Genomic DNA, 55,532 nt, shown 5'->3' with positions numbered 1-55,532 from the left:
CAGCCGGGATGGGCGCATAGCTCTCGTGGCGCGGGTTCGGGTCGGGCCGCGACCCTGATGCGCAGGGCCTGGCAGCGTCTGACCAGGCAGGACCGTCAGGCGGCGCGCGACCGGCACAGGCAGCTGGCGCGGATCGGCACATCGGCGCGGGCCGTGGCCTGATCGAGCAGCGCCTTGATATGCGGGCGCTCCACCGTTTCGGCCCGCCGCTCCAGGCATTCGTGCAGGCCATGCAGGGCCCAGACGTTGCGCGGGTGCTGGCTGGGGCGGGGCAGCGCCCCGTCGAGCCCAAGATCGGCGCGGTAGACGGCCTCGGCCTCGTCAAACTGGCCAGCCTCCATCAGCAGGGCGCCAAGCGCATGCCGGGCAGGCTGCGGCCAGGCCCAGGGCTCTTCGTACATCAGCCCGTCATCCAGCGTCACGGCCCGGCGCAGATGGGCGAGCCCCTCTTCCCGGCGGCCGGCCTTGAAGGCGGTTTCGCCGTGCATCATCGCGGAGGCGACGGCAAGCACGTCGCGGGCCGAATTGTTAAAGAGCATCCGCTGTTCGGGGACGGCGTCAAAAGCCGCGTCAAAGCGGGCCTGCTCCGCCGCGGCCTCCTCCGCCCGGCCGAGATTGGCGAGCGCAATGGCGCGGGCATAGAGGATCAGCGCATTGGTCGTGACATAGAGCGCGGTATCCTCGGGCGGGTCGATGTCCAGGATCTCCTGCCACATGCCAAAGCGGATGTAGACATGCGGGAAGGCCGCCACAAAGGTTTCGAACAGGTCGGGATAGACGCGGACCACCTCGTCGGGCACTTCGATGCGCAGACGCCGGGCCGCATCGACCGCCGCGGCGCGCTGGCCCAGAAACATCGCGCCGTAGAGGGCGAAATGCAGATTGTGGATGCGGTAGAGCGCGTAGAAATTCGCGCCGCCCGCATAGGCTTTGAACCTGTCGTCCACCGCAGCCGCCGCCAGATTGCGTGCCAGCACATTCTGATAGTCGCCGCACAGGACGTCGATATGGGTGGCCATGTGCACCAGATGGCCGGCATCGGGCACCAGCCCGGTCAGCCGGTCGCCGTGGCGCAGGGCCTTTTCCGGGTGCGGCGACATTTCCATCAGGTGGATATACATATGCAGCAGGCCGGGATGGTCCCAGGCGCCGGGGGTTGTGTCAAAGGCCCGCTCAAGGACCTGCATCGCCTCTGTGGTGGAGGAGCCTTCGGTCGGTATGCGCAGGCGCAGATCCCAGAGCTGCCAGGGCGTACGGTTCATCAGGGCCTCTGCATAGACAAAGGCGAGGTCCAGATCATCTGGTGCCATCTCGTAGACCGGCGCCATCGCGGCGGCGAACCCGTCGTTGAACGGCTGGTAATCCTCGATCTCGGGATCGTCGGGGTAGCGGGAGGACAGCGCGGTCAGAAGCGCGCGTTCCGCCGGCGTCGCATGCGGCAGGGCCATACCCCGGGCCAGCGCGTCGCGGGCCCGGGCGAGGGCAGGCGCCTTTTCCTCGGGGGTGAAAACCTCCCAGGGTTTGTTGTAGTTCGGGCCCATGGCATAGGCGATGCCCCAGTAGGCCAGGGCACAGCCCGGGTCGGATGCGATGGCCTTTTCGAAACAGGCCACGGCCTCTTCGTGGTTATAGGCGAAAAGCCAGTTCAGCCCGCGATCGGACCAGAGCTGCGCCTCTGGCGTCGCGCTGGCGGGCCGGCTGTATTGGCCGAGGTCGAAATAGTGCATGTCCTGTCCCCCCATGGCTTAGTGCCGGCTGCGACGGTAGGGCAGACTGCCACGGTCCGACGCCGCTCTGGCAGTATACCATGTTAATCGCGACCACGTAATACGGCGGCGGTCTGGCCGGGTCGGGGCCTTGGGCGGTGCGATCGTCTGTCTCAGTTCTGGTGTCTGCCGGATTTTCGGGCGTTTCCCGTCGAGACACTGCCGTAAAGGCACCTTTGTCTTGATCGACGGGGGCAGGCGGGCTCTGCTGGAGGGGCAGGGCGTTTAGGGTTCCACCGCCATCCCAGGCGGGTTCGGTCCGAGAAATGCCACCCGGCGGGCAAATTCCCCCGGGCACACGGCGGGCCAAAATCCCGGGAGGATCACTGCGCAGGTTCGACCCGCGCTTTAGTCCTTGTTCCGCCAGCGGGCCGCGAACCTCCTCATCATAAGGCGGAACGCAACGGGGAAGATCATGACAAGAGCCAAGTTCCTGTCCGCCACCGCCCTCAGCCTCGGGCTGCTCGGCGCGACGCTCTCGCCTGCCATTGCGCAGGAAAAAACCGAATTTAAGGTCGCCTGGTCGATTTATGTGGGCTGGATGCCCTGGGGCTATCTCGAAACCTCCGGCATCATGGACAAATGGGCTGAGAAATACGGCATCGATGTCGAGATCGTGCAGATCAACGACTATGTCGAGTCGATCAACCAGTATACGGCCGGTGCCTTTGACGGTGTGTCGGCCACCAATATGGACACGCTGTCGATCCCGGCAGGCAGCGGTGTGGACACCACGGCGCTGATCGTGGGCGACTATTCCGACGGCAATGACGCGGTGATCGCCAAGGGCGACACGACGCTGGAGGACCTTAAGGGCACCAAGGTGAACCTCGTGGAACTGTCGGTGTCGCATTACCTGCTGGCGCGGGCGCTGGACAGTGTCGGGCTGGCGGAGCGGGACCTCGACGGGGTCGTCAACACCTCCGACGCCGACATGATCGCGGCCTATGCGACGGATGATGTCACCTCCGTCGTCACCTGGAACCCGCTGGTCTCGGAAATTACGGCGTCGAACCCTGATGCCAAGGTGCTGTTCGACAGCTCGCAAATTCCGGGAGAGATCCTCGACCTGATGGTCGTCAACACCCAGACGCTGGCCGACAACCCGGCCTTCGGCAAGGCGCTGGTCGGCGCCTGGTACGAGGTCATGGGGCTGATGGCCGCGGGCGATGAAGAGGCGCTGACAGCCATGGCCGAAGCCTCGGGCACCGATCTGGACGGCTACAAGGCGCAGCTCGCCGCGACGGAGATGTTCTATGATCCGGCCGCCGCCGTGGCGCAGGCCTCCTCGCCCGATCTGCCCGCCACGATGACGGAGATCGCGGAATTCCTCTTCGACAAGGGCATCCTTGGCGAAGGCGCGCCCTCCGCCGATTTCGTGGGCGTGGAATATCCCGGCGGCACCATCTCCGGCTCTGACCAGAACGTGATGTTCCGGTTCGACGCCAGCTATATGCAGATGGCCGCCGACGGCGCGCTCTGAGCTAACGCGCCCCGGCGGTGACGTCGGGGCGCAGGACCGGACCCATGCGACTGATCAACCGGATCCCCGCCCGCCCGCTCGCCGTGATCCTCGCGGCGCTGCCCTTCGTGCTTGTGCTCGTGGCCTATGCCGTGGGATCGGAGATCCGGCTGGCCGCGAACCCGGCGGACAAGCTCCTGCCGGCGCTGAGCACCATTCAGGACACCGCCGCGCGGCTTTTCACCGAAGGCGACCGGCGGTCGGGCGAGATCCTGCTCTGGCAGGACACATGGGCCTCGCTGCGCCGTCTGCTGAGCGGCGTGGCGATTGCCGCCGCCACCTCCCTGCTGATCGGCATGGTGGTGGGGCTGCTGCCGCTTTTCCGCTCGACCCTCTCGGGCTTTGTCGCGGTGCTGTCGATGGTGCCGCCGCTGGCGCTGCTGCCGATCCTCTTTATCGTCTTCGGGCTGGGAGAGACCTCAAAGATCGTGCTGATCGTCATCGGCATCACGCCCTTCATGACCCGCGACCTGGCGCAAAGGGTGCTGGAGATCCCGCATGAACAGCTGGTCAAGGCACAGACCCTCGGCGCGTCGTCACTGGTGATCGCGCTGCGCGTGGCCCTGCCGCAGGTCCTGCCGCGCCTGATCTCCAACATCCGGCTCTCGCTCGGCTCCGCCTGGCTGTTCCTGATCGCGGCAGAGGCGGTGGCGGCCGATGTGGGGCTCGGCTACCGGATCTTCCTCGTCCGCCGCTACCTCGCCATGGATGTGATCCTGACCTATGTCATCTGGATCACTTTGCTGGCCTTCCTGCTCGACTGGGCGCTGAAACAGCTCTCCCGTCGCGCCTTCCCGTGGATGGAGGCGGGCCTATGAGTTTCGTTCAGGTCCGCAACGTCTGGCAGGCCTATGGCGGCCGGTCGATCATCGAACGCGTCAACCTCGACGTGGCCGAGGGGGAATTCGTGTCGATCGTCGGCGCCTCCGGCTGCGGCAAGTCGACCTTCCTGCGGCTGCTTCTGGCCGATGAACGCCCGGTGAAAGGCGAGATCACGGTCGACGGCGGCGCAGTCGCGGTGGAGCCGGGGCGCGAACGCGGTGTCGTCTTCCAGCGCTATTCGGTTTTCCCGCATCTGACCGTGCGCGACAATATCATTGCGGGCGAGGGGTTTGCGACCCGCCTTGGCTGGCTGACCGGTGCCGCGCGCCGTGCGGCCGGCGAACGGGCGGATGCCATGCTCCAGCGGATCGGGCTGAACCATGTGGCGGGCCAATATCCCGCGTCGCTCTCGGGCGGGATGCAGCAGCGGCTGGCCATCGGGCAGGCGCTGACCGCGCGGCCCCGCGTCCTGCTGCTGGATGAACCCTTCGGCGCGCTTGACCCGGGCACGCGGGTGCAGATGCACGAATTCCTGACAGAGCTGCGGAACGAGACGCTGATGACCGTCTTCATGGTCTCCCACGATCTGGAAGAGGCCTTCAAGCTGGGCGACCGCGTCCTCGTCTTCGACAAGCCGAAATGGGACCCGCAGGATCCGGGCCTTTACGGCGCAACGATTACCTACGATTTTGACGCGCGGGACGGCGGCATGCCGTTCCAGCGTATCCTCGACAGGCACCCCTCGCTCTCTGCCCGGGTGGCGGAACCTGAACCGCCGGTTCCCGAGCCCGCGATCTGACCCATACCCACGCGCGCCGCCGGGCCCCGCGCGTGGGACAGCCAAGGCCCGGACCCTATCCGCCCCGTTGGGCGACCGATTAGGAGACAGCGATGTTTTCTGAGCTTCACCGCAGCCGTTCCCCGCAGAGCCCGCAGGCGCGGGCCGCCCGCCACGCCGCGCGCGATCAGCGGCCCCACCACCCGGACCTCACCAAGCTTGCCGGCTGGAAGGCCATGCGCAAGGAGGCCGAGCTGCCCGAGGGCCGTTGGGCCGAGGAACGCGCCTGGGCGCTGCGCATGGGCCTCACTGGCGCCGACAGCATCGACGATAAGTCCATCCCGACCTTCGCGCGGGGCGAGCTGCCGCATTACGCCGGCATCAACACTTTCCTCAAGGCGCCCTATACGGAGGATGTGACGGAGGTCGGCTATTACGATGCGACCGTGCTGGGCATCCCCTTTGACGGCGGCACCACCTACCGTCCCGGCACGCGGTTCGGGCCGCAGGGGGTGCGCAAGATTTCCGCCCTCTATACGCCCTATAACTACGAGGTTGGGGTCGATCTGCGGGAACAGATGACGCTCTGCGATGCGGGTGATGTCTTCACGATTCCCGCCAATATCGAGAAGAGCTTCGACCAGATCAGCCGGGCGGTGAGCCATGTGTTCAGCTCCGGCTCCCTGCCGATCATGATCGGGGGCGACCATTCCATCGGCTTTCCCTGTGTGCGTGGCATCGCCGAATGTACGTCGAAGAAGATCGGGATCATCCATTTCGACCGCCATGCCGATATCCAGGAAAAGGACCTGGACGAGCGGATGCATACGACGCCCTGGTTCCATTCGACGAACCTGCCCAATGTGCCCGCGAAGAACCTCGTGCAGATTGGCATCGGCGGCTGGCAGGTTCCGCGCGAGGCGGTGAAGATCGCCCGCGAGCGCGAGACCAATATCATCACCATGGGCGATATGGAGAAGATGGGCATCGACAAGACCGTCGAAATGGCGCTGGAGATGGCCTGGGACGGGGTCGACATGGTCTATATGTCGTTCGATATCGACAGCATCGACTGCGGATTTGTCCCCGGCACCGGCTGGCCGGAACCCGGCGGCTTCCTGCCGCGGGAGGCGCTGGCGCTGGCGTCGAAAGTCGCGGCGGAAGGCATCTGCGGGATGGAGCTTGTTGAGGTCTCCCCGCCCTATGACACCTCGGACATCACCGCGCTGATGGGCACGCGGGTCATCGTCGACGTGCTGGGCGCGATGGTGTCGAACGGCACGCTGGGCAAGCACCGGCAGCATATCGACAAGCCCGTCTCGATCCCGCATGGCGAATTTGAAGGCAAGCGCTGGTCGAATGAGACCAAGCATTTCTGAGCCCGGGAGCGAGCGGAGGGGGCGAGGGGCGCTGCCCCTCGCGCTCCCCGGAGTATTTCTGCCAAGATGAAGGACAGGCGTCATGCCGCATGATCACGGCCCGCAGGGGCACCATCACCACCACGACCACCCGCATCCCCATCCGCACGACCATAACCATAGCCAGGACGCCGAGCATCTGCATTCGCATATGCATGAGCATGACGAGGCGGCCGATCTGCAGGTTCTTGCCGCGCAGTTCATCGATGGCTTCGTGCAGGCCAAGGACAAGACGAGTTACCTCAAGCTGGCCGGGGTGCCGTTTGAACGGCCCGGGCAGGGCGGTTCGAAGGCGCTGAAGCTGGTGGATGTGGAGCTGACCACCGACTGGCAGGTGGGCACGGCCTCCCCCAGCTTTGGCTCGCGGGAGCTGAGCTATCTGCCGTTCCCCGGCGAGATGGTGCGCGAGCGGACCAATATGAGCCTGATCTATGTTTCGATGGATGAGAAATCCGTCTTGGATCTGCGCGATTTTCTGGCCGGGCGGAAGCGAGATATCGAAGGCTGAGGCGGTTGGTGCGCTGGGCGCGGCGCATGTCAGGGGCAGCGCCTCAGGGAATGACCGAAGTGGACCTAGCGCTGTTGGGCCGGGGCGGGGGCGCGTCGGGCCGGGCGAGGGGTATCCCGTGTCTTGCCCGTAGGGCCGGCAGATCGCGACATGTGCTCCACAGGCCCTGCAAAGCCCGGCTTAGGGCGCCGCTGGCCGGGCTGACGAAAGCCAGGGGCGGGGGCAGGATCGTGGCGGGCTATGCCAGAAACGGTCCGAAGTCGGCCCTGGCATAGGCGGGGCGCCGGGTCAGGGCCTGCCACCAGCTGGCGCAGTTGGGGCGGGTTTCGAAGGCATCGGGGGCGATTTCCTCTTCGATGCGGCGGACGAAGGGGGCGGTGGCGATATCGGCCAGCCCGTAGCGCCCCCCGATCAGCGCGTCGTTTTCGATCATGCCCTCCATCTGGTCCAGCATGGCCAGCAGGGCGCGGCGCGAGTCATCCAGTTCGGCCTCCGTATAGGGATTGCGGGCGGCGCGGCGCCAGGCCTCCTTGCGCTCTTCCGATGGGACGGATTTCAGCATCTCCTCGAACTCTGCCTCGGTCATCCGTGCCGCGCCGGCGGCCATGCCGTGGCGCCAGTTGAACCGGATGAGGTTGGAGATCAGCCCGTCGACATAGCGCACCCAGTTGCGCATCTGCGCAAGGTCATAAGGGTCCGCGGGCCGTAGTGGCGGCTCGGGCCGGATGGCATCGAGATATTCGCAGATCGTGCTGCTTTCGTGCAGCGCCCTGCCATCATGCACAAGCGTCGGCACCACGCCCATGGGATTGATCCTGAGATAGGCGGGGCTGTGCTGCTCCTGGACCGCAAGGTTGATGACATGGCCCTCATAGCTCAGCCCCTTTTCTTCCAGAAAGAGGCGCAGGCGGCGCGAGGCGCTGGATTTGGGCGCGTGATAGAGGACCAGAGACATCAGCGCCCCTCGAACCGGGGGGCGCGCTTTTCGCGGAAGGCATCGCGGCCTTCGCGGAAGTCGCGGCTGTCCTTGCAGGCGATGCCCAGAGCGGCGATGCGGTCGGGATCGCGCCGGTCAGGGTCGGCGAGGATATCCGCCACGGTCTGTTTGGTGGCGCTGATGGACATCGGGGCATTGGCGGCGATTCTCTTGGCCATCTCCATCGCGGCGGTCCAGAGCTCCTCCGGCGGGTAGAGATGTTCCACGAGGCCCCAGGCCAGTGCGGTGTCCGCGTCGATGCGATCGCCCAGGTACAGCAGCCGCCGCGTGCGGGCGGGACCGATGGTCTCGACCAGCCCGCGCAGCCCGTCCGTGCCGTAGGAGAGGCCCAGCCTGGCCGCCGGGACACCAAAGCTGGAGCCGGTGGCGGCGAGGCGGAAATCACAGTTGAGCGCCGTCATCAGCCCGCCTCCGATGCAATAGCCGTGGATCACGGCAATGGTCGGGATCGGGCAGACAGAGAGGATACGCTGGCGGTCGATGAAATCCGTGCCGGTCGGGCGGGGGCCGTCAAAGCCGGAGACGTCGGCGCCGGATATGAAGGCCTTGCCACCGATGCCGGTAAGGAGGAGGGCCCGGGCGCCGGCATCCTCTGCCGCGGCAAGCGCATCCACCAGACCGGCGGTTGCCGGTTCGTCCAGCGCATTGTGCTTTTGCGGGATCTGGACGGCGACCACGGCGACCCTGTCTGCAATGCGAAAGCCGATGCGGCCCTCGGCAAAGGTGCGGTCGGGGTGCCAGTTCGGGGGGAAGGGGGTCTGCGACATTGGGGGGCCTCCGTTCACGGTTTCAGAATTATCGGGGCAGTGGTCACGCGCCCTTCCAGCTGGCGGTGCGCCTCTGCCGCCTGAGACAGGGGCAGGATCGCGCCAATCGGGGTGCGAATGTCGGGATCGGCAAGAAATGTGAAGGTCGCACCGGCGGCGGCGCGGGCCTCTTCGGGGTCGGCAATCCAGCTGCGCAGGGTGGGGCGGGTGACGATGATCGACTTGGAATGCAGCAGCTGAAGGTCGAAGGCCCCGACATTGCCGGAGGCCGTGCCATAGCTGATGACCATGCCGCGCGGGCGGATACAGTCGAGCGATGCGCGGAAAGCCGATTTTCCGATGCCGTCATAGATGACGTCGGCGCCGGTTCCGTCCGTCAGCTCCATGACCCGGGCCGCGAAATCTTCGGTGTTGTAGTTGATCGCCGCATCATAGCCAAAGCTTCTGGCGATCTGCATCTTTTCGTCCGATCCGACCGTTCCGATCATCCGGGCGCCAAGTTTCCGGCCCCATTGCCCCAGGAGGATCCCCATGCCGCCGGCGGCCGCATGCACCAGCGCGGTCTTGCCGGGACCCAGAGGGTAGAGCCGCCGCACCAGATATTCGGCTGTCAGGCCGCGCAGCAGATACCCCCCCGCAACCTCGTCCGACAGGGCATCGGGCAGCGGGAACAGCCGGGCGGCGGGCATGACCGTATGTTCGGCATAGCTGGCGGGACCGATATAGCCGACACGGGCACCGACAGGGGGGGAGGACACATCCGGCCCGACCTCCTCCACGATGCCAACGGCCATATGGCCCATGACGATGGGCATCGGTTTGGCGGAATGCGGCCCGCCGTGATCGCCTTCGCGTTCGTAGATATCGGCATAGTTCACGCCGCAGGCGGTGTTCCGGATCAGCGCCTCGCCTGATTTCAGCGGCGGCAGCTCTGTCTCTTCGAGTGTCAGAACATCGGGCCCGCCGTGCTGTCTAATCATTATAGCTTTTGTTTTCAATGTATTGCCCTCTCTCCCCTGCCGGGGTGTCCTGCGTTCCCCGACTCTAGGTGAGCATAAAACCACTTAATGAATATATACAATCTCTTTACGTATACGTAGAATCAAGCAATGAATACGTGAAAGCGGAGGGAATGCCTTGGGGCGTGTGAGCGAAACAGTGCGGCGGAAACTGGAGCGGGATATCGCGTCAGGCGTGCTGCGACCGGGCGATTCGATTGATGAGAAATCGCTTGCCGCGCGGTTCGAGATCTCCCGGACCCCGGCGCGGGAGGCGATCATGCAGCTGGCCGCGTCAGGGATTGTCGAGATCCGGCCGCGCCATGGCGCCGTTGTGGTGTCCATCGGTGCGGAAGAGGCGGTCGCGATGATGGAAACCCTCGCCATGCTGGAGGCAGAGGCGGCCGGTCTGGCCGCGCATCGCATGCCGCAGGACGAAAAGGCGAATATGGCGCGGATCCATCAGGACAGCGCGGAAAGCGCGGCCAGTCTCGACAGTCTGGCCTATATCAAGCTGAACCGGCAGTTCCATGACACGATCTACGTCGGAGCCAGGAATGACTATCTGCGCAGTCTGATCATCCAGACCCGCAAACGTATGACGTTTTACCATTCATCCAGCCTTTACCAGAAATCCCGGATCGAACGGTCCTGGGACGAACATGGCAAAGTGGTCGCCGCGATCACGGCGGGCGAGGTCGAGGCGGCCCGCGACGCGATGCGCGATCACATCCTGTCGGGCGGCCGGGTCTATGCGGATCTGGTGGCCGCGCTGAAACAGCCGGAGAGGGCGGCGGCGACGACATAACAGTTTGGCCGAGCCGGGTCCGCAGGGAGAGGGCCCGCTCGCTATGGCTGCAGGGGGATGCGGTCCGGTGACAGAGTTCTTAGGGAGGAGACTACACATGAAACGCAGAACATTTCTGATGGCATCTGCCGCAACGGCGGCGCTGCTGCCTGTCGGGGTACAGGCTGCCAGCCATATGAGCGACGACATCGCCGCCTTGTATGAAAAGGCGCAGCCGGAGGGGGAGGTCACCTGGTATGTGGTGCCGATGGATAGCGAAACCGCCGAACGCTGCGGTCAGCTGTTCACCAGCCTCTATCCGGGGATCAAGGTCAATGTGGTGCGCTCGACGGCAACGGTCGCCTTCCAGCGTCTGAACCAGGATCTGGATACCGGCGTGGCGAATTGCGACGTTCTGACCACCTCGAACATCGCCCATGCCGAAGACCTGAAAGGCCGCGATCTGCTGACCGGCTACAGCCCGATCCGAAAGGAAGAGGTTCTGCCGGCGTTTCAGGGCATCGATCCCGACGACACCTATCATGTCACAACCGCGGGCCCGATGGGGATCGTCTATAATACCGCCGAAGTGTCGGAGGCGGATGCGCCAACGAACTGGCCGGATCTGCTGGACCCGAAATGGAAGGGCAAGCTGGCGATCGGCCATCCGGGCTTTTCCGGCTATGTCGGTATCTGGGCGGTCAAGATGCGGGAGCTTTACGGCTGGGAATTCTTTGAGAAACTGGTCGATCAGGAGCCCTATATCGGCCGGTCCTCCATCGACGTGGTGACAACCACCGCTGCGGGCGAAACCGTGGTGGGGGCAGGGCCCACGACATCGGCGCTGATCTCGGCCGAGAAGGGCAACCCGATGGCCATGAAGGCCCCGACCGATGGTCTGGTCGTGATCACCTCGCCGTCGTGCATTCTGAAGAATGCGCCGCATCCCGAGGCCGCGAAACTCTTTCTGGAGTTCCTGATGGGCACGGAAATCGCGGAGCTGACGGCGGAGAATTTCTCCACTCCGATCCGGGGGGACGTCAAGGTGCGCGAGGGGGTCGTGCCGCTGAGCGAGGTCAAGGTCATCACCGCGAGCAAGGATCAGATCATCTCCGAGGTCAGTGAGACCGCAGAGATGTTCCGCGATACGTTCGGCATCTGATGGTGCAGGTCGCCGACACCGAAAAGGAGGCGCGCGTCGGTTGGCGCGTGCCCCGTTTCGACTGGACGATCGCGGTGTTCGCGCTGATCGCGATCCTGCTGGTGGTGCTGATCGTCAGCCCGCTGTCGCGGCTGGTGATCGAAAGCTTCACCGACCCCGACACCGGCGGGTTCACCCTGCAGAATTTCGTCGATGTGTTTACCCGCAAACGCTACATGACGGCCTATTGGCAGACGTTGCAGCTGGCGGGCGTGACGGTTCTGATGTCGGTTTTCATGGCGCTGCCGATGGCCTTTGCCGTGTCGCGTACCGATACGCCGGGCAGGGGGCTTATGTATTTTGCCGTGCTTGGGGCGTTCATCGTGCCGCCGTTTCTGGGGGCCATCGGATGGATCCTGCTGGCCGGTCCCAATGCCGGCTGGATCAATCAGATATGGGAGAGCCTGACCGGATCGGAAGAGCCGCTGTTCAACATCTTCTCGATGTGGGGGCTGGCCTTTGTGATCGCGCTGAATGTCTTTCCGCTGATCTTCATCTTTGCGACCTCGGCGCTGGACCTCATTTCGTCGGAGATGGAGGAGGCCGCGGCGATCCATGGCGCGGGTCCCATGCGGGCGACCTGGCTGATCACCCTGCCGCTGGCGCTGCCGGCGATCCTTGGCGCGTCGATGCTGGTGTTTCTTGAGACGATCGCGCTTTACGGGACGCCCGCGCTGATCGCCATTCCGGCCCGGTTCAACGTGGCCACGACCCAGCTGACGACCTTTTTCGAGTATCCGGCCAAGATCGAACTGGCGATGGCGTTTTCTGTGCCCATGGTGCTGATTACAATTGTGCTGCTGATTGCGCAGCGTCTGATGTTGCGCGGTGGCACGGTTGCCGTCAGCGGCAAAGGCGGCGCGCGGGAGCCGATGAAGATCGGGCGCTGGAAATGGCTGTTCCTTGGCCATGGCATTGCCGTTGCCCTGCTGGCCGTGGTGCTGCCGGCCTTCATTCTGATCACCACGTCGTTTTCCATCGCCTGGGCCAAGCCCTTCGGTTTCGACAATATGACCCTGGCCAATTACCGCGAGATCCTGTTCGAGCAGCAGACGGTGCGGGATGCGCTGTGGAACACCTATACGATCTCGCTGTCGGGCGCGACGCTCTGCACGGCGCTTGGGTTTGTGATTGCTTACATGGTGATCCGCAAGCTGGTGCCGATGGCTGCCGTGATCGCCTTTCTGACGGTGTCGCCGGTGGCGGTGCCGGGGATCGTTCTGGCGATCTGCTTTTACGCCGCCTATGCCGGGCCGCCGCTGTCGCTTTACGGATCCTCGACGCTGATTGTCATCGCCTTCGTGACGCGGTTCCTGCCGATTGCCTTTGTCTCCTGCGCCTCGGGCGTGCGGTCGATGAATCCTGAGCTGGAGGAGGCGGTGCGCATCCACGGCGGGGGGCGGTTCCGCGCGCTGGCCGAGGTGGTCGCGCCGGTGCTGAAGAAATCGCTTCTGGGTGTCTGGATCCTGGTCTTCGTCATCTGCTCGCGAGAGCTGTCGACGGCGATGTTCCTGTCCTCCTACCAGAACCGCGTGATCTCGATCCTGACGCTCGATCTGAGCGAACAGGGGGAATACGAAATGCTGGCGGCCATGGGGGTTGTCCTGCTGGTCATCACCACGGCGGTGGTTGCCGTGGGCATCCGGTTCCTGGGCCGTGACTTCATGCTGCGAAGGAATTGACGATGACGACCCTGCAACTCAAGGGGCTGAGCAAAGCCTATGGTCCGTTCAAGGCGGTGGATGACCTGTCGCTGACCCTGCGGGACGGCGAATTCCTGTCGCTGCTGGGCCCGTCGGGCTGCGGCAAGACCACGACGCTGCGCATGATCGCCGGGTTCATCACGCCGACCGAGGGGACGATCCTGCTGGACGGGCAGGAGATTTCGTCGCCTTCCGGCGTGGTGCCGCCGGAAAAGCGGCAGATGTCGATGATCTTCCAGTCCTACGCGATCTGGCCCAACATGACCGTGGCGCAGAATGTGGGCTTTGGTCTGCGGATGAAAAAGCTGCCCAAGGAGGAGATTGCCCGGCAGGTGGCCGAGGTGCTGCGCGTCGTGCAGCTGGATCACCTTGCGGGCCGATATCCGGCAGAGCTCTCGGGCGGGCAGCAGCAGCGGGTGGCGCTGGCGCGGGCCGTTGCCCTGCAGCCCAAGGTGATGCTGCTGGACGAGCCGCTGTCGAACCTCGACGCCAATCTGCGCGAGGATATGCGGAGCGAGATCAAGCGCATGCATCTGGAATACGGGATCACCACGGTCTACGTGACGCATGACCAGTCCGAGGCGATGGCGATCTCTGACCGGATTGCGGTGATCAACGCGGGCCGGATCGAACAGATCGAGGCGCCGCATGCGCTCTATTCCCGGCCCCGGACCCGGTTTGCGGCGGAATTCATCGGGCGGACCAATCTGATCGAGGGGCGCAGGCAGGCCGGCAAGATGGTCTTTGACGGATTCGAGGCGCCGTCGCCGGGCGGGGCGGACGGGCCTTTGCTGGCCTCCGTCCGGCCGCAGAACCTGCGCCTTCTGGTGCGGGCGGGGGCACCTGCTCCGGAAGAGCCGGGTGTGTTGTATCTGCCCGGCCGGGTGGCCGAGCGGATTTTCCTTGGCGAGCGCTGGGATTATGGCCTGTCGCTGGAGAGCGGGCAAAGCCTGCGCGCGGCCGGGCCTCCGGAGGAGGATTTCCCCGAAGGCTCTGAGGTCTGGATTGCCTTGCCCACGGCCGCCGTCATCCCGGTCGAAGAGGAACCGCTGCGTGAGGCTGCGGAATGACCGGGCTGCCGTTTGATCGTTTCACCGTCCTTGATCTGACGCGCATCCGGTCGGGCCCGACGTGTGTCAAGCAGTTCGCGGACTGGGGCGCCAATGTCATCAAGATCGAGCCGCCCGAGGATGCGGCGGGCTATGGCAATCGCGACAGTTCCGATTTCCAGAACCTGCACCGCAACAAGCGCAGCCTGACGCTGGACCTCAAGACCCCCGAGGGGCAGGAGGTGCTGGGCAGGCTGGTCGACCGCGCGGATGTGCTGGTCGAGAATTTCCGCCCCGGCGTGCAGAAACGCATCGGGGTAGACTGGGAGACGCTGCATGCGCGCAATCCGCGTCTGGTGGTCGGGTCGATTTCCGGTTTCGGGCAGACCGGGCCCTATGCGGAACGGCCGGGGTTTGACCAGGTGGCGCAGGGGATGGGCGGGTTGATGTCGATCACCGGCCTGCCGGGGCAGGGGCCGGTGCGGGCGGGCATTCCGGTGGCCGACCTGACGGCGGGGCTGTTCTGTGCGCTGGGGATCACCATGGCTCTGCTTGACCGGGATCGTACCGGCAAGGGCCAGTGGATCCAGTCGAGCCTGCTTCAGGCCCAGATCGCGATGCTGGATTTTCAGGCGACGCGCTGGCTGATCGACGGAATGGTGCCGCAGCAGGCGGGCAATGATCACCCCACAGCCGTGCCCATGGGGGTTTATCCGACCGCTGACGGGGCGATGAACATCGCGGTGAATGGCGCGCGGATGTGGCAGGATTTCTGCCGGGTCATCGGGCGCCCCGATCTGGTCGATGACCCGGCCTATTGCGGCCCGCGTGAGAGGCTGGCCAATCGCGACCGGCTGAATGCCATCCTGCACGAGATCACGCGCACATGGTCGTCGCAGGCGCTGACCGAGGCGCTGCTGGATACCGGCATCCCCTGTGGTCCGATCAATTCCATCGACCGGGTCTTCGAAGACCCGCAGGTCCGCCATCTGCCCATCGTGGTCGAGGTGGATCATCCGACCCGCGGGCGCCAGCATCTGCTGGGCCAGCCGTTCCAGGTCGACGGGCTTGAATGTGAAATACGGACCGCCACGCCCGAAGCGGGCGAACATACCGAAGAGATCCTCGCCGAATTGGGCTATACGACGGGAGAGATCAAAACATTTCGTGAGAAGAACATCGCATGAGCAAGCTTGAAAAAATCGTCCCCGAAGCCGAGGCCGACGGCTATGCGCCCACCATCCGGATCGAGGTGAGGGACGGCGTCGGCTGGATGATCTTCGCCAATCCGAAACGCCGCAATGCGGTGACCTATACGATGTGGCGGCAAATCCCGGCGGCGCTGGATGATCTTGCTGCGGACGACGACGTGCGGGTTGTTGCGCTGCGGGGGGAGGGCGAGGCGTCGTTCATCTCGGGTGCCGATATCTCGGAATTCGCGACCAGGCGTTCCACACCAGATCAGGTCGCGGAATACGACCGCGTCGGGACAGAGGCCCATGCCGCCATTGTCGCCTGTCCGAAGCCGACGGTTGCCGTGATCCGCACGTGGTGTGTCGGCGGCGGCGTGGCGACGGCCCTTGGCTGCGACCTGCGCATCGCCTCAGAGGATACGCGCTTTGCCGTTCCGGCCGCGCGGCTCGGGCTGGGGTATCGTTATTCGGGCATCAAGGCGCTTGTCGATGTGGTGGGGCCCGCCAATGCCCGCGAGATCTTCTTTACCGCGCGCAAATACCCGGCAGACGAGGCGCTGCGCATGGGGCTGATCAACAGAACCTTTGCGGCCGAGGGGTTCGATGCGGCGGCGCAGGCCTATCTGGAAGAGATCGCGGGCAACGCACCTCTGACCATTGCGGCGGCCAAAATGGCGATCCGTGCCGTCGGGCAGGATCCGGATCAGCGCGATATTGCGGCCATCACCGAGGCCGTGCAGACCTGTTTCGACAGCGAGGACTACCGCGAAGGCCGGGCGGCCTTTGCCGAGAAACGCCCGCCCCGGTTCCGCGGGCGCTGAGCCGGAGCCGAGGGCGGCGCCGGGCGTCGTCCCGGCCTGTGCTGGCGTTCCGGTGTCGCATATTGGCGCTGCGATTGGAGCCTGCGAAGCAGATGGTCGTGATGTCGCTGGCTGGCGTGCGCTTGCCAATTCCCTGTCGCTGTTTATCGACCTGCGCGATGCCGCGTAATGCGCCACCGTACATCTGCTCCTCTGAAAAGGCGGTGTTCTGACATCAGCCTGTTCCCAGAACGACAATCAGATGAGGCGGCAGCGCCTGGTCACATGCTGCGTCTTGCGCCGATATCCTGAACGGGCGGCACGCCGCCGTTCACGGCGCTTGCGCATGTCCTCAGGATAGCGGTGACATCGGTCAGAACCCGAGGGCCATCCCGTCCTTGCGGGTATCGCTGGCGCCGGTGAGCAGGCCGGTTTCGGGGCTTAGGTGGATCGCCTGGCTGCCGCCGATCGGGCTGGTCTGCAACGCCAGTTTGTGGCCGCGCGCGGCGAGGTCGCTGCGGGCCTCTTCCGAAACGCCCGGCTCGATCTGAAGCTCACCGTCATGGGCAAAGCTCCGGGGCGCATCCATCGCCTGTTGCAGGTCCATGCCGCAATCCAGCACGCCAGAGAGGAAGGCTGCGTGGCCCGCGGCCTGATATTGCCCCCCCATCACACCGAAGGGCATGACCGGGACACCGTCCTTGCACAGCATTCCGGGAATGATCGTGTGCATCGGGCGTTTCTTGGGGCCGATCGCGTTCGGGTGGCCCTCGATCAGGCGGAAGGATGCCCCGCGCGAATGGAAGAGCACGCCTGTCGCGGGGTCGAGCCGGGTCGATCCGAAGCCGTGAAAGATCGAGTTGATGAAGCTGAGCGCATTGCCGTCGCGGTCCACCACGCAGAGGTAGATCGTGTCCTTGTGCTCCGGCTCGTCCCAGAGCGTGGGCGGCAGGGCACGGGACATGTCGATGCGCGCGGCCAGCGTATCGACGACCTCGTCCGACAGCAGCGTCTCGGTCACGCCCGGGCAGGCGGCGGGGTCACCAATGAGTGCGTCGCGGTGGTGATAGCCCAGCTTGGTCGCCTCGGCATGAAGGTGGATGCGGTCGGCTTCGGACAGGCCGCGTCCCATGTCGAACTTGGACAGGATGCGCAGGATCAGCAGCGCGGCAAGGCCCTGACCGTTGGGCGGGCATTCATGGACCTCGTGGCCCCCGTAAGGCGTCGAAATCGGGGTGGTCCAATGTGCCTGATCCCGGGCCTCGTTGAAATCCTCCTCGGTATGCAGACCGCCGAGCGTGCGAAGGTGCGCGGCCATGCGCGCGGCCGTCTCGCCTTCGTAAAAGCCCGCCGCCCCCTTGGCCGCAATCTCGCGCAGGCGCAGGGCCAGCAGCGGCTGCGCAACCATCTGGCCGGTGACCGGCGCCTTGCCGTCCCGCAGGAACAGCTTGGCGGCATGTTCGTCGCCGCCGATGATCGCGGCATTGGCGGCCCAGTCCATCGCGACGCGCGGCGTCACAGGGAACCCCTGTTCGGCGTAATGGATCGCACGGGCGAACAGCCGGTCCATGGGAAGCGTGCCGTGATCTGCATGCAGACGGCACCAGGCCGAGATCGCGCCGGGAATGGTCACCGCATGCGGGCTGGTCTGGGGGATCTCGTCGGTGAGGCCGGCCGCCTTCAGCGCCTCGACAGTAGCTGCGGCGGGCGCACGTCCCGACCCGTTCAGCGCCTTCACCGGCCCGTTCTTGGGCGCATAGAGGGCAAAGCAGTCGCCGCCGATGCCGGTCATCAGCGGGTCAACCACGCATTGCACGGCAACCGCCGCCAGCGCCGCATCGACAGCCGTGCCGCCGGCGGCAAGGATATCAAGGCCCGCCGCAGTGGACAGCGGATGCGAGGTGGCGATCATTGCCTGAGAGGCAAGCGTGCTGGGGCGTCGGGCGGAAAAGAAGTCGAACATATCGGTGGTCCTGTCAGTCTGGCCTGTGTTTCCGGGCAGTGTGATCCTGGCCGGGGGGCGCAATCGGAGGCGCGCCCGCGGTTGTGAGCGGATGCAGGCAGGCGACTGCCCGCCCGGCACCCTGTCGTCCAAGTTGCGGATCGCGCTGCCGGCAATCCGGTTGAGCTGCCGGGCAACGCGTGGAGAAGCGGCAGCCCCGCGGCAGATCAAGGGGGCTGGGGATTTCGCCGGGCAGCGGTTCCGGCAGCGGTTCGAAGAACTGCGGTGCTGCGGCGCGCAGTGCGGCGGAATAGGGATGCGCGGGGGCATTGAGAACGGCGTCGGTCGGTCCGGTTTCGACGATACGGCCAAGGTACATGATCGCGATCTCTTCGCACAGATAGCTTGCGACGCCAAGGTCATGGGTAATGAAAACCAGCGTCAGCCCCATGTCGCGCTGCAGCCCCCGCAACAGCGTCAGCAGTTGTGCTTGGGTCGAGACGTCGAGGCCCGACACCGCCTCGTCAGCCACCAGCACAGTGGGTTCCGACGCCAGGGCACGGGCGATGGCAACGCGGCGGACCTGTCCACCTGACAGACCGGTGGGATAGCGCTCGGCCGCGTCCTGCGGCAGGCCCACGCGCGCCAGCAGCTGGGCGACACGCTCGGCTTCCTGCGACCGGGGCACGATCCCGAAATGCCGCAGCGGTTCGGCGATCAGCGCGCCGACCGTCATGCGCGGGTCGAGCGAGCCGCGCGCGTCCTGATAGACCATCGCCACGTCACGGGCAAAATGGGTGCCGCGGGCGCGGGTTTCCCGGATCGGCCGCGCACGGTAGAGCGCGCGGCCGCCGCTGGGGGCATCTAGCCCCAGCAGCACGCGCAGCAATGTCGACTTGCCCGAACCGCTTTCCCCCACCAGCGCCAGCGAGGCGCCCTGATTGATGGTCAGCCGCACGCCGTCGAGGGCCCGCAGCCCCACGGTTTCACGACTAAGCAGGCTGCGCCCGGGTTTCGGCACCGGAAACACCTGTTCGACCTCGATCAGTTCGAAGACCGGCGGCACCGGGGCGGGCTCTGTCGTCCGGGGGGCGGGGGGCGGCATGATCATTCCGGGTTCCAGCAGGCAAAATGATGGTCGAGCGGGCCTGACGCCCCGGGTCGCGCGGGCTCAACCGGAGGCGCCTCCGTCCAGCAGCGGGGCAGGGCCCGCGGGCAGCGCGTGGCAAAGCGGCAGCCTGCGGGCATCTGGCTGTGCGGGGGCACTGTACCTTCCGGCGCGGCCACCTCGCCTGTGCCGATTTCCAGAACGCAGGATTTGAGCTGCCGCGTATACGGGTGGCGGTGGTTATCGAGGACATCCCGTGCCGGCCCGGATTCGACCACCTGCCCGGCATAAAGCACGACAATGCGGTCGCAGGCCTGACTGGCAAGCGCGAGATCATGGAGCACGAAGATGCAGCTCGCCCCCCGCGCGCGCGTTTGCGACAGGATCAGCCGGACGATCTGTGCCTGAATGGTGACATCGAGCGCGGAGGTCGGCTCGTCCGCCAGCAGCAGGTCGGGATTGCCGGCAAGTGCGATCGCCACCATGACACGCTGCTGCATCCCGCCGGACAGCTGATGCGGATAGGCGGACAGGCGGCCTTCGGGGTCATTGATCCCGACCGATCTGAACAGCTCCACTGCCCTTGTCCGGGCCTCGGCCTTTGTCAGGCTGAGCGTGCGGCGCAGCGTGGTCGTCAGTTGCTTGCCCACGGTGTAGGCGGGGTTCAGCGCGGCGCCCGCATCTTGAAAGATCATGCCAAGGCGGCGGCCCCGCAGCTTGACCATGCGCCGTTCGGGCAGCGTCAGCAGGTCGCCCTCGCCGTCGAGTTCCGCCGTGCCCTCGACCGTCGCGCTGTCGAGCAGCCGCATGAGTGCGGTCGCGACCGTCGACTTGCCTGCGCCGCTTTCGCCGACCAGCGCCAGCGTCTCTCCCTGTCCGACCGACAGGCTCACCCGGTCGAGGATTTTCGCCGTGCCGCGATGAACGGTCAGCCCTTCGAGCGTCAGAAGCGGTTGCGACGTTATGTCCTTCATGCGCCTTTCCGCAGCTTGGGGTCGAACTCTTCGCGGATGCCGTCGCCCACGATGGACAACGCGATCAGCAGCAATGCCAGGGCAAAGCCGGGCATGGCCGACATCCAGGGCGCAAAGCTGACGAAATCGCGCCCCTCCGCAATCATCAGGCCCCAGTCAGGGGTGGGCGGGGTCACGCCGATGCCCAGGAAGGACAGGGAGGAGGATACGAGGATCGCCTCGGAAATGCGGATCGTGACCTGGACTGCCAGCGGAAAGATGACATTGGGCAGGATGTGGCGCCAGATCACCCTGAGGTACGGGATCGACATCAGCTGTGCCGCCTCGACAAAAAGCTGCACGCGGACCTGCATGACATCGGCGCGCACGGTGCGGGCAAAGGGCCCGATCATCGACAGGCCCACGGCGATCACGACCTTGTCGACCCCCTGACCGAGAATGGCGATGAAGGCCACGGCAAGGATCAGCGAGGGCAGCGCAAGGATGGCATCGATCAGCCGCATGAGCGCCCATTCCGGCCAGCCGCCCGACAGCCCGGCAGCCAGCCCGATTACCAGACCGCCGGCAGCACCGATGAGCACCGACACGAAGCCGATGATCAGCGCATATCGCGCCCCGTAGATCACCCGCGACAGGATGTCCTGACCATAGCTGTCGGTGCCCAGCGGATGTACGGCGGAGGGCGCTTGCATCATCACATTGAAGTCCTGCAGCACCGGGTCAAAGGGCGCAACCTGCGGTGCAAAGCTCGCGGCGAGCACATAGGATGCGGCGACCATCAGTGCGACGGTGAAGAACGGCCGGCGGAGAAAGATCGATCTGCGGCCGCGCCCGGCGGGACGGCTCACGGCGCCGGTGGTCTGAATGGTCATTTGCGCGCCCTCAGACGGGGGTCGAGAAACGGATAGGAGAGGTCGACCAGCAGGTTCACCACGATGAACAGCGTGGCGGTCACCATGACGCCCGCCTGCACGACCAGATATTCGCGCCCCAGCACGGCAGAGGTCAGCATCTGGCCGATCCCGGGCAGGTTAAAAACGGTTTCGGTCAGGACGGTCCCCTGCAGCAGCGTGCCAAGCTGAAGGCCAAGGATGGTGACAAGCGGCATGGCGATGTTGCGCACCCCATGTACCCAGACCACGCGCCAGCTTGGCTCGCCCCGCGCCCGGGCGGCGGCGATATAGGGCTGCTCCATCACCTCGATGAGCGTGGCGCGGGTCAGCCGGGTGATCATGGCGATGAAATAGGTCGACAGCGTGAGGCCGGGCAGGATCATGTGATAGATGCCGGTCCAGAAGTCCTCCCAAGGAGAGACGTAGCCCATCACCGGGAAAAGCTGGAGCTTTACCGCAAAGAACCAGATCAGCAGGATCCCCAGCAGGAAGGATGGAAAGGCGGTACCGGTCAGCGCCAGCACCGCCGATCCCGCGTCATAGGCCGTGTCTTTTTTGACCGCAGAGAGCACGCCAAGCGGCACGCCGATCAGGATCGCGAAGGCCAGCGAAAAGGAGGCGAGCGTCAGCGTGACGGGCAGTGCCTCTGTGACGGCAAAGGTAAAAATCTCGGTTCGCGCGACATAGGACGTGCCCCAGTCGCCCTGCACGAACCGCATTGCCCAGTCCGCGTATTGCACGAGGAAAGGTTGATCGAGCCCGAGTTCCGCCGTCAGCGACTCGTAGCTTTCTTTGGAATATTCAGCGCCCAGCATGATCTGGACCGGATCGCCCGGCGCCAGCTTCAGAAGTCCGAAGCTGGCCACCGAGACGATGATCAGAACGACGATCGTCTGCGCGATCTTTCCCATCGCCTGAAGAAGCATTAACCGATGCTCACCGTGTGCAGGTTCACCAGGTCGGCGGGGATGTAGTTGAACCCCTTCACCTTGGTCGAGAACACTTTGTAAATGGGCATATGCGCCATGACGGCGATGCCCGCCTCGTCCATCAGCAGATCCTCGGCCTTGTAGTACAGCTCTCGCCGTTCAGCAGGATCGAGCACGACCTGCGCCTGAGCACAGAGCGAGTCGAATTCGGTGTTGATCCAGCCGCCGAAATTCCAGGCGCCATCCGACCGAAACTCGGGATAGAGCGTCTCGTCGGGGTCGAGGTCCGCCACCCATTCGAAATCGTAGAGGTCGAAGTCGGATTCGTTCCGGCGTTTCAGCCAGGTTGCAGGTTCGACCAGTTCGAGGTTCGCCTTGATGCCGATCTGGGCCAGCATCGGTGCGACGGTCTGCGCGATACGGGTGCCCACGGGGCCACGTTCGGCCATCACATAGGTCACTTCGACCTCGCCCTGGTTGGCGGCCTTGGCCCGGAACTCCTTGGCCTTTTCCAGATCAAACCACTGGCCGCGCCCGCTCGTCGCGATATCCGGGTCGAAGAAGTCGGTCATCGGCGGGGAAATCGGGGTGAAGGCCTTTTGTGCCCGGCCGAAATAGGCCTGTTTCACGATGGCATCCCGGTCAAGCGCCCAGGCCACCGCGCGGCGCAGGTTGATGTCGTCGAACGGCGCGCGTTTGCAGTTCATTCCGACGAAGGTGTAGTTGCCCTCGATCTCGCCATAGAGGTTGGCCCCCGGGAAGGCATCAACCTGATCGACCAGCTGCATGGGGCAGTCGGTCATGCCGTCGATCTGTCCGGCCAGAAGCGCGGCCAGCGCGGTCGAGGCCTCGTTCATCAGGATGAAGGTCGCGCGTTCCAGCTTGGGCAGGCCCGGTTCGAAATAATCGGGGTTGGCCTCCAGTTCGATGGAGTCGTTTTCCTTCCAGGACACGAATTTGAAGGGGCCGGTGCCGACCGGATTGCGGCCGTAGTCGATCCCGTATTTCTGCACGGCGGCCGGGCTGACGATGGTGCCGGCACGTCCGGTGGAGCCGTTCAGCGCCACGGGAAGGAACGCATAGGGTTTCGAGAAGGTCAGCTTGATGGTCAGCGGGTCGATGATGTCGATCGTATCCAGCAACGCAAGCTTCCAGGCATGCGGCGATTTGGGCTCGCCTTCCTTGACGCGCAGAAGCGAGAATTTGACCGCCTCGGCGTCGCAGGGCGTGCCGTCGTGGAATTTCACGCCGTCGCGCAGTTTGAACACATGCGTCTTGTCGTCTTCGAGGTCCCAGCTTTCCGCCAGATCCGGCTCGAATGTCACGTTGGTCCCGTCATAGGAGATCTTGAGCAGGCCGTTATGGATATTGTTGATGATCTGGATCGCGGACAGGAACCCGGTGAAATGCGGATCCAGCGTATCGACCACCTTGATCGAGGCGATCTTGATGTGACCGCTCTGCTGTGCCCGGGCGAGCGTCGGCATACCGCCTGATGCTGCCGCGGTCAGAAGACCGGCCCCCATTCCCTTGAGGATGGTTCTGCGTCCAAATCGCGCCGAGAGCTTTTCGGCGAGGACCTTCTTGTGGTCGATCTCTTTCATGTGTCGTCTCTCCTGTTGGCATGGTCTCCTCCCCTATTTTCAATGAGGCCAGCGCGCTTCAGCGGTTCCGATCCATCCCGGATTGGCCGGAAGGGACTGATTTCGAGGCGTTTTTGGATGATTCCTCCCGTTTCCATCCTGGACTGGTGAATTCAGGTTGAAACGACATGTATACATAAGCAAGATAAAAGTGCACCAAACGGCGAAGGCCAGCGACTGATGACTATTCGGACAGCAGAAAACATCCTCGAGACGCTGATCGACGAGATCGTGGCGGGACGAATGGGCCCGGGAGAACCGCTGATAGAGCAGGCCCTGGCCGAGCAATTCGGCGTGTCGCGCACCCCCGTGCGCGAGGCGCTGCACAGGCTGGAACAGGCAAGCCTGGCCGAACGCGGTGCCCGGCGGGCCTTTGTCGTGCGCCGACTTGCACCAGAGGACCTTTCCGAGCTGTTCGAGGCGGCAGGTGAGGTGGAAAGCGGGTTGGCAGCCCTTGCAGCCAACCGGATGAGCGAGATCGAACGGCGCAAGTTGCTGGCCATCGTCGAAGAGGGGGATGCCTGCGAAGACCCTGAACTTTACAGTGAAATAAACGCGCGCTTTCACGACACCATCAAATCCGGCGCCCGCAATGCGATCCTGTCCGCAACTCTGGACGAGCTGAACCTGCGTACGCTCGGCTGGCGGACTGCGAACTTTCACGAAGACACAACCCGTCTTGTGTCTTCCCGTGCCGAGCACCGCACCATAGCCGATGCAATTGCCGAACAGGATGCCGAGACCACGCGACGGCTGATGCGCTCTCATGTGGCGTCGTCCTTCGTCGTTCTGGCTGATGTCCTGGCGCGGCGCAGACCCTGACGCCGGGAGACGGACCGAACTGAACCGATGGAAAATCCGCGATGACAGATATGACGCTGACGCTTGAACTGCTGGCCTTTCTGATCGTGATCGGTGGCTTTGCCGGTGTTTTGGCGGGGCTCCTGGGGGTGGGGGGCGGCATCGTGCTGGTGCCGTCGTTCTTTTTCACCTTCCAGATGCTTGGCCATGATGGCCCGCAGACGATGCAGGTCTGCCTTGCCACCTCGCTTGCGACGATCGTCGTGACCTCGCTGCGGTCCGTCGTCAGTCACAACCGCAAGGGGGCGGTGGACTGGGGCATTCTCAGGAGTTGGGCGCCCGGCATTGTCGTCGGGGCAGTGGTGGGCATGCTGACGGTATCGTCGCTGCGCTCGATGACGTTGCAGATGATCTTTGGCGTGCTGGCACTGGGTGTCGGCCTGTATATGGCCGTGGGCAAGAACGGCTGGCGGGTCGCCGAAGAGATGCCGGGTGGCGGAAAACAGTATGTCTATTCACCGGCCGTGGGCTTTCTGTCCGTCCTGATGGGCATCGGCGGAGGCAGCTTCGGCGTGCCGCTGATGAACCTTCACAACGTCCCGATCCACCGGGCGGTGGCGACAGCGGCGGGTTTCGGCGTGCTGATCGCAGTGCCGTCGGCGGTCGGTTTCCTGCTGCTGCCGGTCGACCCGGCCTCACGCCCCCCGTTCACCATCGGCGCCGTAAATGTGCCGGCGTTCATCGTGGTCATCGCCATGACCCTGATGACCGCACCTCTGGGTGTCAGGCTGGCTCATGCCATGGACCCGGCACCGCTGAAGCGGTTTTTCGGACTGTTTCTGATCCTCGTCGCGCTCAATATGCTGCGGAAGGCGATTATGGGGTGATTTCCCGACGGGTCGCGGCCGGTGCACTTGCCCCTCGCGGTTCGTCCGCTGTCCTTTCAGGAAAGATAAGCTCTGAAGCCCGATGGGGCGGGGGTATCAAACGTTCAATCGGTTTCCTTCGGGGGCCCGTGTGGGCCTTCAGATTTCTTCGCAGGGAATTATTGAGGGGGCCGCCCGGAAAAGGCGGCCCGAGAAATTCAGATATCTGCGTATATTTCCAACAGGTTGCCGTCAGGATCGCGGAAAAATACAGTCCGGTGGCCCCAGGGCTGATCGGTCACAGGCAAGGCAAGCGCGATGCCTTTGGCCTCCAGCTCTTCGGCGCAGGCATTTACCTCGTCGGGCGTGACGCGGAAGGCGAGTTGCAGTGACAGCTGACCTTCGGGCGTCGGCGTGTCGTTCCACATCATCCCGTGTTCGGTCAGCGTCAGGATCTGTGATCCGACGGCATATTCGACCCACTGCGGGCCAAGCTCTTTGCGGAGCGGGAAGCCAAGCACATTCTCGTAGAAGGCGCGCATCGCGGGCATGTCGCGGGCGAAGATGATGGTGTAGTCGATGGCTCGGATCTTTGTGAGTGCATTCATTGAATAATCTCCCGTTTCTGCATACAATTTTTGGGGCGCGATCAGGCTCGCCATGGCCGCAGAGGTCAGGGCAAGGCTGTCGCGTCTGGTGATGTTCGGCATGTGGTCAGTCCGTTCATTTCCGATGGGCCAGACATGCCAGAGCCAGGGAAGCGGACCAGATGAAAGATTATACGGGTATCCTGACTACCCCCTTTACGGCCGGGGCCGCGCGGCGCGAAGAGCTCGCCCGGTTCCTGCGGGCGCGGCGAGAGGCGCTGGCACCGCAGCGGCCCGGCGGGCGACGTCGGACCCCCGGTCTGCGGCGCGAGGAGGTCGCGGCAGAGGCCGGGATCTCGGTCACCTGGTACACCTGGCTGGAACAGGCGCGCGATGTGTCGGTTTCGGCCGAGACGCTGCGCCGCGTGGCAAGGGCGTTACAGCTGAACGAGACCGAGGAGCACTATCTTACGGGCCTTGCCCGGCCTGGCGACTTTCGGGCTGCCTCACCCGAAAAGGTCCCGGAGGCACTGCTGACGATCGTTCAGGGTTTATCCCCGCATCCCGCCTATGCAATGGACCGGGTGTTCAACGTGGTGGCGTGGAACGACCCGGCTGAGACGCTCTTCGGTGCGTTCACCACCGGCGATCCGGTCACGGGGAATGTACTGGCGCGGCTTTTTCTGGATCCAGAATGGAAGCGGCTCTTTGTCGACTGGCCCGGAATTGCGCGAAGCGCGGTCGCACAGTTCCGCACGGCGACAGCCGCGTTTGCGCAGGACCCGGAGGTCACCGGTCTGGTGGCGCGGCTGTGCGACGAGGCGCCGGTCTTTGCGACCGTCTGGCAAGCCGCGGAGCTTGCACCGTCGCCGGACTGGACCAAGGTCATCCGACGCGGCAACCGGACGGAAAGCTGGCGCTATTCCGTGCTCCGCCCGGAGGGCGCGGCCAAGGGATTCACCGTAACGCTTTATCTGCCGCTTACCCGGCCAGAGGGCCCGGCAGCCACATGACCAGCGCCTTGCTGCAAGTCAGCAGGGCGCGTGCGACAAGGGCGATGACGATGAAGGGTCGAAGGGTGCCAAAGATTTCCCCGAAGCTTGCGTTGAACGTCGCTATGGCCTTGAAGATGTTGATGCCAAAGGGCGGGCTGATCATGCCGATGGCGATGTTCAGCAAGCTGATCGCGCCGAAATGCACCGGGTCGATCCCGGCGGTGGTCGCGGCGGGACGTCCACCTTCATGGTCAACTCGGCAGGGGCAAGCGACGGGATCAGGAGGGCGGCGGCCAGGCGCAGGCACATTATGGTCCGGTTCCCGCTGTTTGAATGTGTTGTGTCCGGTCCTCCCCGATCCGGCCGGAGCCGGGCTAGACCGTGTCAGGCCGGGCAAACGTCCGAATACCAGTCGAAAATCTCTTCTCCTGTCATGAAGGCGACGTCCTCGTAAGCGGCGATCCGGCGGATGAGGTCGCGGAAATACCGGGCGCGATGCGGGGCGCCCATGATATAGGGATGGACGACCAGCGCCATGATGCGCGCGCTGTCCTCTGCATCTTCGTAGATCTGCTGGAACTGGTCCCAGCCGCGCTGGAAATACTCGCCCGCCTGATGGTGCTGGATCAGCATCATCGCGACGTCGTTGCATTCCTGCGTGTAGGGCAGGTTCACGATCTGGCTGGTGCGGGTATTGAGCCGCACCGGCTGGTCGTCCAGCACCCAGTCGCAGACGTATTCATAGCCCTCTTCGACCAGAATGTCGGGTGTCTCCCATGTCTCGGTCAGGCCCGGTCCAAGCCAGCCGCGGGGGCGTTTGCCGGTGTAATCCTCGATGGCTTTGGTGGTCGCGATGATGTCGGCGCGCTCATCCTCGACCTTTTGCATGTTCTTTTGGGTGAAGCCGTGGCCCATGAACTCCCAGCCCCGGTCATGTGCGGCCTTTGAGATGGGGGCGTAGCTTTGAACCGCCGTACCGTTGATTGCGAGCACGGCCTTTGCGCCGATCTCGTCGATGGATTTGAGCAGCCGCCAGAACCCGACCCGGTTGCCGTATTCGTGCCAGGCCCAGTTGGGGATATCGGGCGAAGGTGATCCGCCTGCGGGCGGCGTCAGCACCGTGCGCGGCATGGTGGCCTTGGGATCCCATTCCTCGATATTCACGATGATCCAGACGGCCATGCGCTTGCCGCCGGGCAATGTCAGTTTCGGCCGGTCAGGGATGGCGGAGTATGAGATGCGTTCAGTTGGCAGCATGGGCTTTGTCCTTTGTCGTAAGTGCGGGCGCGACGGTCACGGTCAGGCCGGGCAGTCCGGCACAGCTTGCCTCCAGCACGTCGCCGGGGACAACCGGGCCAACACCTGCGGGGGTGCCGGTCATGATCACATCACCGGGCATGAGGCGGTATTGGGCAGAGAGATGCGCAATCGTATCCGCCACCCCCCAGATCATAAGGGAGATGTCGCTGTCCTGTTTGACCGCGCCGTTCACGGCGATGCGGATCGGGCCGTCACTTAGGTCACCCGCCCGCGCACGCGGCAGGACTGCACCGATCGGCGCGGAATGGTCGAAGCTTTTCCCCATCTCCCACGGGCGGCGCATGTCGCGGGCTTCGAACTGGAGGTCCCGGCGTGTCATGTCGAGCGCGACGGCATAGCCGAAAACATGATCGAAGGCCTGCGCAGCGGGGATGTCGGCGCCTTCGGTGCCGATGATGACGGCCAGCTCGACCTCGAACTGGAAGTCCGTTGTGGCGGGCGGATAGGGCATTGTACCGTCGGTGACAATGGCATCGGTCGGCTTCTGAAAGAAGAAGGGCGGGTCCTTTTCATCGCCTTCGGCCATCTCCTTGATATGGGCGACATAGTTGCGGCCCACGCAGTAGATGCGGCGCACGGCAATCGTTTCTGCGCTGCCATGGACCGGGATCGTCACCGGGCCTGTCTGGAAATGGGTCTTGGTCATGGGGTCTCCGGGGTCTTCAGGTGAAAGCGGTGGCCAGCATCCGCAGGGCGGTGATGGCGAGGAACAGGGCAAACGCGCGTTTGAGCGCCTGCTGGTTGATCGAATGGGCGAGGCGCGCGCCGATGGGGGCGAAAACCCAAGTGGTCGGAACGATGGCGAGCGCGGCGGGCAAGCTGACATAGCCGAGCGATCCGGCGGGCAGGTCGGGCCGCCCCCAGCCCGCCCAGATGAAGCCAAGCGTGCCGGGAATGGCGATCAGCAGTCCAAAGGCGGCAGCGGTGCCGACGGCGCGGTGGACGGGCACGGACCAGGCGGATTGCACCGGAACGGCGAGCGTGCCGCCGCCGATGCCCATGAGCGAGGAGAACGTGCCGATGAAGAGCGGGACCGGCTGGGCGGCGGGGCCTGTGGGGAGGGCGGGGCCAACGACCAGCGTCTTGGGTATGGCCATGTTGATCGCCACGATCACGGCCACCGCGCCGAAGATCAGCCGCAGCGCATCACCGCTGACATAGCGGGCGGCGAGGCCGCCGATCAGGGCGCCTATCACGATGGCGGGCCCCCATCTGCGGATCAGGGCGTCGTCAACGGCGCCTTTGGCGCGGTGCGCGCGGGTGGAGGAGATGGCGGTCGGGATGATCGTGGCGAGGGAGGTCGCGACGGCCATATGCTGGGAAATCTCGGGCGGGAAGGCGATCAGGGCGAGCACCCAGGACAGCACTGGCACGATGACGATGCCGCCGCCAACGCCGAGGAGGCCGGCGAGGGTGCCGGCAACGGCTCCGGTCGCCAGAAGTCCGGCGGCGAGCGCGATAAGGGTGGGGAGCGTCAGGTCCATGGGGTCTTACCAGGCAAGTGCGCCACCATCGGCGCGGGGGTCGTGGGCGGCTTCGATCCGGCCACCGGGATGCAGGACGACGCCCCCGGCATGGCCGGTGAGGTCGGAGAAATCGGGGATCACCTCGGTGTCGTGGCCAAGGGCGGCGAGGTCGGTGATCACGTCGCCGAACCGCGCCTCCAGCTTGAGGGTGGTCGAAACGTCGCCCCATGTCCGGCCCAGCAGCCAGCGGGGGGCGGCGATGACCTCGGCCAGTGGTTGGTTCAGCCCGGCGTAGCGGGTGAAGATCGCGGCCTGTGTCTGCGGCTGCCCCTCTCCGCCCATGGTGCCGTAGGCGATGCGGCGGCCGTCTTTGAGGCGGGCCATGGCGGGGTTGAGCGTGTGGAAGGGGCGCGCGCCGGGGCGCAGCATGTTCGGCCCTTCCGCCCGCGAGAAGGCCGCGCCGCGGTTCTGGAACAGGACACCGGTCGTGGGGCAGACAAGGCCCGAGCCGAACTCCCAGAACACCGACTGGATATAGCTGACCATGGTGCCGTCGCGGTCGCAGCAGCCCATCCAGATCGTGCCGCCATCGCGGGAAGGGGCGGGCCAGGCGGCGGCGCAGGAGAGGTCGATCCTGGCCGCCATGTCGGTGAGGGCGCGGTCGGTCAGCCAGTCTTCGGGGCGGGCTGTCATATAATCAGGGTCACCGATATGCGCGTTGCGGAGGCGGAAGGCAGGTTTCGTCGCCTCGACCAGACGGTGGACAAGGCCGGTGCCGTCTGAGGTCGCGGCACCGAGCCGGTCATAGATTCCAAGGATCATGAGTGACGCTGCGCCCTGGGTCGGAGGGGGCATGTTCCACAGAGTGGCTCTGCCGATCGCGGCAGAGAGGGGCGTGACGGTTTCGGCCTGCGCGGCGGCGAAATCATCGGTTCGGAGGGGGGAACCGACCTCCTGCAGCCAGGTGGCGTGATGCGATGCGGTTTCGCCGGTATAGAAGTCCCGTAGGCCTTTCCGCGCCAGCCGGTCGAGCGTTTCGGCAAGCGCGGGGTTGGTGAGGGTATCGCCTTCGGCCGGGGCTTTGCCGCCGGGCGCGAATACCAAAAACCCCGGCTGGTCCACCAGTTCCGAGAGCTTGGCCGAGGTATGGCGTGACTGGCTGCCGGTGACGCGTATGCCGTCCCCGGCATAGTCTATCGCGTCGCGGAGCAGGCGAGACAGCGGCAGGCGCGTCGACGCGGATTCAAGCGCTTCCTGCCAGCCTGCAACTGCCATGGGCACGGTCAGCGCAGCGCGGGGGCCGCGGGTGGGGATATCGTCGGAATAGCTTTCGGGTGTGGCCAGAGCGGCGGCGCGGCCTGCCGCGGAGATGCCGTAGACGGACCCGTCCGCCCGCGAGATGAGCCAGAATCCGTCGCCGCCGATTCCGTTCATATGCGGATAGGTGACGGCGATGGTGGCGGCGGCGGCCACCATCGCCTCGATGGCCGTGCCGCCGTCCTGAAGGACAGACAGGCCGGTGCGCGCGGCAGCGCTATGGGGGGCGGCAAAGGCACCGATCTGACCCGTAGCTGAATACATTGGCGGCGTTCCTGCGGTTTTGTTGTGCACTCTGTGCGAGATGCATCCCTGTGTGGGTCAACTTTGCTATTGGAATCAGAATTGCATACAATTTGGTGGTTGACAACGGGGAATGTATTCGTCCTGTATGGCCCCAGAACAGGACGTGCCGTGCAAGGTGCGCCATTGACGTCACCGACATTCCACTAGGGACCCACAATGAAACATCTCATGACGACGACCTTTCTGATCGCACTGGCACCCGCCGCGATTGCAGAGGGTTTCAAAGACCTCGATATGGCTGACGGAAAGGTTGGCACCCGCGCAGAAGCCCTCCCTATGGAGCAGTTCTGCGGCGACAAACCCCTGCGCGTGGCCTATTCAGACGGGTGGGGGGGCAACTTCTGGCGCCGCGCGACCCGCGCAGAGTTCGAAGAAGAAGCGGCCAAATGCCCGAACATCACCGAAGTTCGCTACACCGATGCTGAGGGCAATCCGCAGAAGCAGATCAGTGACATTCAAGGGCTGATCGCCCAGGGCTTTGATGCGATCATCGTGCAGCCTGACGGCGGCGCCGCCATCGTCCGCGCAATGCGTCAAGCGATGGATCAGGGGATTGCCGTGGTCCCGTTCGAAACCGGGAATACTTTCCCCGGTACGCCGGGCACGGATTACGTTGTCAACGTCTCTCCGGATGTGGTGGGCATCGGCCGTACCTCGGCCGAATGGGTGGTGAATGCGCTTGGCGGCGAAGGCAATGTCGTTGTCATGGGCGGCACACCCGGCAATTCCTACACCGCCAATCAGGCCATCGGCTGGAAAGAAGTGTTCGACGCGACACCCGGTATCACCGTGCTGGAAGGCCCGGTCGTGACCAACTGGGATCCGGCCAAAGCCCAGCAGGTGATGACAGCGATGCTGTCGAAATACGAGGCGATCGACGGCATCCTGTCGGAAACCTCGGGTCCGATCCGGGCTTATCAGGCGGCGGGCAAATCCGTTCCGGCCTGGGTCGGGCAGGACGGCAACGAGCTGAGCTGCCTTTATAAAGAGTTGTCGCCGGAGATGGGGGATTTCCAGATGGCCAACCTTGAAAGCCACACCTGGACCTCCCGAATTGCGCTGCGCAAGGCTGTCGCGGCTGCGAATGGGATGAACAACCCTGAACCGTCGATCATTGAGGTGCCGCTTTTCGAGGACTCGCTGTCAGACGACCCGGCGCTGGCCGTGAAGTGCGACCCCGACCTTGCCGCGGGGGCGATCCTGTCCGCTGGGATCGACAAGGCGAAACAGCAAGAGATGCTTGGCCAGTAACGTGGCCCAGCTTGTGTTGAGCAGAGGTGCCCTGCCTGGTTTCGGCCGGGTGGGGGCCATCCTGACCGCGACGGCGCTGGCCTTCGCGGTCGGGGCCGTGGTTGCGCCCAGTTCCCTCTCGTCTGCTTCGATCTGGGGGATGCTGCCGCTGGTCGCGGTGCTCTCTATCGTCGCGCTTGGGCAACATCTGGTCATCCAGCAGCGCGGGTTGGACCTGTCGGTCGCGGGGGCAGTTTCGGTCGCGGCGGTGATCGTGACGGCCATGCCCGACCGGGCCGCCGGGGCCGGAGATGTGGTGCTCTGGTCTGCTATGGCCATAGGTGGTGCCTGCGCCATCGGGCTTTTGAACGGTGTGCTGGTGGTGCTGCTGAATGTGCCGGCCCTCATCGCGACAATTGGCGTGAACTCGCTTTTCACCGGGGTCGCCATCTGGCTGGCCGGAGGTGTCCCGCGTCAGGGGCCGCGCCCTTTGGTCGCGCTTGGGCGGGCGGAGGTGCTTTCCCTGCCGGTGATCCCGATCCTTGCCCTGATCATCGTTGCCGTGACAGCACTTGCGATGTCGCGCATGGTGATCGGGCGCAATCTGACCGCCGTTGCGGTCAACCCCGCGACCGCCCGCCTGCTGGGGCTGCCGGTCCGGTCGCTGCGGCTGGCCGCCTATGCGACGGCAGGCGCCTTTTACGGGATCGCAGGTGTTCTGCTGGCCGCGCACCTTGCGACACCTTCGGTGCTGTCCGGTCTGCCTTACGTTCTGGCCTCGGTCGCCGCGGTGGTCGTCGCGGGCAATTCGGTGGCCGGCGGAGCCCCCGCCAGCGTCGTCGCCACCGCCATTGGCGCGCTCTTCCTAACCTATCTTGGTCAGCTGGTGTTGTCGGTCGGCATGCCGGTGTCGGCACAGGCCATCACCCAGGCGGCCATTGTCCTGATCAGCGCGGTCATCGCCGCACGTGCCGGAGGCCGGGGATGAAAATGGAAGCACCCCTGACCCCTGTGATGACGCTTGAAACCGTGTCGAAAAGCTTTGGTGAGGTTCAGGCGCTGAAGCCCGTGTCGCTGGCATTCCTCCCCGGAGAGGTGCATGCCATTGTCGGTGAAAACGGCGCCGGGAAGTCGACTCTGATCAATATCGCCAGCGGCAACCTCGTGTCGGATACCGGTGCGGTCACGGTTGCCGGAGAGACGGTACCCGCCGATCCTGCAAGTTTTCTCGCCGCCGGTGTGGCGGTGGTTTTTCAGCATCCGTCGCTTCTGCCTGACCTTACGGTTCTCGAGAACCTCAAGCTTGTCGCCCCGGCGCTGACCCCATCCGGAGCGAGGGACCTGCTGCATCGCGTCTCGCCCGCACGGAGCTTTGACCTTGGTCGTCGGGTCGACAGCCTGTCCATCGCCGAGCAGCACGTTCTGGAAATCGCCAAGGCCCTGGCAACCGCGCCCAGGCTGATCTTTTTTGACGAGCCGACTGAACCGTTCCAGCGCGATGAGGTGGACGCCCTTTTCACCCTCATCGACGACCTGCGGGCGGCGGGCCTTGCCATCGTCTATGTCTCGCATCGCCTGCATGAGGTGACGCGCATTGCCGATCATATCTCGGTTCTAAGGGACGGTGCGCTGATTGCCGGGGCCCCGGCGTCGGACCTGTCGCACGACCAGATCGTCACGCTGATTGCCGGACGCGAACTGAATCAGGTCTTCCCCGCAAAATGCGCGACCCCGGGGCGGGTGGAATTCGAAGCCGTGGGGATGTCGGGCGACGGCTTTGACGACCTCTCCTTCAAGATCCGCGCGGGAGAAATACTCGGCTTTGCGGGGGTTGAGGGCGAGGGCCAGCGCGAGGCGCTGCGCGGACTGGCGGGGGCCAACCCGGCACCGTCGGGCGACATGTTGATCGGCGGGCAGGCGATTGCAGTCTCGGGCGTAGCGGCGACCCGGGCGGCGGGCCTGCGGTTTGTGCCGGACGACCGGCACCGCGAAGGCGTGTTTCTGAACCTCTCGGTCCGCGAGAACCTGAGCCTTGGTGCCCTGTCCAAGGTCAGCCGGTTCGGCTGGATCCGTCCCCTGTCCGAGGTCGACCGGGCGGCAGAGATCGTGCAGGGCTCGCAGGTCAAAACGGCGGGGGTCGAGGCGCCGGTCTCCTCGCTGTCCGGGGGGAACCAGCAGAAGGTCGTGATCGGCCGCGCGCTGGCCGACGCGCCACGGGTCCTGCTGGTGGACGAGCCAACCAAGGGCGTCGATGTCGGTGCGCGCAGCGAGATCTACCGCCGCATCCGGGAGCTGTCTGACAGCGGTGTGCCGGTCATCGTGCTGTCGTCGGACGCGGTGGAGCTTGAAGGGCTTTGCGACCGCGTGCTGGTATTTTCGCGCGGCCGGGTTGTGACCGAATTGACCGGAGAGGACGTTACGGAACGCCAGATCACCCATGCTAATATGACTGCCACGGCCACGCGAACCGAGCGCCAGAACAGGACACGGTCCCGCTGGCGGCGGGTCGCTGACAGTGACGTGACGCCGGTGGCGGTCCTGTTGCCGCTGGTTGCGCTGATCGCGGCGGGAACGCAGATGATGTCGCCCTATTTCCTGACCGCATTCTCGATCCAGTCGATGCTGATGCTGCTGGCCATCCTCGCCTTTGTCTCGGCCGGTCAATTGCTGACTGTCCTGACGGGTGGCGTCGATATCTCGGTCGGAGCCTTGGCGGGGCTCTGCGTGGTGCTGGCGTCCTTCCTGTTGCCGGATGGCGCCGGGGTTGGGGCACTGGTCCTTGGCGCGGCAGGAATCCTTGGCATCTGCGCGGCTTACGGAGCTGCGCAGGGCTGGCTGATCGCCTATCGGGGTTTGCCGGCCATCGTGGTCACCGTGGCAACCTTCATGGGTCTTCAGGGCGTATCGCTGGCGCTGAGGCCTGAGCCTGCGGGAATGATCTCTTACCCGATGGCATCGGTCTTCGCCTCGCCGCTGCTGGGGGTTCCGGCTGCCATGGTTGCCGCCCTGATGGCTCTCGTCGCGCTTGAGGCCGTTCTGACGCGTAGCCGTCTCGGACGCGCGTTTCGTGCGACCGGGTCGAACGCGGGCTATGCGGCCAGGCTGGGTCTGCCCGCGCGAAGGCTGACGGTCATGGCCTATACTGGCTGTGCCGTTCTGACCGGGATGGGGGGATTGCTGCTGGCCGCGCAGGTTGGTGTCGGATCGGCGGTTACGGGGGTAGACCTGTCCATTATGTCCGTGACGGCGGTCATGATCGGCGGCGTTTCGGTTACCGGAGGGCGGGGCTCGATGCTGGCCACGCTGGCCGGGGCGGCGCTGGTGCAGGTGATCTCCTCTGCGTCGTCGTTCCTCTATTCCGACAGTGCCCTTCACAATATCGAGCTGGGCCTCGTGACCATCGCCGCAGCCGTGCTCTTCAGTCTGGTGCGCCGATGAACGGTGCGCTGTCAGCCGCGGGCCCGTGCGAAATCACGTGCCACCGCCCGGCGCACGTCCAGCACATGGGCGCGCATAAGATCCTCGGCCTCACGCGGCTGGCGGGCGAGGATGGCGGCGTAGACCTCATGGTGCTGATGGGCGCGCGAGCGGACGGAGTCGAGCGAAAAGCTCATCACGTTCTGGGTCAGCGTCTGCGGGATATTGTTGCACAGCCCGATTACATCGGCGACCAGACGCGACCGCGCCGCGCGGTGGATCGTCAGGTGGAACCTGTCGTTGGACTGGGAATAGGCGCGGCGTGCTTCGGCAACGTCGTCAAGCTCCAGCGCACGGTCGCCTTCGGCCAGCGCCGCCTCGATCTCGATCTCGTCTTCGGGTTTGAGACCGCGTTCGGCCGCCAGTCTGGCCGCGAGCCCTTCGGCCAGCGCCCGCATCTCGAAGGCATCAATGATATCGGCGACGTCAAACTGACGGACAAAGAAGCCGCGGTTGTCCTTGTATTCGACCAGCCCTTCGCCGGCCAACAGCTGAAGCGCCGTGCGCACCGGCGTCCGCGAGACACCGAGCTGCCCGGCAAGCTGAACCTCGTTCAGCCGCGCGCCCGGCTCCCACACACCATCGAGAAGCGATGTCCTGAGGCTGCGCGCAACACCTGTGCCCCGCTTCTCACTGTTCTCACTGACCATTTTCGTCTCCGTCCTTCGGGTGTTTTCAGGATATTAGGGTGGGCGAGAATTGGCAAGATTGCATCCATCAGTGGCCGAATGGTGAATAACTGTACCACTTTAGGTTCAATGATCGGATTTCGATCAAATATTGCGCTCAATTTACGGAGGATCATATGACCCTAACGCGCCTTTGTCCCGAGGGGGTCGCGGATTCCTCTCCCTTTGGCTACATTCCATCAATCAGGTGCGACGGGCCCAACCGGCTATGGATGATCTCCGGTCAGATCGGCACAAGTCCGGAGGGTCCAAACGATTTCGAAAGCCAGATGCATCGTGCCTTCGACAGGCTTGAAGCGGTGCTCGCCTCGGAGGGGCTGGCCCCCTCTGATGTCGTTCGGATTACTTTGCTGGTCGTTGACCACGACACGGACAAGCTGGGCTTGATCTGTGCCAAGCGGAAAAGTTTTTTTGGATCCAGCCTGCCGACATCCACGCTGATCCCGGTGCCGTGCCTTGCGCTGCCGGACATGGTCTTTGAAGTTGACGCCATCGCCGTGAAGGAGGCCTGAGCCATGATCCTGTTTCAGAACGGACACGTTATTTCCATGGACCCCGGCCGCCCCCGGACCGAGCGCTGCGACATCCTGATCGACGGCGACCGGATCCGGGACATGGGTCGGATCACACCGTCTGAGGGGGTCGAGGTGATCGATGCCTCGCGCATGATCCTGTTGCCGGGGCTGGTCAATGCGCATCTGCACACATGGCAGACAAACCTGCGGGGGATGGCGGGGAACTGGACTTTTGGCCGCTATCTGCAGGCGATGCACCAGGGCCTCGCCACCGCATATCAGCCTGAGGACATTGCGCTGTCGAACCGGATCGGAGCGATGACGCAGATCCACGGCGGCACCACGACGCTGGTCGACTGGTGCCACAACAACCCCACGCCCGAGCATACCGACGCGGCCATCGACGGGCTGCGCGCCGCGGGCATCCGGGCGGTCTTCATGCATGGCTCGCCCAAGCCAGCGCCCGCGCCCGGTCAGCGTCCCTATTCCGAAATCCCCATGTCGCGGAGCGAGGTCGAGCGGCTGGCAAAGGCGGAGCTCGGGCCGCTGATCGACCTTGGCCTTGCCATCCTCGGGCCGCGCGATTCCACTTTTGAGGTCAGCGTCGAGGATCTGAAGCTCGCCCGCGAATTCGGGCTTGTCGCCTCGGCGCATACGGGCGGACGGCCCTTCATGTATGACGGTGCGATCATGCGGCTTGCGGCCGAGGGCCTGATCGACGGCAAGGTCAACTTCGTGCATGCCAACAATTTTACCGACGACGAACTGGCGCTGTTTCACGATTGCGGGGGCACGATCACCACGACGGCCGAGGTCGAGCTCTCCATGGGGTTCGGCCGTCCGCTGACCGGGCGCTGGCGCGATCTGGGTGGCGATCTTTCGATCGGAACCGATGTGGAACCCGCCTGCGGTGCTGACATGTTCGCCTCCATGCGCATGACGCTGCAATATCAAAGGGACGAGGATTACCGGGCCGCCGCCACTGCGGCGGTGCCGCTCGACGAGAGCAAGCTTCTGACCGGCTATGACGCACTTGGATGGGCCACCATGGGCGGGGCGCGCATGCTGGGTCTTGAGGATCGGATCGGGTCGCTCGCGCCGGGAAAAGCGGCGGATCTGATCGCGTTCGACTGCGACGACCCGCTCCTGGCGCCGGTGCTCGACCCGATTGCCACGGTGGTCCTTCATGCCGGACCCAGCCAGGTCGAGACCGTGATGATCGCAGGTCGATTTGTGAAACGTCACGGGCGGCTTGTGCAAGCCATCGCGCGATCAGATACTGAGGCAATGGAACAGTCGGCCAAACGGATCATAGCAACTGCTGGTGCCCAATTGGATTGACGGCCTGGATCAAGTGACCGCGACTTCGGGCCTTCACTGCGTCGGAGCGCGTTGAGAGTTCTTCAATCAGTCCATGCCAAACGTCCGCTCTTTGAGGATAGGTGGCCTTCTTCCAGCTCGTAGCGGATGACAGCGTCCCGCCTCAAATGCCAGCGGCTGCTTTGGACCCAGTGCCGACTTTGGTGCCAGGCGCGGCGGATGGCCGGTGCCTGTCCGAAGCGGTCAGCCGACCAAGGTACAGCCAAGCTCCATAAGGAGACAACGTGACGGATGCAACGCGGCGTACCGTTGTCAGCTCATGAGAAACCATTCCACGCGCCGCATGATGTGTTCATCGCAAGAAACCGCCTAAGCGATGTAGTGCCTTGCCGTGTAGCACTGCTGGAACAGGATAGTCGGCCTTGCTGTCGTGCCGCCAGAGCGGACGATCGCAACAGAAGTTTGCTCTCCGATGTTGTTGTTCGAGGCAGTTCCCGCTTAGTTCAAACTGGAAATTGCAAGAGTGTTCATGTTGTCGACGAGCCTTGCTGAACCAAAAGTTCGAGTTTCTTCCGAACCGGATGCGCAACTATGTCTTCATGGCTCGAAATCAGATCGAGTTCATCCAAGAGTTGGCGGCCCTCATACATTCTCTGGGCGAAAGGCATTCCCTCTATGGCATCTAGTGCATTAGATAAAGCGCGATCACGAACTCCATTAAAGAACTGGTTTTGATTCCAAGCAGCTAGGGCCGCACTTAGTGCCCCCTTCCAATCTCCTTGCTCCGTTAGAACTGTTGATAGCTCCGATGCCGCATCATACAGCGTTGGGTTCAGCTCTACTGCACGGGTAAGAGAAGATGCTGCGTGAAAATAGTCCTGTTCCTGCTTGAGGGCACGGCCAAGCCAATAATGGGCACCTGCCCATTCCGGTGATTTTTCGACAAGTGATTTCAATGCGAGAACTGCAGTTGCGCCGTCATTTTTGAACATACCTTCTGCAGCAAGAATTACCTCTTTTTGCAAATCGCCAAGGTTTCGTTCAAGGGACGCAGATTTCAGATCTACATTCTCGCCGTTTTCAACAAATGCGCTCAGTAAGCTGCGAAATAGGTTTAAATCATTGAGCTTTCTTGCGACGAGATGCGTTGCGCCCTTTATGACCCGGATATTGAGGTCTGGCCAATACCCCAGCCGTAATAGGCTGTACAAATCGAAAGGCTCGTCCGCGCCGATGACCACTGTTGTGGCCGGAGAAGGTGGGCGCTCGAAAATTGACAAATCTACATACTCTCCGGAATGCCGCCTTTGATCGAATCGAGGATACGGTGCAGAGAGAAACGTCTGTGGTGCCATCGCCAGTATCGACGACGCCTTCAGTTCCATCCCGAACAAAAGCGCGGCATATCCGCCCATTGATGTGCCAAGGCATCTGACCTGGCTAAAACCGTTTTTGGCAATAAGCTTCTGCAGAGAAATGGCTACCGAAGGAATATCGTCCCCTAAGCCGATTACACCTCGATTGTACCATTGGTTTTTTCGATCCTTGATATAGATAATGTTGGAGGTCATTCCGGCGAGGATATGGCGAAATGAAAATGATCTGGCGCCACGGTCTTCAGCTAGAAACTCCGAGAAGACCAGATTCACTGAACTTGAGGAAGGGTCTTTAAACTCACATAGAAAATCGACGGTAGCCTCGGTCATTTGCCTTCCAGTACAAATATGCTGCTGGATATGAATGACTTACTTTCGCAAACGAGGCCGACGACTTGCGAATGGTCTCGCTTGGCATAATTTAAGTCGTTCAGGCCCCCTTGCAGCAGTTGAGGACCATTGTTCGAGCTTGCTAGTTGCATTTGCTGGCTTCTGCAAGGATATTTGGGGCCTGCAAAAAGACATGGGGCCGCAGCTGATCTTCACTGAAGCAGTCGAAAAGTCGCATGGTAACAGCTCAATCCTGAGAAGATTCTCGACGGATCTAGTTCAGCGGTCGGCTGCCTGATCGAAATCCAGCAAGGTTGGCGCCAGAGTATGTAGTAAAAACACTGCGTGAATCCGTCTTTGGTAGCGCGAAGTGGCAGAGCAAAAATGACCGCACAGGAAGTAGAATTGATCTGGATTGACGAGCCTGAACCGCCGAACTTCCTGCTGTCGTGATCCTGGTTCTCCTGACAGAGCGGTGACCGCATGCGGTGTAAGGTCGGGAAGGTGGTGCGCATGGCTTTGGAAGGGCGCGTACGTCACTTGGTCGGCAGTCTGGTTTTGGGGGCGCGCGCGTACGATACCGTTAATTTGCTGGGCGCTGAGTTCATCTCAAGTGCAATGCAACCGCTCGACAGCTTTGGCGGTCCAGTTGTTGGTCGGGGCGTTTCGGCGACCGGCAGCTTGCGGCACTAACAGCTCCGACTAGAAAAGGCTGGCGTTCAGTGTCCGCTTGACTACGTTTAGCGACTATTGGTTCAAACCGCAGCGAACGACCTGTGTGGATGGCTCCCGCATAGCAAGTCGTAAATGATTTCGTGTACCTTTTCAGAAGCGGTCTTGTGTCTGGCCTGTTTGCGCGGTTCACACCGCTGACCCTGTTGGGATCCGCAGATCAGGTTCCTATCTGCTTTGCGGGCAATCGCGCCCGGGACATTCGGCGGAGCGTTCTGATCATTGCGGCTGAAGGGTACACCATCACATCGTCGGTCTTGCTATCGCGCTGTTTCTGTACGTCTCAGACTATGTGCCGGCGGTAGGGTTCGTTCCTGGTCAGCACAGCCCATATGATCCGCGCCCTCTTGTTCGCCATGGCGACGGTCGCGAGCAGGACCGGCTTTCTCGGTAACAGCTTCGCCAGCCAGGTTTCGGCTCGCTCGGGATGATTGGTGATCTGCCGCAGGCGCGATGTCATCCCGACAACGATAAGCTGGCGCAGATGCCGATCGCCCAAGGGTCGTTCGTGCTCCACGACACACGTACGGCGGAAAGCGGTCGTTCGCTGCTATAGTGTCGAAAGTCCGCTTCGGGCCGTTTTCGCCCACCCTGGACTATCCGCGAGCATCAGATCACGACCGGGCTCAGAGATCTTTTTCCGGTCCGCGCGTCGCGATGCTGGCCAGCTCGGACAGCGCGAATTCCCAGGTCTCGAGATCAGGCGCGGAGAAAGCGATCCTGACCCCTGAAGGAGCGGTGCCAGAAGCGACGGCGAAGGCCTGACCCGGGGCGACAGCGATGCCCAGTTCGGCGCTGGCGGCCGCAAAGCTCTCGCCGCGCCAGCCCTCGGGAAGGGAGAGCCAGCAGTGCAGCGCGTCGGGCTCTGCGCGAACCTCTAGCCCGGCAAACGACCGGCCGGCGATCTCGAACATCGCCGCCGCCTCCTGCCGCTTCGTCGCCTCGACCGCGGTGACGACGCCGTCCTCTATCCAGTGCCGCGCCAGCGCCACGGCCAGCGACGGCGCCATCCAGCCGCCCGTCCGGAGCGCCTTGGCCAGGCGTTCATGAAAGCTGGCGGGCGCCTCGATCAGGCCCAGAGCCAGCCCCGGCATCAGCCGTTTCGAGAGGCTGTCGATCCGGATCACCTGGTCCGGGGCATAGGCTGCAAGCGGCTGCATCGGCTTGAGGAACCCGTAGACGCTGTCCTCGACCGCCGTCAGGTCATGGCGGGCGAGGAGGTCCGCGATGGCCGCGCGCCGGCCCTCGGACATGGTGAGCACCAGCGGGCTTTGATGGGTCGGTTGCAGATAGACGCCGGCGAGACCCTGCCGGGCCTGCGCCTCCAGCGCGGCGGGCTCGATGCCCTCGTCATCGACCGGCAGTGGCACCAGGTCGATCCCCAATAGACGCGCGGCGGAAATGGCGAAGGGATAGGTCAGCGCCTCGACCGCGATGCGTCCACCGCGCGGGGCGAGAGCGGCAAAGGTGGCGGCGATGGCCTCCTTGCCGCTGCCCGCCAGCAGGAGTGTCTCGGGCGGCGGCCGGTGATCCGCGACGCGGGTCAACCCGGCGAGCACGGCGGCGGTGGCGGCATCGGCCCTGACCGATGCGGGCGCGGCGGCCCGGCCCGGCAGGCCAGCCTTGAAAAAGCGCGCCGTGGACTGCGAGATCACCTCGCGCGCCGGGCCACCCAGACGGAACACGATCTCGAGGTCGATGCCGGTTCCCGCGGGCTCCTGCAGCGCGGGGTCGAGCGGCGCGAAGCGGCTCGCGACATAGGTGCCGCGACCGACCTCGCCCGATATCAGCCCGCGACGGCGCAACTCGTCATAGACCCGGCTCGCCGTCGAGACCGCGATGCCGTGCTCATAGGCGAAGCGGCGCTGTGGAGGGAGTTGCGCTCCGATCGGCAGATCTCCGGTCGCGATGCGCCGGGCAATGCTGTCGGCGATCCTCACATAGGGTTTGGGCATAATTGCTCCGAGAGCAATGTTTCAATTGATCAGAGCAATATTGGCGTGGCAGAGCGGGGCAATCAAGGAGGTTTCCGATGCCCGATCTATCCAACATGCACATGATGGCGGCCTACATGGCCTGGGCCGATGATGTGATGCTTAAGAATGCTGCCCAGCTGCCGGAGGCCGAGCTGATGGCGCCGCGCGACACCCTGTTCCGGACCATCGCCGGGACTTTCGACCACATCCTGGTCGTTGGCGAGATTTTCCGCGCCCATCTGGAAGGGCGCAGCCATCCGCACAATGCCCGCCACCGGGCCGAGCCTCTGCCATTCGACGAGGTTGCCAGCCTGTTGCGGGCGATGAACGAGTACTATGTCGGACTGGCGCGACGCTGGACCCCGGCAGATCTGGCCGAGGTGATCGAGTTCGAATTCGTTGGCGGCGGCAGCGGGGCGATGACGCGGGAAGCGATCCTGCTGCATCTGGTCAACCACGCCACCTATCACCGCGGCTTCGTCAGCACTCTACTCTATCCCTTCCGCCTGAACGGCGCGGCGAGCGATCTGACGGTGTTTCTCAGGGATGCCTGGCCGGGCATCGTGCGCCAGATCGAGGGCGCGGCATGAGCCGGATCGCCTGGATCGGTCTCGGCGTCATGGGCTTTCCCATGGCGGGACACCTGGCAAAGGCCGGGCACGAGGTGACGGTGTTCAACCGGACCGCCGCGAAGGCCGAGGCCTGGACCCGAACCTTCACGGGTCGCGCCGCCCTGACGCCGGCAGAGGCGGCCGACGGGGCCGAGATCGTGTTCAGCTGCGTTGGCAATGACGACGACCTGCGATCGGTGACGACGGGCCCCGACGGAGCCTGCGCCGCCATGGCGCCGGGCAGTTGCTACGTCGATTGCACGACGACTTCGGCGGAGGTGGCGCGCGACCTGGCGGAGGGTCTGCGTCGTCGCGACATCGGATTTCTGGACGCGCCGGTCTCGGGCGGCCAGGCCGGCGCCGAGGCTGGCACGCTCACGGTGATGGTCGGCGGGGCCGAGGCCGATTTCGGCCGCGCAGCGCCCGTGATTTCGGCCTTTGCCCGCAAGGTGACGCGGATTGGCGAGGTGGGCACGGGGCAGACCGCCAAGATGGTCAACCAGCTCTGCATCGCCGGTGTCGTGCAGGGCCTGTCCGAAGGGATGGCACTGGCGCTAAGGGCGGGCCTCGACATCCCGGCGGTCATGGAGACGATTTCCGAAGGGGCTGCGGGGTCTTGGCAGATGTCGAACCGCTGGAAGACCATGGCCGAGGGCAAGTATGACTTCGGCTTCGCGGTCGACTGGATGCGCAAGGATCTGGACATCGCGCTGAGGGAAGTGGCCCACCTTGGTGGCTCCGCGCCGCTCGCCGCGCTTGTCGACCAGTTCTACGCCGACGTGCAGCGCGCCGGAGGCGGCAGATGGGACACGTCCAGCTTGCTGACGCGCCTGGGGTAGGCACCAATATTGCATGGATCGCCCCTCGGTATCGCCCCGTCTCCGATCTGCGAAGGAACGATAGACGGCAGCCCGCGGAAAAGTATGGATCGGCTTGGGTCGTCGCGGCACAGGTGCCCTGCCTGTAAGGCATCCAGACAATCGCTTCATCGGCAATGACGACATCTGATCGCTGATCCATGCTGCACGTCATAGCGAACGGCCGCTTCGGGCAGGCTGCGGATACATGCACGGCGCCCGGCGAATTGCAACTTGGGGCCGTGAGCGATCCAGGACCCTTGGGCGGGAAGCGGTCTTTCGATGCACCTTCGGTCCGTGACCGCAAAGCCGCCCTTAGCGCCCGTTGCACTGACGTTCTCTCTGAGCGTCAAAGGGTTTACGACCTTCTTCACGCCGTGTGATGCTTGCCGTGACACTTGTTCTTAACCCGCGGCCTGGCACCGTTCATCCCGGGCAGACTTTGCCACCTCGGCAAAGCTGCTTCGCATAAGCCACTTGGTCAGAGTTCTCTCCATCAGATCGTGCCCGGTCAAAGAAATGCGCCCACTTTCAATCTCCGCTTCGAAGGTTGAGTGCCCCATCCACGCGGATGTGAGCGCGCGAAGGTCGCAGACAACGAACAAATCGACGTCGAACTTGGGGTCGGTGTAGCAGAGGTCCGTTTCTTCGCCAGGTTTCGCCACAAGCCAGTAGTTTGCCGTCTCGTTCGGCGCATCGTTGAGAATAAACTGGATTACGCATTTCGGCTTGGGCAGTTGCAGCCGGTCGATCTTTCCCCGGATTTTCCACATCAGGAGACGCGCATCGAGGTTTTGCAACGATACCTCGCAATCAATATTGCGATGCGCCCATTCCCCGAGACCAAAGATCAACGGCTCAAGCTCGTCGGCAAGCGGGGTCGTCAGATACTCTGCATGCCCGGGACCGTCGCCCCGGCGCAAGACCAGACCATTGGCCTCCATCTCCTTCAGGCGCTTGGATAGCAGCCCGGGCGACATGCCCGGAACCCCTCGCTGGATCTCGTTGAAACGCGTCGAACCGGACCACATTTCGCACAGCACGAGCATGGTCCAGCGCGGCTCCAGCAGGCTGGCCGCCATCGCGACCGGGCAGAACTTCGGGTAGCTTGTGTCTGACATGGCGTCACCTCCGCCTGAAGCAAAGCATCTGGTGGCTGTCTGCGTCTACTTCAGAATCTGTAGTGGGTTTCCTTCTTTTGCTGAACTGGAGCGCCGGGCGGGGTGAATGCCAGCCTTGTAATACCAGAATTTGCAGCAACGGAGGTAACCCATGCCACTGGTGGATATCGAAGTGATCGAAGGCGTGTTCGACGACGAACAGAAGGCCCGGATGATCGAGAAAGTGACGAATGCGATGGTGGAGGTCGAAGGCGAGGGCATGCGGGCGGTGACCTGGGTGCGCGTCAAGGAAGTGCGGAGCGGTCAGTGGGGCATCGGGGGCAATACGCCCAGTGCCGCCGACATCAAGGCGATGGCCGCGGGATGAACCCATGCTCTGGCCGGATCGCCCGCGCGGCGGTTCGGTCAAGCCTATGACTGTCTGGCTTTAGAGGAGAAAATGAGATGGATCGGAACACCCACGCCCGTGATGCGCAGCTGCGCGCGATCTCGGTCTATGCGACGCGGCCGGAAAGCGCCCGTGTCGTCAATCGCGGTTCGGCTTTGGTTGGTGACGGGCTGAGCTGCACCTATGAGCAGGACGGACACCGCATCGCCCTTGATATGCCGAAAGCGATAGGTGGAAGCGAAGAAGGTCCGTCACCCGGCTTCTTCGGACGCGCCGCGATCTGCGGATGCATTGCGATCGGTATCAAGATGGCGGCGGCGCGCGATGACCTGTCCATCGAGGCGGTGAAGGTGGGAATCGAACAGGATTGGGACAATCGCGGCATTTTGGCGATGGAAGGTGCCAGTCCGGGTCCGGGGGCGACCCGCATCGCCATTGAGATCACGAGTCCGGAACCTGAAGAGAAGATTGAAACGATGGTGCACCGGGCGCTTGACCATGACCCGTGGCTTCTGGCCTTTCGGGATGCGCAACCGGTGACCACATCCGTTTCCGTCAGCGAGGACGTCCGGTGATGGACGCCCGGCTTCAACTTCGCGTGCAGCGTTATGGCTGGGATGCGGCTGCAACCCATTACCATCATTCCTGGGTGGATCAGCTACGGCCGGCCCATGACCGCATTCTACAAATGGCAAAGGTCGGACCCGGACAGAAGGTCATCGAAACGGCCTGTGGCAGTGGCCTGGTGACCATGCGGCTGGCAGCGGAGGTGGGACCGGCCGGGTCCGTTCTCGCTACCGACCTGTCCCAAGGCATGATCGATGACTTGCGGGCCCGCCTGTCGGACGGCCCCCTCAGCAATGTCCATCCACAGCGCATGTCTGCGGAGACCCTCGATGTCGATGACCGGACATTCGATGCTGCCGTCTGCGCGCTCGGGCTGATGTATGTGCCTGATCCCGCAGCGGCCGTTGCCGAGATGGCCAGGGTCACTGTACCCGGCGGAACTGTCGCGGCGACTGTCTGGGGCGAGCGGCGGAATTGCGGATGGGCGGAGGTATTCCCGATTGTCGACGCCCGTGTCGCATCCGAGGTATGCCCGATGTTCTTTGGAACAGGCGTCCCGGGTGCGCTGAAACGCCTCTTCGAAGAGGCCGGGCTGGAGCAAATTCAGGAACATCGACAATTTGAGCGCTTGAATTTTGCAACCCCAGCGGCAGTCCTGGATGCTGTTCTCCTGGGCGGCCCCGTTGCCCTCGCCATCAAGCGTTTCGGCGATCAGGATTGGCATGAGGTAAGCGAAGAGTTTCTGGCTTCTGTCGAAGACTACAAACGATGTGATGGAGGTTATGAAATTCCCGGTGAGTTCGTTACCGTCAGTGCGAAGCGTCCCTGAACCGAAACGTCCATGCGCGATCGCTTTCGGGGCTTTCCGACCTGAGACATGCAATCCGGGAGGGTCCGACCTGAGCCGGCAACTTGGAATGGGTTGTAGAAAGCACCGGAAATCGTAGCTTAGTCACGGTGCCGGAACAAAAATCCAGGCGGACAGCGTGGCGTCTCGTTCGCAAATACGCCGGCTAAAATATGACCTTGCGCGACCGCCCGTCGGACCTCAATCACCTTTTCTGGCCGATGCTGCGATCATCACGCAAGGTCCAATGAATCCCTTTTCGGTCTCAAAGCGTTCAAGGGCGGCCTCAACGTCTTTCCAGGCTGCTGTCCTGGCATACTCGCCCAGATTACTTAGCATCTGGTGCAGGGCTCCGAAGCTCTCCTTTTCGAAGCGAAGACAATCGCTTGCGCTTTCAAGCACGACCGGCGCGTCAATCTTGCGGGTTTGAATATCTTGCAACCCGGCCGCATTGAAAAGGCTCTCGATTGCGCCGGGCCGACCCAAGCTGAACGGCCCCGGCGTACCAGGCGCAGGCGGAGGCAGGCCCGCATGTTTGCGGATTACTCCAACCGGGTCCGAGAAAAAGCGGCATTCTTCCGGTGTTGCGTATACTAGGGCACCAACCCGTCCGCCGGGTTTCAATGCGGCCATCTGGCTGCGCACCGACCCCAGCTGGTCGGGAAAGAAAATCAAGCCGACACGGGAAAGAACGACGTCGAAGGGATCGCCGCTCACTTCGATAGCCTCGCCGTCCATGGTCACGGCCGAAAGGTTTTTCAGCCCGGAGGCTTCGAAGTTCTGCGCGGCGATCCGTGTGAGTTCGTCCGAGAAATCGGTGGACAGGACGCGACCCATCGGCCCGACGCGCCGGGCACTTTGCATCGCGTCCTGTCCGGAACCGCCGGCCACGTGCAGGACCGCAGAGCCGCTCGTCACTTCGCACATATCCAGAAGCGTCTCGGTCGCAGGACCGAGCCAGGTGTCGAGAAGGGGACCCCACGCGTTCCATCGACCGGCGACAGCATTCCATTGGTCCTTTGTCGAAGCTTTGAAGGTGTTGGCGTCAAACGTCATGGCGGAACTCCGGTGTTGCGGTGATGGCCCGGGGGCAAAAGTCTGTTGATGCGAAGACGGTCCTCTTGGACCTCTCTACAACGACCTTCAGCTCGCCCTTGCGCCACACCGTTGTGTCCGGCACTGCGGCTGCATCGCGACTGAATCCGATGTCGTTGAGAAGGTGAGGTGAGAGCAGTGCCATCCGCTCGAGATCCTCGAGCAGACGATCTCCGGGCGATCGCTGGATAAATCGAGAGATAGACTTTTTGATCCTATTGAAGAACACGGCCATGGCCAAAGCCTCACGGTCGGGGGCGAGGTATCGCGTCTGCATTGAAGCCTCCTTCTAAAATTTCCCTTTTCTGATACAGTTCGGTCCGTGAGCGCCGCAAACCAAGTTATTGAGCTCTCTGGATGATGAAAGCTAATCCTTTGCCATGAATCGAATGCCGCCCCTCAATGCGCTCAGGGCATTCGAGGCCGCCGCGCGACACGGCGGGTTCATCGGTGCGAGCGAAGAGCTCAACGTCACCCGAGGTGCGATCAGCCGGCATGTCAGATTGCTCGAAGAACATCTGGGCGTTCAGCTGTTTGTCCGTCTGGCACAGGGGGTTCGGTTGACAACGGCGGGGCGGCAGCTCCAACCGGTCGTTTCGGAGGCCTTCGCCCTGATCCTCAGGGAGTCGGAACGGCTTTCCTCCGATGCTTCAGAATTGAGGGTCATCTGCCCTCCAGGAACGTCGATCCGCTGGCTTCTCCCAAGGCTGGAGGATTTCCGAAGATTACATCCTGAGCTGCGTGTGCGACTGACGACGGATTTTCTCGCTGACGGCGGCTTCGACCCCGTCGAGTCCGATATCGGTTTCTCCGTAGCCAACTGGCCAAATCGATTGAAACCGTTAGAGACCCAAGAACTCTTTCCGGTCCTACTCACTCCGGCTTGCGCACCAGCATATCTGAAGGAAAAGGCTATTACGACGCCGAAGGATCTCGCAGCTTGCAACTTGTTGCATGAAACCAGAAACCATACCGACTGGACCGATTGGGCAAAGAATTTTCCTCAGCCAGGTATCAACCCGTCGGAAGGGCAGGACTTTCCTAACATCGACATTGCGACAAAGGCGGCCGTCATGGGCATCGGTGTCGTCATGGCCGATCTCGTGCTGTGCCGCGAGGAACTCGAGGCCGGCACGCTGGTCGCGCCGTTTCCTAAAATGGTGTCGGAATCACCGCTGGGCGGCGTATGCCTGATCGGAGGAACCGAAAAATGGTCTTTGCCCAAGGTCAAGGCGTTCAGGTCTTGGGCGTATGACAGGGCCGCGGCAGACCGGGCGTCGGTCTGTCATTTGATGTGTGGTTCGGGGTAAGGTTGCATGGGCCCACTGTGTCCGAACAACTTATTCCTAAGTGGATGACGCTGCTGCGCGCCGCAGCCGAACGGCCGCTTTCATGACGCCGCCTTGCGGCATAGGAAGGCAGTCCGAATGTCCGGATCGGGCCGTCAGCGGCTATATTTTTTGCGGAGCTTTGGGCGAAGGGGCAGGGGGCTGCAATCGGCACGTGCTCAGGCGGGGCGACGTTCGGGAACTGCAGCTCGTTTCGAATGGCAAAAGGCTCATGGCCACCATGGGCGACTTTGTTGCACAGCTTTGAGCGTGGTCTTTCGTTGGTGCCTCGGGTCTCGTGGGTCCCGACTAAAACAGGTCGTTCCTGCCCAATACTTCCAAATGGTTGGGTACGATTTACGGCACTGTGAAACCTTCGGCTTGACCGCAAAAACCCGTTGCCATAGGTACTGCGGAACTGGGCGGGCGTTGTGTAATGGTAAGACCTCAGCCTTCCAAGCTGATGATACGGGTTCGATTCCCGTCGCCCGCTCCAGAAAAAACTTTCAGACAAATGACCTGCTGAATTTTGCCGGGAACCTCTTCAGGCCTCTGAAAATATTCTGTTTTTAGTCAATTGCTCCGATGTCTTCCAGGCGGATGACGTTAGCTCCGGTCTCATCGCACGCCCCGCATATGTTTTCAGCCTGTTCGGATCCGGGGCCGGCCTGCCTCTGGCGCATTGCTGGCGCAAAAGGGGCGGTGTGGCGCGGCGGCCGTATGACATGCCCCATGCCGCAGGGCTGACCCCTGGTTGACCTTTTAGCGGCTTATGCCGCCTCCGCGATATCGGGCCGCCGCCGCGACACAAAGCCCGGAGGCATGACGGTGGGTTGACCGATCTGATCCGGGCCGCCATGAAACAGCGGGCCGCGCATGGCTCGTCCAGTAGCACGACAGACGGAAGACCCATGGCCCGACAGCCGATGCCCGCACCCGCCGCAATGGAGCGCGAAAAAAGCCGCCGCGTCGGCGCCCTGTCTGCCTTGGCGCCATTTCTGCGGCCCTATCGGCTGTGGCTCACGGCGGCGCTGGCGGCGCTGGTGCTGACGGCTTCGGTGTCGCTCATGCTGCCGCTGGCGGTGCGGCGGGTGGTGGACAATTTCGGCGGCGATGCGCCGGGGCTGCTCGACCAGTATTTCGGGGCTGCGATCGGGTTTGCGGCGCTGCTGGCCGTCGGTACGGGGCTGCGCTATGCGTTGGTCACGCGGCTGGGGGAACGGGTGGTCGCCGATATCCGAAAGGCCGTGTTTGGCCGGGTGATTGGCATGTCTCCGGCCTTTTACGAACGCACAATGACCGGCGAAGTTCTGTCGCGGATCACCACCGATACAACCCTGATCCAGTCCGTAATCGGGTCTTCGGTCTCTATCGCGCTGCGCAATCTGCTGATTTTTGTCGGGGGGCTTGTGCTGATGCTCTTCACATCGGCCAAGCTGACCGGGCTGGTCCTGCTGATCGTGCCGGTTGTGGTCGTTCCGATCCTGGTTCTGGGGCGGCGGCTGCGTGCCCTGTCCAAGGAAAATCAGGACTGGATCGCGGCCTCCTCGGGCACGGCCTCGGAGGCGCTTCTGTCGGTCCAGACGGTTCAGGCCTTTACGCATGAACAAAGGTCGCGGGCGGGGTTCGATCTGGTCACGGAACAAAGCTACGGGTCGGCCCTGCAGCGGATCAAGACCCGCGCCGTCATGACGGCAATCGTTATTTTCCTGGTGTTTTCGGGCGTTGTGGGCGTGCTCTGGATCGGCGCCCATGACGTGCGGGGCGGTGAGATGACAACAGGCGCGCTGATCCAGTTCGTCATCTATTCCGTCATGGTTGCGGGCGCGGTGGCTGCGCTGTCGGAAATCTGGGGAGAATTGCAGCGCGCCGCGGGGGCGACCGAACGGCTGGTCGAGCTTTTGCGGGTTGAGGATGCGGTGCGGGACCCGGCTGCGCCGGCCATGCTGACGGAGCCGGTGCGCGGGGCTATCGGGCTTCGCGATGTGACCTTTCGCTATCCGACACGTCCGCAGGTCGCGGCGCTTGACGGCGTGACGCTGGATGTCGAACCGGGGCAGACGGTGGCGCTGGTCGGACCCTCCGGCGCCGGCAAAACCACGATCATCCAGCTGATCCAGCGGTTTTACGACCCGGATGCGGGCCAGGTCACGTTGGACGGTATGGACCTGACCGGGCTGGAACGGCAGGCGTTCCGTCGCGAGATCGCTCTGGTGCCGCAGGATCCGGTGATCTTTGCGATGTCGGCGCGGGACAACATCCGCTTTGGCTGGCCCGAGGCAAGCGATGCCCAGATCGAAAAGGCCGCCCGCGCTGCCGCCGCGCATGAGTTCATCATGGCCCTGCCAGAGGGATATGACAGCGCGCTCGGGGAACGGGGGGTCATGCTGTCGGGGGGCCAGAAGCAGCGGATCGCCATTGCCCGGGCGATTTTGCGGAATGCGCCGGTGCTGCTGCTGGACGAGGCGACCTCGGCGCTGGATGCGGAAAGCGAGCGGCTGGTACAACAGGCGGTTGAGCGCGTGTCGCAGGGGCGGACGACCATTGTGATCGCGCATCGCCTGTCCACGGTCAAACGGGCGGACCGGATCGTGGTGATGGAACACGGGCGCATCGTCGCGGAGGGGCGCCATGACCAGCTGATCGCGCAGGACGGGCTTTATGCCCGCCTGGCCCGGCTGCAATTCACCGATGGCGGTGACGGAGGCTGACGCCGAAACCCCGATGAAGGCTTGTTTCCGCGCTCTGGCTGCGGGATGCCTTATCAGGGTCCGACGTGTGGTCACGCTTGCCTATGCCCTGCATCCATCACATGTTAGCGGACACAAGGGACGATGACATTTCGAGGGAGGAATGAATGGGCGTCGCAAACCTGGCCGAGACGAGGGCGCTCGAAGCGCAGATGCCATATGCGGACCGGGGCCTGCCGGTCACCGTATTTCAGATGCTGGAGCGGACGGCGCAGCGGTTCCCCTCTCATAATGCGATCACCTTCCAGTTGTTGTCCGGCCCGACGGACAAGGCCGAAACGCTCAGCTGGTCCCAGGTGCTGGAGCAGACCTGTCAGGCGGCCAATCTGTTCCGGTCCCTTGGTGTGGGCGAAACGGATGTCGTCGCGATTATCCTGCCCAATTGTAACGAGACGGCCGTGGCGCTTCTGGGGGGCATGGTGGCCGGGATCGTCAACCCGATCAATCCGCTGCTGGAGCCGGAGCAGATCGCGGCCATTCTGCGCGAGACCGGCGCCAAGGTGGTCGTGACGCTGAAATCCTTCCCCAGTTCCGATGTGGCGCAGAAGACGGCAGAGGCGGTCAAGCACGCCCCCGGCGTCAAGACCGTGCTGGAGGTGGACCTCAACCGGTATCTTACCCCGCCGAAAAGCTGGATCGTGCCCTTCGTCCGGCCGAAAATGCCCGTCAGCCATCACGCCGATGTGCTGAGCTTTGCCGATGCGATGGCCAAACAGCCCCGCAAGCTGGCCTTTGCGGACAGCGCGACGGACCGGGTGGCGGCCTATTTCCATACCGGCGGCACGACCGGGATGCCCAAGGTGGCACAGCACAAATACTCCGGCATTGTCTATAATGGCTGGATCGGGCACGAACTTCTGTTTTCCGAAGAAGACAATGTGATCTGCCCCTTGCCGCTCTTCCATGTCTTTGCCTGCCATGTGATCTTTATGGCCATGGTCAAATCGGGCGGGCATGTGGTGTTCCCGACGCCGGCGGGGTACCGTGGCGACGGTGTGTTCGACAATTTCTGGAAGCTGTGCGAACGCTGGAAAATCACCTTTATCATCACCGTACCGACAGCCATTTCCGCGCTGATGCAGCGGCCGGTCGATGCGGATATCTCGACGGTCAAGACATCCTTCTCCGGTTCCGCGCCGCTGCCGCAGGAGCTGTTTCACAGGTTTGAAAAGGCGACCGGTGTGACCATCGTGGAGGGGTATGGCCTGACGGAGGCGACCTGCCTTGTCGCCTGCAACCCGGTGGAGGGCGAGAAGAAGATCGGCTCTGTCGGGCTGCCGTTTCCCTATACGGATGTCAAAATCCTGCACCATGACGGGGCGGGTGCGCCGAAGGAATGCGCCACCAATGAAGTGGGGGAGATCTGCGTGTCGAGCCCCGGCGTCTTTGAAGGGTCGACCTATACCGAAGAGGTCAAGAACGTCGATCTGTTCCATTCGCGCCCCGATTCCAACCGTCTGTATCTGCGCACCGGCGATCTGGGGCGGCTTGATGCGGACGGCTATCTCTGGATCACGGGGCGGGCCAAGGATCTGATTATCCGCGGCGGCCATAATATCGACCCGGCCGAGATCGAAGAGGCGCTGCTGGGCCATGAGGCGGTGGCCTTTGCCGGTGCGATCGGTCAGCCCGATGCCCATTCCGGCGAGGTGCCCTGTGTCTATGTCGAACTGGTGGGCGGTGCCTCGGTCACCGACGGGGAGCTGATGGACTATGCCCGGGCGCATATCCATGAACGCGCCGCCTTTCCGAAATATATCGAGGTGATGGCGGAGCTGCCGAAGACAGCCGTCGGCAAGGTTTTCAAACCCGATCTGCGCAAGACCGCGATCCGGCGCGTCTATAACGAGGCGCTGGAGCATGCGCAGGTGGAGGCCGAGGTCGTTGATGTGATCGACGACAAGATGACCGGGCTGACCGCACGGGTGAAGAAAACCGGCGAGGTGGACGATATGGCCATCGGCGCATTGCTGGGCAAGTTCACCCGCCCCTGGATCTGGGCGGACTGAGACGGTCCCGGGCCGATCGCAAATCGGTCCGGGAATTCGCGACAGGCCAGCCGAAAACACCACGCCATGTCGCAAAGCGGCAAGCGACTCGGTCGTGACTGCGTTTGATGAACGCAAAACGAACGAGCACCGCTGATGCACGACAGACGAATTCCCGAATGGCTGCGCCATGCGCCGGTGCCCTCCGTGCGTGGCTTTGCCGTGCTTGCCGGGACAGAGGCGGTGGCGCGCGGCATCCTGGTCTCTGTCTTCCCTCTGGTGATGTATCATACGCTGGGGGATGCGCGGCTGGTTTCGGCTGTCTATTTCGCCATCGGGGTGGCCTCGCTTCTGGCGGGGCTGATGATCCCCTATCTGATCCGGTTCGTGCCGCGCCGCTGGGTCTATGTGGCCGGAACACAGATGTTTGCCGGTGGCGCGCTGCTGACCCTTCTGGGCATGCCTGCCGCAGTGGTTGCGGGTCTGGCGCTGGTGACGATTGCCGTCGTGACCTGTTTCGTCTGTTTCAACGCCTATGTGCTGGATTACGTGGCCAAGATCGAACTGGGCCGGCTGGAGACCTCGCGGCTGTTCTACAGCGCGCTTGGCTGGACGGGCGGGCCGGTGCTGGGGGTCTATCTGCATGGCTGGTGGGCGCCTGCGCCCTTTGTTATCGCCGCCGTCGCGGCCTATGGCATGCTGGCGGTGTTTCTGGTGATGCGGCTGGGCAATGGGCGGCTGATCACCCGTGCCCGGGTGGCACCTGCCAATCCCTTTGGCTATTTCCGCCGGTTCTTCGCCCAGCCGCGGCTGGTGACGGGCTGGCTTTTTGCGGTGATCCGGTCCTGCGGCTGGTGGGTCTATGTCGTCTATCTGCCG

50 protein-coding genes, 1 tRNA gene, 1 pseudogene and 1 riboswitch (1 of these 53 cut by a window edge) are annotated in these 55,532 nt (G+C 63.6%); of the genes and pseudogenes, 29 read left to right on the top strand and 23 right to left on the bottom strand.

Annotated elements, in window-relative coordinates; translation table 11 throughout:
* Nucleotides 1-95: 95 nt before the first annotated feature.
* A complete protein-coding gene (locus ACRARG_RS05295) occupies nt 96-1,727 on the bottom strand; it encodes a tetratricopeptide repeat protein (RefSeq protein ID WP_432688949.1) in 1,632 nt (543 codons plus the stop codon).
* Between the two features lie 253 nt (nt 1,728-1,980).
* A riboswitch (guanidine-I (ykkC/yxkD leader) is annotated at nt 1,981-2,089 on the top strand.
* 92 nt (nt 2,090-2,181) lie between these two features.
* Here ACRARG_RS05295 and ACRARG_RS05290 point away from each other — a divergent pair.
* From ACRARG_RS05290 to ACRARG_RS05270, 5 genes are all read left to right on the top strand, one after another.
* Nucleotides 2,182-3,249, top strand: a complete 1,068-nt coding sequence (locus ACRARG_RS05290) for a putative urea ABC transporter substrate-binding protein (protein ID WP_432688948.1) — start codon at nt 2,182-2,184, stop codon at nt 3,247-3,249.
* Between the two features lie 44 nt (nt 3,250-3,293).
* On the top strand, nt 3,294-4,106 hold the full coding sequence (locus tag ACRARG_RS05285; RefSeq protein WP_432688947.1) for an ABC transporter permease: 813 nt from the start codon (nt 3,294-3,296) through the stop codon (nt 4,104-4,106).
* Nucleotides 4,103-4,909: an ATP-binding cassette domain-containing protein gene (locus ACRARG_RS05280; RefSeq protein ID WP_432688946.1), complete on the top strand. Its 807-nt coding sequence runs from the start codon at nt 4,103-4,105 to the stop codon at nt 4,907-4,909. The genes ACRARG_RS05285 and ACRARG_RS05280 overlap by 4 nt, the downstream gene beginning before the upstream one ends.
* A 92-nt stretch (nt 4,910-5,001) precedes the next feature.
* Nucleotides 5,002-6,267 (top strand): agmatinase family protein, encoded by a 1,266-nt coding sequence (locus ACRARG_RS05275; protein ID WP_432688945.1) that lies wholly within the window; start codon nt 5,002-5,004, stop codon nt 6,265-6,267.
* Between the two features lie 82 nt (nt 6,268-6,349).
* Nucleotides 6,350-6,814: a hypothetical protein gene (locus tag ACRARG_RS05270; protein WP_432688944.1), complete on the top strand. Its 465-nt coding sequence runs from the start codon at nt 6,350-6,352 to the stop codon at nt 6,812-6,814.
* 238 nt (nt 6,815-7,052) lie between these two features.
* Here ACRARG_RS05270 and ACRARG_RS05265 read toward each other — a convergent pair whose 3' ends face one another.
* The 3 genes from ACRARG_RS05265 to ACRARG_RS05255 are packed head-to-tail and all read right to left on the bottom strand — an operon-like array spanning nt 7,053 to nt 9,558.
* On the bottom strand, nt 7,053-7,769 hold the full coding sequence (locus ACRARG_RS05265) for a glutathione S-transferase family protein (protein ID WP_432688943.1): 717 nt from the start codon (nt 7,767-7,769) through the stop codon (nt 7,053-7,055).
* Nucleotides 7,769-8,578, bottom strand: coding sequence for an enoyl-CoA hydratase-related protein (locus tag ACRARG_RS05260; protein ID WP_432688942.1), 810 nt, complete (start codon nt 8,576-8,578; stop codon nt 7,769-7,771). Before ACRARG_RS05260 ends, ACRARG_RS05265 begins: the two co-directional genes overlap by 1 nt.
* A 14-nt stretch (nt 8,579-8,592) precedes the next feature.
* A complete protein-coding gene (locus tag ACRARG_RS05255; RefSeq protein WP_432688941.1) occupies nt 8,593-9,558 on the bottom strand; it encodes a quinone oxidoreductase family protein in 966 nt (321 codons plus the stop codon).
* Nucleotides 9,559-9,724: 166 nt separating this feature from the next.
* Here ACRARG_RS05255 and ACRARG_RS05250 point away from each other — a divergent pair, with 166 nt between their 5' ends.
* The 6 genes from ACRARG_RS05250 to ACRARG_RS05225 all read left to right on the top strand — a co-directional run bounded on the left by ACRARG_RS05250 (nt 9,725) and on the right by ACRARG_RS05225 (nt 16,330).
* Entirely contained in the window at nt 9,725-10,384 is a 660-nt protein-coding gene (locus ACRARG_RS05250; protein WP_432688940.1) for a GntR family transcriptional regulator, read from the top strand.
* A gap of 97 nt (nt 10,385-10,481) precedes the next feature.
* On the top strand, nt 10,482-11,525 hold the full coding sequence (locus tag ACRARG_RS05245; RefSeq protein WP_432688939.1) for an ABC transporter substrate-binding protein: 1,044 nt from the start codon (nt 10,482-10,484) through the stop codon (nt 11,523-11,525).
* Nucleotides 11,525-13,246 (top strand): ABC transporter permease, encoded by a 1,722-nt coding sequence (locus ACRARG_RS05240; RefSeq protein WP_432688938.1) that lies wholly within the window; start codon nt 11,525-11,527, stop codon nt 13,244-13,246. The genes ACRARG_RS05245 and ACRARG_RS05240 overlap by 1 nt, the downstream gene beginning before the upstream one ends.
* A gap of 2 nt (nt 13,247-13,248) precedes the next feature.
* Nucleotides 13,249-14,337 carry an ABC transporter ATP-binding protein gene (locus tag ACRARG_RS05235; protein ID WP_432688937.1) on the top strand — a complete coding sequence of 363 codons (1,089 nt, stop codon included), beginning with the start codon at nt 13,249-13,251 and terminating at the stop codon, nt 14,335-14,337.
* Entirely contained in the window at nt 14,334-15,503 is a 1,170-nt protein-coding gene (locus ACRARG_RS05230; protein ID WP_432688936.1) for a CaiB/BaiF CoA transferase family protein, read from the top strand. Before ACRARG_RS05235 ends, ACRARG_RS05230 begins: the two co-directional genes overlap by 4 nt.
* Nucleotides 15,500-16,330 carry an enoyl-CoA hydratase gene (locus ACRARG_RS05225; protein WP_432688935.1) on the top strand — a complete coding sequence of 277 codons (831 nt, stop codon included), beginning with the start codon at nt 15,500-15,502 and terminating at the stop codon, nt 16,328-16,330. Before ACRARG_RS05230 ends, ACRARG_RS05225 begins: the two co-directional genes overlap by 4 nt.
* A gap of 352 nt (nt 16,331-16,682) precedes the next feature.
* Here the strand turns inward: ACRARG_RS05225 and ACRARG_RS05220 are convergent, their stop codons facing one another.
* The 6 genes from ACRARG_RS05220 to ACRARG_RS05195 are packed head-to-tail and all read right to left on the bottom strand — an operon-like array spanning nt 16,683 to nt 23,759.
* Entirely contained in the window at nt 16,683-18,272 is a 1,590-nt protein-coding gene (locus tag ACRARG_RS05220) for a gamma-glutamyltransferase family protein (RefSeq protein ID WP_432688934.1), read from the bottom strand.
* A gap of 13 nt (nt 18,273-18,285) precedes the next feature.
* Complete coding sequence (locus ACRARG_RS05215) at nt 18,286-19,362, bottom strand: oligopeptide/dipeptide ABC transporter ATP-binding protein (RefSeq protein WP_432688933.1); 1,077 nt, start codon at nt 19,360-19,362, stop codon at nt 18,286-18,288.
* On the bottom strand, nt 19,359-20,333 hold the full coding sequence (locus ACRARG_RS05210; protein WP_432688932.1) for an ABC transporter ATP-binding protein: 975 nt from the start codon (nt 20,331-20,333) through the stop codon (nt 19,359-19,361). The genes ACRARG_RS05215 and ACRARG_RS05210 overlap by 4 nt, the downstream gene beginning before the upstream one ends.
* Nucleotides 20,330-21,205, bottom strand: a complete 876-nt coding sequence (locus ACRARG_RS05205; protein ID WP_432688931.1) for an ABC transporter permease — start codon at nt 21,203-21,205, stop codon at nt 20,330-20,332. The genes ACRARG_RS05210 and ACRARG_RS05205 overlap by 4 nt, the downstream gene beginning before the upstream one ends.
* Nucleotides 21,202-22,152 (bottom strand): ABC transporter permease, encoded by a 951-nt coding sequence (locus ACRARG_RS05200; RefSeq protein WP_432688930.1) that lies wholly within the window; start codon nt 22,150-22,152, stop codon nt 21,202-21,204. The genes ACRARG_RS05205 and ACRARG_RS05200 overlap by 4 nt, the downstream gene beginning before the upstream one ends.
* Nucleotides 22,152-23,759, bottom strand: coding sequence for an ABC transporter substrate-binding protein (locus tag ACRARG_RS05195; protein ID WP_432688929.1), 1,608 nt, complete (start codon nt 23,757-23,759; stop codon nt 22,152-22,154). The genes ACRARG_RS05200 and ACRARG_RS05195 overlap by 1 nt, the downstream gene beginning before the upstream one ends.
* Before the next feature lie 219 nt (nt 23,760-23,978).
* On the opposite strand from ACRARG_RS05195, the gene ACRARG_RS05190 reads away from it, so the two are divergent.
* Nucleotides 23,979-24,620, top strand: a complete 642-nt coding sequence (locus ACRARG_RS05190) for a GntR family transcriptional regulator (protein WP_432688928.1) — start codon at nt 23,979-23,981, stop codon at nt 24,618-24,620.
* A 41-nt stretch (nt 24,621-24,661) separates the two neighbouring features.
* Nucleotides 24,662-25,486, top strand: a complete 825-nt coding sequence (locus tag ACRARG_RS05185) for a sulfite exporter TauE/SafE family protein (protein ID WP_432688927.1) — start codon at nt 24,662-24,664, stop codon at nt 25,484-25,486.
* Nucleotides 25,487-25,683: 197 nt separating this feature from the next.
* On the opposite strand, the gene ACRARG_RS05180 is transcribed toward ACRARG_RS05185, so the two are convergent.
* Entirely contained in the window at nt 25,684-26,073 is a 390-nt protein-coding gene (locus ACRARG_RS05180; RefSeq protein ID WP_432688926.1) for a VOC family protein, read from the bottom strand.
* A 161-nt stretch (nt 26,074-26,234) separates the two neighbouring features.
* On the opposite strand from ACRARG_RS05180, the gene ACRARG_RS05175 reads away from it, so the two are divergent.
* Nucleotides 26,235-27,065 (top strand): helix-turn-helix transcriptional regulator, encoded by an 831-nt coding sequence (locus tag ACRARG_RS05175; protein WP_432688925.1) that lies wholly within the window; start codon nt 26,235-26,237, stop codon nt 27,063-27,065.
* On the opposite strand, the gene ACRARG_RS05170 is transcribed toward ACRARG_RS05175, so the two are convergent.
* From ACRARG_RS05170 to ACRARG_RS05150, 5 genes are all read right to left on the bottom strand, one after another.
* The gene (locus tag ACRARG_RS05170) at nt 27,034-27,354 is read right to left on the bottom strand and encodes a TRAP transporter large permease subunit (protein ID WP_432688924.1); all 321 of its coding nucleotides are present in this window, start codon (nt 27,352-27,354) and stop codon (nt 27,034-27,036) included. The two genes, ACRARG_RS05175 and ACRARG_RS05170, sit on opposite strands and share 32 nt — an antisense overlap.
* Before the next feature lie 77 nt (nt 27,355-27,431).
* Nucleotides 27,432-28,304 (bottom strand): polysaccharide deacetylase family protein, encoded by an 873-nt coding sequence (locus ACRARG_RS05165; protein WP_432688923.1) that lies wholly within the window; start codon nt 28,302-28,304, stop codon nt 27,432-27,434.
* A complete protein-coding gene (locus tag ACRARG_RS05160; RefSeq protein ID WP_432688922.1) occupies nt 28,291-29,013 on the bottom strand; it encodes a fumarylacetoacetate hydrolase family protein in 723 nt (240 codons plus the stop codon). Before ACRARG_RS05160 ends, ACRARG_RS05165 begins: the two co-directional genes overlap by 14 nt.
* Nucleotides 29,014-29,029: 16 nt before the next feature.
* Nucleotides 29,030-29,851: a sulfite exporter TauE/SafE family protein gene (locus tag ACRARG_RS05155; protein WP_432688921.1), complete on the bottom strand. Its 822-nt coding sequence runs from the start codon at nt 29,849-29,851 to the stop codon at nt 29,030-29,032.
* Nucleotides 29,852-29,857: 6 nt separating this feature from the next.
* Nucleotides 29,858-31,414: a gamma-glutamyltransferase family protein gene (locus ACRARG_RS05150; protein ID WP_432688920.1), complete on the bottom strand. Its 1,557-nt coding sequence runs from the start codon at nt 31,412-31,414 to the stop codon at nt 29,858-29,860.
* Nucleotides 31,415-31,612: 198 nt separating this feature from the next.
* On the opposite strand from ACRARG_RS05150, the gene ACRARG_RS05145 reads away from it, so the two are divergent.
* From ACRARG_RS05145 to ACRARG_RS05135, 3 genes are read left to right on the top strand one after another with little or no spacing between them, the layout of a single operon-like run.
* A complete protein-coding gene (locus ACRARG_RS05145; protein WP_432688919.1) occupies nt 31,613-32,707 on the top strand; it encodes a substrate-binding domain-containing protein in 1,095 nt (364 codons plus the stop codon).
* A gap of 16 nt (nt 32,708-32,723) precedes the next feature.
* Nucleotides 32,724-33,674 (top strand): ABC transporter permease, encoded by a 951-nt coding sequence (locus ACRARG_RS05140; RefSeq protein WP_432688918.1) that lies wholly within the window; start codon nt 32,724-32,726, stop codon nt 33,672-33,674.
* A 2-nt stretch (nt 33,675-33,676) separates the two neighbouring features.
* Nucleotides 33,677-36,124, top strand: a complete 2,448-nt coding sequence (locus tag ACRARG_RS05135) for an ATP-binding cassette domain-containing protein (protein ID WP_432688917.1) — start codon at nt 33,677-33,679, stop codon at nt 36,122-36,124.
* Nucleotides 36,125-36,135: 11 nt separating this feature from the next.
* Here the strand turns inward: ACRARG_RS05135 and ACRARG_RS05130 are convergent, their stop codons facing one another.
* Complete coding sequence (locus ACRARG_RS05130; RefSeq protein WP_432688916.1) at nt 36,136-36,813, bottom strand: GntR family transcriptional regulator; 678 nt, start codon at nt 36,811-36,813, stop codon at nt 36,136-36,138.
* A 155-nt stretch (nt 36,814-36,968) separates the two neighbouring features.
* On the opposite strand from ACRARG_RS05130, the gene ACRARG_RS05125 reads away from it, so the two are divergent.
* Both ACRARG_RS05125 and ACRARG_RS05120 read left to right on the top strand, forming a co-directional pair.
* A complete protein-coding gene (locus tag ACRARG_RS05125) occupies nt 36,969-37,364 on the top strand; it encodes a RidA family protein (protein WP_432688915.1) in 396 nt (131 codons plus the stop codon).
* Between the two features lie 3 nt (nt 37,365-37,367).
* On the top strand, nt 37,368-38,708 hold the full coding sequence (locus ACRARG_RS05120) for an amidohydrolase family protein (RefSeq protein WP_432688914.1): 1,341 nt from the start codon (nt 37,368-37,370) through the stop codon (nt 38,706-38,708).
* A 506-nt stretch (nt 38,709-39,214) separates the two neighbouring features.
* Here ACRARG_RS05120 and ACRARG_RS05115 read toward each other — a convergent pair.
* From ACRARG_RS05115 to ACRARG_RS05105, 3 genes and pseudogenes are all read right to left on the bottom strand, one after another.
* A complete protein-coding gene (locus ACRARG_RS05115; protein WP_432688913.1) occupies nt 39,215-40,393 on the bottom strand; it encodes a tetratricopeptide repeat protein in 1,179 nt (392 codons plus the stop codon).
* Between the two features lie 1,015 nt (nt 40,394-41,408).
* Nucleotides 41,409-41,624: pseudogene (locus tag ACRARG_RS05110) on the bottom strand (IS110 family transposase); the annotation flags it as partial.
* Nucleotides 41,625-41,751: 127 nt separating this feature from the next.
* Nucleotides 41,752-43,080, bottom strand: a complete 1,329-nt coding sequence (locus ACRARG_RS05105; protein ID WP_432688912.1) for an aminotransferase-like domain-containing protein — start codon at nt 43,078-43,080, stop codon at nt 41,752-41,754.
* 77 nt (nt 43,081-43,157) lie between these two features.
* On the opposite strand from ACRARG_RS05105, the gene ACRARG_RS05100 reads away from it, so the two are divergent.
* Together ACRARG_RS05100 and ACRARG_RS05095 are read left to right on the top strand one after the other, a co-directional pair.
* Nucleotides 43,158-43,691, top strand: coding sequence for a DinB family protein (locus ACRARG_RS05100; protein WP_432688911.1), 534 nt, complete (start codon nt 43,158-43,160; stop codon nt 43,689-43,691).
* On the top strand, nt 43,688-44,551 hold the full coding sequence (locus ACRARG_RS05095; RefSeq protein ID WP_432688910.1) for an NAD(P)-dependent oxidoreductase: 864 nt from the start codon (nt 43,688-43,690) through the stop codon (nt 44,549-44,551). Before ACRARG_RS05100 ends, ACRARG_RS05095 begins: the two co-directional genes overlap by 4 nt.
* A 422-nt stretch (nt 44,552-44,973) precedes the next feature.
* Here the strand turns inward: ACRARG_RS05095 and ACRARG_RS05090 are convergent, their stop codons facing one another.
* Nucleotides 44,974-45,690, bottom strand: a complete 717-nt coding sequence (locus ACRARG_RS05090; protein ID WP_432688909.1) for a winged helix-turn-helix transcriptional regulator — start codon at nt 45,688-45,690, stop codon at nt 44,974-44,976.
* Between the two features lie 151 nt (nt 45,691-45,841).
* On the opposite strand from ACRARG_RS05090, the gene ACRARG_RS05085 reads away from it, so the two are divergent.
* The 3 genes from ACRARG_RS05085 to ACRARG_RS05075 all read left to right on the top strand — a co-directional run bounded on the left by ACRARG_RS05085 (nt 45,842) and on the right by ACRARG_RS05075 (nt 47,474).
* Complete coding sequence (locus ACRARG_RS05085; RefSeq protein WP_432688908.1) at nt 45,842-46,057, top strand: tautomerase family protein; 216 nt, start codon at nt 45,842-45,844, stop codon at nt 46,055-46,057.
* Nucleotides 46,058-46,134: 77 nt separating this feature from the next.
* Nucleotides 46,135-46,653 (top strand): OsmC family protein, encoded by a 519-nt coding sequence (locus ACRARG_RS05080; protein WP_432688907.1) that lies wholly within the window; start codon nt 46,135-46,137, stop codon nt 46,651-46,653.
* Complete coding sequence (locus ACRARG_RS05075; RefSeq protein WP_432688906.1) at nt 46,653-47,474, top strand: class I SAM-dependent methyltransferase; 822 nt, start codon at nt 46,653-46,655, stop codon at nt 47,472-47,474. Before ACRARG_RS05080 ends, ACRARG_RS05075 begins: the two co-directional genes overlap by 1 nt.
* 219 nt (nt 47,475-47,693) lie before the next feature.
* Here ACRARG_RS05075 and ACRARG_RS05070 read toward each other — a convergent pair whose 3' ends face one another.
* Together ACRARG_RS05070 and ACRARG_RS05065 are read right to left on the bottom strand one after the other, a co-directional pair.
* Nucleotides 47,694-48,548: a class I SAM-dependent methyltransferase gene (locus tag ACRARG_RS05070; protein ID WP_432688905.1), complete on the bottom strand. Its 855-nt coding sequence runs from the start codon at nt 48,546-48,548 to the stop codon at nt 47,694-47,696.
* Nucleotides 48,538-48,864 carry a hypothetical protein gene (locus tag ACRARG_RS05065; protein ID WP_432688904.1) on the bottom strand — a complete coding sequence of 109 codons (327 nt, stop codon included), beginning with the start codon at nt 48,862-48,864 and terminating at the stop codon, nt 48,538-48,540. The genes ACRARG_RS05070 and ACRARG_RS05065 overlap by 11 nt, the downstream gene beginning before the upstream one ends.
* A gap of 112 nt (nt 48,865-48,976) precedes the next feature.
* Between ACRARG_RS05065 and ACRARG_RS05060 the strand changes: the two genes are divergently transcribed.
* The 5 genes from ACRARG_RS05060 to ACRARG_RS05040 all read left to right on the top strand — a co-directional run.
* On the top strand, nt 48,977-49,897 hold the full coding sequence (locus tag ACRARG_RS05060) for a LysR substrate-binding domain-containing protein (protein WP_432688903.1): 921 nt from the start codon (nt 48,977-48,979) through the stop codon (nt 49,895-49,897).
* 440 nt (nt 49,898-50,337) lie between these two features.
* Nucleotides 50,338-50,411: transfer RNA gene (locus ACRARG_RS05055), tRNA-Gly, on the top strand.
* Between the two features lie 415 nt (nt 50,412-50,826).
* Nucleotides 50,827-52,626, top strand: a complete 1,800-nt coding sequence (locus ACRARG_RS05050; protein ID WP_432688902.1) for an ABC transporter transmembrane domain-containing protein — start codon at nt 50,827-50,829, stop codon at nt 52,624-52,626.
* Between the two features lie 146 nt (nt 52,627-52,772).
* A complete protein-coding gene (locus ACRARG_RS05045) occupies nt 52,773-54,674 on the top strand; it encodes an acyl-CoA synthetase (protein WP_432688901.1) in 1,902 nt (633 codons plus the stop codon).
* 135 nt (nt 54,675-54,809) lie between these two features.
* Nucleotides 54,810-55,532, top strand: partial view of an MFS transporter gene (locus ACRARG_RS05040; protein ID WP_432688900.1) — the 5' portion only. 534 nt of this gene lie beyond the right edge of the window; only the first 723 of its 1,257 coding nucleotides appear in the window; the start codon lies at nt 54,810-54,812; its stop codon lies beyond the right edge, outside the window.

Origin of the sequence: Pseudooceanicola profundi (genome assembly GCF_050897955.1) — a bacterium.
Lineage (GTDB): Bacteria > Pseudomonadota > Alphaproteobacteria > Rhodobacterales > Rhodobacteraceae > Pseudooceanicola.
Note: the sequence above shows the minus strand (reverse complement) of the source record. Positions and strands in the feature narration are given on the sequence as shown.

What these genes read in the sequence shown, in the direction of transcription:
- ACRARG_RS05295 (WP_432688949.1), bottom strand. Translation starts at nt 1,727, where the DNA reads ATGCACTATTTCGACCTCGGCCAATACAGCCGGCCCGCCAGCGCGACG.
- ACRARG_RS05290 (WP_432688948.1), top strand. Translation starts at nt 2,182, where the DNA reads ATGACAAGAGCCAAGTTCCTGTCCGCCACCGCCCTCAGCCTCGGGCTG.
- ACRARG_RS05285 (WP_432688947.1), top strand. Translation starts at nt 3,294, where the DNA reads ATGCGACTGATCAACCGGATCCCCGCCCGCCCGCTCGCCGTGATCCTC.
- ACRARG_RS05280 (WP_432688946.1), top strand. Translation starts at nt 4,103, where the DNA reads ATGAGTTTCGTTCAGGTCCGCAACGTCTGGCAGGCCTATGGCGGCCGG.
- ACRARG_RS05275 (WP_432688945.1), top strand. Translation starts at nt 5,002, where the DNA reads ATGTTTTCTGAGCTTCACCGCAGCCGTTCCCCGCAGAGCCCGCAGGCG.
- ACRARG_RS05270 (WP_432688944.1), top strand. Translation starts at nt 6,350, where the DNA reads ATGCCGCATGATCACGGCCCGCAGGGGCACCATCACCACCACGACCAC.
- ACRARG_RS05265 (WP_432688943.1), bottom strand. Translation starts at nt 7,769, where the DNA reads ATGTCTCTGGTCCTCTATCACGCGCCCAAATCCAGCGCCTCGCGCCGC.
- ACRARG_RS05260 (WP_432688942.1), bottom strand. Translation starts at nt 8,578, where the DNA reads ATGTCGCAGACCCCCTTCCCCCCGAACTGGCACCCCGACCGCACCTTT.
- ACRARG_RS05255 (WP_432688941.1), bottom strand. Translation starts at nt 9,558, where the DNA reads ATGATTAGACAGCACGGCGGGCCCGATGTTCTGACACTCGAAGAGACA.
- ACRARG_RS05245 (WP_432688939.1), top strand. Translation starts at nt 10,482, where the DNA reads ATGAAACGCAGAACATTTCTGATGGCATCTGCCGCAACGGCGGCGCTG.
- ACRARG_RS05240 (WP_432688938.1), top strand. Translation starts at nt 11,525, where the DNA reads ATGGTGCAGGTCGCCGACACCGAAAAGGAGGCGCGCGTCGGTTGGCGC.
- ACRARG_RS05235 (WP_432688937.1), top strand. Translation starts at nt 13,249, where the DNA reads ATGACGACCCTGCAACTCAAGGGGCTGAGCAAAGCCTATGGTCCGTTC.
- ACRARG_RS05230 (WP_432688936.1), top strand. Translation starts at nt 14,334, where the DNA reads ATGACCGGGCTGCCGTTTGATCGTTTCACCGTCCTTGATCTGACGCGC.
- ACRARG_RS05225 (WP_432688935.1), top strand. Translation starts at nt 15,500, where the DNA reads ATGAGCAAGCTTGAAAAAATCGTCCCCGAAGCCGAGGCCGACGGCTAT.
- ACRARG_RS05220 (WP_432688934.1), bottom strand. Translation starts at nt 18,272, where the DNA reads ATGTTCGACTTCTTTTCCGCCCGACGCCCCAGCACGCTTGCCTCTCAG.
- ACRARG_RS05215 (WP_432688933.1), bottom strand. Translation starts at nt 19,362, where the DNA reads ATGATCATGCCGCCCCCCGCCCCCCGGACGACAGAGCCCGCCCCGGTG.
- ACRARG_RS05210 (WP_432688932.1), bottom strand. Translation starts at nt 20,333, where the DNA reads ATGAAGGACATAACGTCGCAACCGCTTCTGACGCTCGAAGGGCTGACC.
- ACRARG_RS05205 (WP_432688931.1), bottom strand. Translation starts at nt 21,205, where the DNA reads ATGACCATTCAGACCACCGGCGCCGTGAGCCGTCCCGCCGGGCGCGGC.
- ACRARG_RS05200 (WP_432688930.1), bottom strand. Translation starts at nt 22,152, where the DNA reads ATGCTTCTTCAGGCGATGGGAAAGATCGCGCAGACGATCGTCGTTCTG.
- ACRARG_RS05195 (WP_432688929.1), bottom strand. Translation starts at nt 23,759, where the DNA reads ATGAAAGAGATCGACCACAAGAAGGTCCTCGCCGAAAAGCTCTCGGCG.
- ACRARG_RS05190 (WP_432688928.1), top strand. Translation starts at nt 23,979, where the DNA reads ATGACTATTCGGACAGCAGAAAACATCCTCGAGACGCTGATCGACGAG.
- ACRARG_RS05185 (WP_432688927.1), top strand. Translation starts at nt 24,662, where the DNA reads ATGACAGATATGACGCTGACGCTTGAACTGCTGGCCTTTCTGATCGTG.
- ACRARG_RS05180 (WP_432688926.1), bottom strand. Translation starts at nt 26,073, where the DNA reads ATGAATGCACTCACAAAGATCCGAGCCATCGACTACACCATCATCTTC.
- ACRARG_RS05175 (WP_432688925.1), top strand. Translation starts at nt 26,235, where the DNA reads ATGAAAGATTATACGGGTATCCTGACTACCCCCTTTACGGCCGGGGCC.
- ACRARG_RS05165 (WP_432688923.1), bottom strand. Translation starts at nt 28,304, where the DNA reads ATGCTGCCAACTGAACGCATCTCATACTCCGCCATCCCTGACCGGCCG.
- ACRARG_RS05160 (WP_432688922.1), bottom strand. Translation starts at nt 29,013, where the DNA reads ATGACCAAGACCCATTTCCAGACAGGCCCGGTGACGATCCCGGTCCAT.
- ACRARG_RS05155 (WP_432688921.1), bottom strand. Translation starts at nt 29,851, where the DNA reads ATGGACCTGACGCTCCCCACCCTTATCGCGCTCGCCGCCGGACTTCTG.
- ACRARG_RS05150 (WP_432688920.1), bottom strand. Translation starts at nt 31,414, where the DNA reads ATGTATTCAGCTACGGGTCAGATCGGTGCCTTTGCCGCCCCCCATAGC.
- ACRARG_RS05145 (WP_432688919.1), top strand. Translation starts at nt 31,613, where the DNA reads ATGAAACATCTCATGACGACGACCTTTCTGATCGCACTGGCACCCGCC.
- ACRARG_RS05135 (WP_432688917.1), top strand. Translation starts at nt 33,677, where the DNA reads ATGGAAGCACCCCTGACCCCTGTGATGACGCTTGAAACCGTGTCGAAA.
- ACRARG_RS05130 (WP_432688916.1), bottom strand. Translation starts at nt 36,813, where the DNA reads ATGGTCAGTGAGAACAGTGAGAAGCGGGGCACAGGTGTTGCGCGCAGC.
- ACRARG_RS05125 (WP_432688915.1), top strand. Translation starts at nt 36,969, where the DNA reads ATGACCCTAACGCGCCTTTGTCCCGAGGGGGTCGCGGATTCCTCTCCC.
- ACRARG_RS05120 (WP_432688914.1), top strand. Translation starts at nt 37,368, where the DNA reads ATGATCCTGTTTCAGAACGGACACGTTATTTCCATGGACCCCGGCCGC.
- ACRARG_RS05115 (WP_432688913.1), bottom strand. Translation starts at nt 40,393, where the DNA reads ATGACCGAGGCTACCGTCGATTTTCTATGTGAGTTTAAAGACCCTTCC.
- ACRARG_RS05105 (WP_432688912.1), bottom strand. Translation starts at nt 43,080, where the DNA reads ATGCCCAAACCCTATGTGAGGATCGCCGACAGCATTGCCCGGCGCATC.
- ACRARG_RS05100 (WP_432688911.1), top strand. Translation starts at nt 43,158, where the DNA reads ATGCCCGATCTATCCAACATGCACATGATGGCGGCCTACATGGCCTGG.
- ACRARG_RS05095 (WP_432688910.1), top strand. Translation starts at nt 43,688, where the DNA reads ATGAGCCGGATCGCCTGGATCGGTCTCGGCGTCATGGGCTTTCCCATG.
- ACRARG_RS05090 (WP_432688909.1), bottom strand. Translation starts at nt 45,690, where the DNA reads ATGTCAGACACAAGCTACCCGAAGTTCTGCCCGGTCGCGATGGCGGCC.
- ACRARG_RS05085 (WP_432688908.1), top strand. Translation starts at nt 45,842, where the DNA reads ATGCCACTGGTGGATATCGAAGTGATCGAAGGCGTGTTCGACGACGAA.
- ACRARG_RS05080 (WP_432688907.1), top strand. Translation starts at nt 46,135, where the DNA reads ATGGATCGGAACACCCACGCCCGTGATGCGCAGCTGCGCGCGATCTCG.
- ACRARG_RS05075 (WP_432688906.1), top strand. Translation starts at nt 46,653, where the DNA reads ATGGACGCCCGGCTTCAACTTCGCGTGCAGCGTTATGGCTGGGATGCG.
- ACRARG_RS05070 (WP_432688905.1), bottom strand. Translation starts at nt 48,548, where the DNA reads ATGACGTTTGACGCCAACACCTTCAAAGCTTCGACAAAGGACCAATGG.
- ACRARG_RS05065 (WP_432688904.1), bottom strand. Translation starts at nt 48,864, where the DNA reads ATGCAGACGCGATACCTCGCCCCCGACCGTGAGGCTTTGGCCATGGCC.
- ACRARG_RS05060 (WP_432688903.1), top strand. Translation starts at nt 48,977, where the DNA reads ATGCCGCCCCTCAATGCGCTCAGGGCATTCGAGGCCGCCGCGCGACAC.
- ACRARG_RS05050 (WP_432688902.1), top strand. Translation starts at nt 50,827, where the DNA reads ATGGCCCGACAGCCGATGCCCGCACCCGCCGCAATGGAGCGCGAAAAA.
- ACRARG_RS05045 (WP_432688901.1), top strand. Translation starts at nt 52,773, where the DNA reads ATGGGCGTCGCAAACCTGGCCGAGACGAGGGCGCTCGAAGCGCAGATG.